The sequence below is a fragment of the Thiohalorhabdus sp. genome (assembly GCF_036628635.1).
Lineage (GTDB): Bacteria > Pseudomonadota > Gammaproteobacteria > Thiohalorhabdales > Thiohalorhabdaceae > Thiohalorhabdus.
Map to the genome: position 1 here is coordinate 1 of NZ_JAZKRM010000008.1, position 56,616 is coordinate 56,616.

The 56,616-nt window shown below is 66.0% G+C and carries 47 protein-coding genes; 24 read left to right on the forward strand and 23 right to left on the reverse strand.

The features are described from left to right. The 4 genes from V5A19_RS04220 to V5A19_RS04235 form a co-directional block, all read left to right on the forward strand. On the forward strand, positions 1–855 hold an 855-nt coding region (locus tag V5A19_RS04220; protein ID WP_332327714.1), incomplete at its 5' end, for a DMT family transporter. Positions 856–1,502: 647 nt separating this feature from the next. Further along, positions 1,503–2,024: a hypothetical protein gene (locus V5A19_RS04225; RefSeq protein WP_332318990.1), complete on the forward strand. Its 522-nt coding sequence runs from the start codon at positions 1,503–1,505 to the stop codon at positions 2,022–2,024. 1,390 nt (positions 2,025–3,414) lie between these two features. Further along, complete coding sequence (gene ppa / locus V5A19_RS04230) at positions 3,415–3,963, forward strand: inorganic diphosphatase (RefSeq protein WP_332318989.1); 549 nt, start codon at positions 3,415–3,417, stop codon at positions 3,961–3,963. 993 nt (positions 3,964–4,956) lie between these two features. Next, positions 4,957–5,877: a DMT family transporter gene (locus V5A19_RS04235; protein ID WP_332318988.1), complete on the forward strand. Its 921-nt coding sequence runs from the start codon at positions 4,957–4,959 to the stop codon at positions 5,875–5,877. A 65-nt stretch (positions 5,878–5,942) separates the two neighbouring features. On the opposite strand, the gene V5A19_RS04240 is transcribed toward V5A19_RS04235, so the two are convergent. Continuing rightward, positions 5,943–6,839 (reverse strand): haloalkane dehalogenase, encoded by an 897-nt coding sequence (locus V5A19_RS04240; protein ID WP_332318987.1) that lies wholly within the window; start codon positions 6,837–6,839, stop codon positions 5,943–5,945. A 469-nt stretch (positions 6,840–7,308) separates the two neighbouring features. Here V5A19_RS04240 and V5A19_RS04245 point away from each other — a divergent pair, with 469 nt between their 5' ends. Continuing rightward, positions 7,309–7,842 carry a YIP1 family protein gene (locus V5A19_RS04245; protein ID WP_332318986.1) on the forward strand — a complete coding sequence of 178 codons (534 nt, stop codon included), beginning with the start codon at positions 7,309–7,311 and terminating at the stop codon, positions 7,840–7,842. 125 nt (positions 7,843–7,967) lie between these two features. Here V5A19_RS04245 and V5A19_RS04250 read toward each other — a convergent pair whose 3' ends face one another. After that, the gene (locus V5A19_RS04250; RefSeq protein ID WP_332318985.1) at positions 7,968–8,267 is read right to left on the reverse strand and encodes a hypothetical protein; all 300 of its coding nucleotides are present in this window, start codon (positions 8,265–8,267) and stop codon (positions 7,968–7,970) included. Positions 8,268–8,546: 279 nt separating this feature from the next. Here V5A19_RS04250 and V5A19_RS04255 point away from each other — a divergent pair, with 279 nt between their 5' ends. Beyond that, positions 8,547–8,999 (forward strand): ferritin-like domain-containing protein, encoded by a 453-nt coding sequence (locus tag V5A19_RS04255; RefSeq protein WP_332318984.1) that lies wholly within the window; start codon positions 8,547–8,549, stop codon positions 8,997–8,999. A gap of 564 nt (positions 9,000–9,563) precedes the next feature. Here V5A19_RS04255 and V5A19_RS04260 read toward each other — a convergent pair. From V5A19_RS04260 to dinG, 4 genes are all read right to left on the reverse strand, one after another. Next, complete coding sequence (locus V5A19_RS04260; RefSeq protein ID WP_443081442.1) at positions 9,564–9,929, reverse strand: ZIP family metal transporter; 366 nt, start codon at positions 9,927–9,929, stop codon at positions 9,564–9,566. Positions 9,930–10,601: 672 nt separating this feature from the next. Beyond that, positions 10,602–11,231 (reverse strand): peroxiredoxin, encoded by a 630-nt coding sequence (locus V5A19_RS04265; protein ID WP_332327716.1) that lies wholly within the window; start codon positions 11,229–11,231, stop codon positions 10,602–10,604. A gap of 715 nt (positions 11,232–11,946) precedes the next feature. Then, positions 11,947–12,954, reverse strand: a complete 1,008-nt coding sequence (locus V5A19_RS04270) for a sensor domain-containing diguanylate cyclase (RefSeq protein ID WP_332318981.1) — start codon at positions 12,952–12,954, stop codon at positions 11,947–11,949. Between the two features lie 107 nt (positions 12,955–13,061). Continuing rightward, complete coding sequence (gene dinG, locus V5A19_RS04275) at positions 13,062–15,206, reverse strand: ATP-dependent DNA helicase DinG (RefSeq protein ID WP_332318992.1); 2,145 nt, start codon at positions 15,204–15,206, stop codon at positions 13,062–13,064. A gap of 801 nt (positions 15,207–16,007) precedes the next feature. Here dinG and V5A19_RS04280 point away from each other — a divergent pair. The 3 genes from V5A19_RS04280 (at position 16,008) to V5A19_RS04290 (ending at position 17,349) form a co-directional block, all read left to right on the forward strand. Then, positions 16,008–16,310: a Dabb family protein gene (locus tag V5A19_RS04280; RefSeq protein WP_332318980.1), complete on the forward strand. Its 303-nt coding sequence runs from the start codon at positions 16,008–16,010 to the stop codon at positions 16,308–16,310. Between the two features lie 206 nt (positions 16,311–16,516). Then, positions 16,517–17,041, forward strand: coding sequence for a type 1 glutamine amidotransferase domain-containing protein (locus V5A19_RS04285; protein WP_332318979.1), 525 nt, complete (start codon positions 16,517–16,519; stop codon positions 17,039–17,041). A gap of 116 nt (positions 17,042–17,157) precedes the next feature. Next, complete coding sequence (locus tag V5A19_RS04290) at positions 17,158–17,349, forward strand: HIG1 domain-containing protein (protein ID WP_332318978.1); 192 nt, start codon at positions 17,158–17,160, stop codon at positions 17,347–17,349. Between the two features lie 18 nt (positions 17,350–17,367). Here the strand turns inward: V5A19_RS04290 and V5A19_RS04295 are convergent, their stop codons facing one another. The 10 genes from V5A19_RS04295 to V5A19_RS04340 form a co-directional block, all read right to left on the reverse strand. Further along, entirely contained in the window at positions 17,368–18,573 is a 1,206-nt protein-coding gene (locus tag V5A19_RS04295) for an NAD(P)/FAD-dependent oxidoreductase (RefSeq protein ID WP_332318977.1), read from the reverse strand. 4 nt (positions 18,574–18,577) lie between these two features. After that, positions 18,578–18,943 carry a hypothetical protein gene (locus V5A19_RS04300; protein ID WP_332318976.1) on the reverse strand — a complete coding sequence of 122 codons (366 nt, stop codon included), beginning with the start codon at positions 18,941–18,943 and terminating at the stop codon, positions 18,578–18,580. Positions 18,944–19,324: 381 nt separating this feature from the next. Beyond that, positions 19,325–19,657: a P-II family nitrogen regulator gene (locus V5A19_RS04305; RefSeq protein WP_332318975.1), complete on the reverse strand. Its 333-nt coding sequence runs from the start codon at positions 19,655–19,657 to the stop codon at positions 19,325–19,327. Next, the gene (locus V5A19_RS04310; protein WP_332318974.1) at positions 19,639–22,767 is read right to left on the reverse strand and encodes a DUF2309 domain-containing protein; all 3,129 of its coding nucleotides are present in this window, start codon (positions 22,765–22,767) and stop codon (positions 19,639–19,641) included. The genes V5A19_RS04305 and V5A19_RS04310 overlap by 19 nt, the downstream gene beginning before the upstream one ends. Beyond that, a complete protein-coding gene (locus tag V5A19_RS04315; protein ID WP_332318973.1) occupies positions 22,764–23,525 on the reverse strand; it encodes a hypothetical protein in 762 nt (253 codons plus the stop codon). The genes V5A19_RS04310 and V5A19_RS04315 overlap by 4 nt, the downstream gene beginning before the upstream one ends. A gap of 1 nt (position 23,526) precedes the next feature. Beyond that, on the reverse strand, positions 23,527–25,206 hold the full coding sequence (locus V5A19_RS04320; RefSeq protein ID WP_332318972.1) for an NADH-quinone oxidoreductase subunit 5 family protein: 1,680 nt from the start codon (positions 25,204–25,206) through the stop codon (positions 23,527–23,529). A gap of 506 nt (positions 25,207–25,712) precedes the next feature. Then, entirely contained in the window at positions 25,713–26,948 is a 1,236-nt protein-coding gene (locus tag V5A19_RS04325) for a dicarboxylate/amino acid:cation symporter (protein ID WP_332318971.1), read from the reverse strand. A gap of 550 nt (positions 26,949–27,498) precedes the next feature. Next, positions 27,499–27,756 (reverse strand): hypothetical protein, encoded by a 258-nt coding sequence (locus V5A19_RS04330; protein ID WP_332318970.1) that lies wholly within the window; start codon positions 27,754–27,756, stop codon positions 27,499–27,501. Positions 27,757–28,238: 482 nt separating this feature from the next. Beyond that, entirely contained in the window at positions 28,239–28,757 is a 519-nt protein-coding gene (locus tag V5A19_RS04335; protein ID WP_332318969.1) for a hypothetical protein, read from the reverse strand. 64 nt (positions 28,758–28,821) lie between these two features. Further along, positions 28,822–30,039 (reverse strand): class II fructose-bisphosphate aldolase, encoded by a 1,218-nt coding sequence (locus V5A19_RS04340; RefSeq protein ID WP_332318968.1) that lies wholly within the window; start codon positions 30,037–30,039, stop codon positions 28,822–28,824. 190 nt (positions 30,040–30,229) lie between these two features. On the opposite strand from V5A19_RS04340, the gene V5A19_RS04345 reads away from it, so the two are divergent. The 14 genes from V5A19_RS04345 (at position 30,230) to V5A19_RS04410 (ending at position 47,025) form a co-directional block, all read left to right on the forward strand. Further along, entirely contained in the window at positions 30,230–31,261 is a 1,032-nt protein-coding gene (locus V5A19_RS04345) for a LysR family transcriptional regulator (protein ID WP_332318967.1), read from the forward strand. Positions 31,262–31,524: 263 nt separating this feature from the next. Continuing rightward, positions 31,525–32,940 carry a form I ribulose bisphosphate carboxylase large subunit gene (locus V5A19_RS04350; protein ID WP_332318966.1) on the forward strand — a complete coding sequence of 472 codons (1,416 nt, stop codon included), beginning with the start codon at positions 31,525–31,527 and terminating at the stop codon, positions 32,938–32,940. Between the two features lie 48 nt (positions 32,941–32,988). Then, complete coding sequence (locus V5A19_RS04355) at positions 32,989–33,333, forward strand: ribulose bisphosphate carboxylase small subunit (RefSeq protein WP_332318965.1); 345 nt, start codon at positions 32,989–32,991, stop codon at positions 33,331–33,333. A gap of 44 nt (positions 33,334–33,377) precedes the next feature. Further along, positions 33,378–35,723 carry a CsoS2 family carboxysome shell protein gene (locus V5A19_RS04360; RefSeq protein WP_332327717.1) on the forward strand — a complete coding sequence of 782 codons (2,346 nt, stop codon included), beginning with the start codon at positions 33,378–33,380 and terminating at the stop codon, positions 35,721–35,723. A 72-nt stretch (positions 35,724–35,795) separates the two neighbouring features. Next, positions 35,796–37,325 (forward strand): carboxysome shell carbonic anhydrase, encoded by a 1,530-nt coding sequence (locus V5A19_RS04365; RefSeq protein WP_332318761.1) that lies wholly within the window; start codon positions 35,796–35,798, stop codon positions 37,323–37,325. Beyond that, positions 37,325–37,573 carry a carboxysome peptide A gene (locus V5A19_RS04370; RefSeq protein WP_332318760.1) on the forward strand — a complete coding sequence of 83 codons (249 nt, stop codon included), beginning with the start codon at positions 37,325–37,327 and terminating at the stop codon, positions 37,571–37,573. The genes V5A19_RS04365 and V5A19_RS04370 overlap by 1 nt, the downstream gene beginning before the upstream one ends. Then, positions 37,573–37,860: a carboxysome peptide B gene (locus tag V5A19_RS04375; RefSeq protein WP_332318759.1), complete on the forward strand. Its 288-nt coding sequence runs from the start codon at positions 37,573–37,575 to the stop codon at positions 37,858–37,860. The genes V5A19_RS04370 and V5A19_RS04375 overlap by 1 nt, the downstream gene beginning before the upstream one ends. Before the next feature lie 60 nt (positions 37,861–37,920). After that, complete coding sequence (locus V5A19_RS04380) at positions 37,921–38,235, forward strand: BMC domain-containing protein (protein WP_332318758.1); 315 nt, start codon at positions 37,921–37,923, stop codon at positions 38,233–38,235. Between the two features lie 144 nt (positions 38,236–38,379). Continuing rightward, on the forward strand, positions 38,380–38,703 hold the full coding sequence (locus tag V5A19_RS04385; protein ID WP_332318757.1) for a BMC domain-containing protein: 324 nt from the start codon (positions 38,380–38,382) through the stop codon (positions 38,701–38,703). Positions 38,704–38,768: 65 nt separating this feature from the next. Further along, the gene (locus tag V5A19_RS04390) at positions 38,769–39,230 is read left to right on the forward strand and encodes a ferritin-like domain-containing protein (protein ID WP_332318756.1); all 462 of its coding nucleotides are present in this window, start codon (positions 38,769–38,771) and stop codon (positions 39,228–39,230) included. Between the two features lie 18 nt (positions 39,231–39,248). Then, positions 39,249–39,518 (forward strand): hypothetical protein, encoded by a 270-nt coding sequence (locus V5A19_RS04395; RefSeq protein ID WP_332318755.1) that lies wholly within the window; start codon positions 39,249–39,251, stop codon positions 39,516–39,518. 1,114 nt (positions 39,519–40,632) lie between these two features. Then, positions 40,633–42,201, forward strand: coding sequence for a proton-conducting transporter transmembrane domain-containing protein (locus V5A19_RS04400; protein WP_332318754.1), 1,569 nt, complete (start codon positions 40,633–40,635; stop codon positions 42,199–42,201). A 79-nt stretch (positions 42,202–42,280) separates the two neighbouring features. After that, the gene (locus tag V5A19_RS04405) at positions 42,281–44,833 is read left to right on the forward strand and encodes a YbcC family protein (protein WP_332318753.1); all 2,553 of its coding nucleotides are present in this window, start codon (positions 42,281–42,283) and stop codon (positions 44,831–44,833) included. Positions 44,834–44,967: 134 nt separating this feature from the next. Further along, positions 44,968–47,025: a SulP family inorganic anion transporter gene (locus V5A19_RS04410; protein ID WP_332318752.1), complete on the forward strand. Its 2,058-nt coding sequence runs from the start codon at positions 44,968–44,970 to the stop codon at positions 47,023–47,025. Between the two features lie 89 nt (positions 47,026–47,114). Here V5A19_RS04410 and V5A19_RS04415 read toward each other — a convergent pair whose 3' ends face one another. From V5A19_RS04415 to V5A19_RS04430, 4 genes are all read right to left on the reverse strand, one after another. Continuing rightward, on the reverse strand, positions 47,115–49,439 hold the full coding sequence (locus V5A19_RS04415) for a nitric oxide reductase activation protein NorD (protein ID WP_332318751.1): 2,325 nt from the start codon (positions 49,437–49,439) through the stop codon (positions 47,115–47,117). A 253-nt stretch (positions 49,440–49,692) separates the two neighbouring features. Further along, the gene (locus tag V5A19_RS04420) at positions 49,693–50,514 is read right to left on the reverse strand and encodes a CbbQ/NirQ/NorQ/GpvN family protein (protein ID WP_332318750.1); all 822 of its coding nucleotides are present in this window, start codon (positions 50,512–50,514) and stop codon (positions 49,693–49,695) included. 161 nt (positions 50,515–50,675) lie between these two features. Continuing rightward, complete coding sequence (locus V5A19_RS04425) at positions 50,676–51,032, reverse strand: ribulose bisphosphate carboxylase small subunit (protein ID WP_332318749.1); 357 nt, start codon at positions 51,030–51,032, stop codon at positions 50,676–50,678. 151 nt (positions 51,033–51,183) lie between these two features. Continuing rightward, entirely contained in the window at positions 51,184–52,602 is a 1,419-nt protein-coding gene (locus tag V5A19_RS04430; protein ID WP_332318747.1) for a form I ribulose bisphosphate carboxylase large subunit, read from the reverse strand. 244 nt (positions 52,603–52,846) lie between these two features. Between V5A19_RS04430 and V5A19_RS04435 the strand changes: the two genes are divergently transcribed. Then, positions 52,847–53,791 carry a LysR family transcriptional regulator gene (locus tag V5A19_RS04435; RefSeq protein WP_332318746.1) on the forward strand — a complete coding sequence of 315 codons (945 nt, stop codon included), beginning with the start codon at positions 52,847–52,849 and terminating at the stop codon, positions 53,789–53,791. Between the two features lie 88 nt (positions 53,792–53,879). Here the strand turns inward: V5A19_RS04435 and V5A19_RS04440 are convergent, their stop codons facing one another. The 3 genes from V5A19_RS04440 to V5A19_RS04450 form a co-directional block, all read right to left on the reverse strand. Then, a complete protein-coding gene (locus V5A19_RS04440; RefSeq protein WP_332318745.1) occupies positions 53,880–55,250 on the reverse strand; it encodes an anti-phage deoxyguanosine triphosphatase in 1,371 nt (456 codons plus the stop codon). Between the two features lie 93 nt (positions 55,251–55,343). Continuing rightward, a complete protein-coding gene (locus tag V5A19_RS04445) occupies positions 55,344–55,907 on the reverse strand; it encodes an NUDIX hydrolase (protein ID WP_332318744.1) in 564 nt (187 codons plus the stop codon). An 11-nt stretch (positions 55,908–55,918) separates the two neighbouring features. Further along, positions 55,919–56,533, reverse strand: a complete 615-nt coding sequence (locus V5A19_RS04450) for a hypothetical protein (protein WP_332318743.1) — start codon at positions 56,531–56,533, stop codon at positions 55,919–55,921. Between the last annotated feature and the right edge of the window lie 83 nt (positions 56,534–56,616).

A 56,616-nucleotide genomic window follows, 5' to 3' on the forward strand; every position in this document is an offset into this window, starting at 1 on the left:
GCCGAGTACGGCCTGCCGTACACCGGGCCGTGGTCGCTGCTGTTCTGGCGCTACCTGGTGCTGGCCGGGCTGCTGGGCGGGTGGTTGGCCCTGCGCGGGCGGCTGGGCTGGCCCGGGCGGCGGGCGGCGGGGCATACGGCCCTGGTGGGCATCCTGGCCCACGGCGTCTGGCTGGGCTGCGTGCTGGTGGCGCTGGACCTGGGGGTGCCGGCGGGCATCGTGGCGCTGGTGACCGCACTCCAGCCGCTGCTGACCGGGGCGCTGTCCGGGCCGGTGCTGGGTGAGCGCACCGACGCGCGCCAGTGGCTGGGCTTGGTATTGGGCTTCGTGGGGGTGGTGATCGCGGTGGGGGCGCGGTTGTCCGAGGACGCCACCACGCCGGCGCTGGGCTACCTGATCCCGTTCGGCTCGGTGGTGGCCATCACCATCGCCAGCCTCATGCAGCGCCGCTGGGCGCAGGTCGGAGCCAGCACCCACTTACCGCTGGAGACCACGCTGTTCTGGCAGAGCGCGGCCACGGCCCTGGCGTTGCTGCCCCTGGCCTGGGGGCTGGAGGGCTTCGCCGCGGAGCCGGCGGCGCCGTTCCTGGCGACCATGGCCTGGCTGATCGTGGCGGTGTCGCTGGGCGCCTACTGGGCCATGTGGCGCCTGCTGCACCGCGACGAGGCCACGCGCGTGGCCAGCCTGTTCTACCTCAGCCCGCCGGTGACCATGGTCATGGCCTGGGCGGCCTTTGGCGATTTGCTGATCGCCACCGACGTAGTGGGTCTGGTGGTAGCCGGTGCGGGGGTGATGCTGGTCTACCGCATTGGCTCGGGTGCGCCCCGAACCGTTACCGGTCCCGAGGGCGAGTAAGGGCGCCTCCCCGTCGGCCAGAGTTATTGAAAGGGGTGCCAGCCCCTCATGAGGGTTTTCGAGCGGGATGGCTCAGGTCCGGCTTTTTCCCTGGCGTTGGCTTTGCCCCGTTTGTGGAGTTGGGAAGGTGAAAGGCGAAGCCCGCCCCTACCTACGAGCGGTCTTTTCGTCCAATCCGGATCGAACCCTCCCTCCTGGCTCCATCTCCTCGTGGAAGGATGGTACCCCTCCCGCCGTTGACAATTTCCCCAAGACGGTGCCTTGTTTCACAGGTCACCTCCCTTGACATACCAAAACCGCCGCACCGCGCAGGGCTTATGGTTAAAATATTGAAAAAAGTATTTTCAGTTTGCCACTGTTTAAGCTAAACCCCACCCGGCCCCGAGGAGCGGATTTGGGATTGGTTGCCCGGGCATTTCCACAATCTTTTCCAAAGGTTCTGTGGGGAATTTAATCCCCGTGACCAACTGGTTAAGGGCAAACTTTGCTTTACGGAACCCGGAGGGTCTCGGGGGTTGGGATGCGGAAGCGAAATATGGGGTAAATGTTGATACATAGGGATAAAGCGCAGGTACTAGAGTACCCTTCCACTTAAGATCTAGCCTTTTCTGCAGGCAGTTATTACAAACACCCATAAGGATGTCCCCATGGATCCGAAAGGAAATCGCCCCGCTGTCGTTGCATCCAGTCTGCTAGTGGTGGGTGGTCTCACTGCGATGACGGTTTCGGCCCAGCCGGATCACGCAAACAAGCCCAAGGAGGTCGCGGAAAGGGCCGAGAAGGGCAAGGACAAGGGCGGAAAGGGTGAGGTTCATCCGGGTAGGGCTTGGAGCAAGGGGCCGGAAAAGGGCAAGGCGATGCGCGAGGGGGCCAGAGGCGAAGCCGAAGAACGCCGTGAGCGAGCCAAGGAGAAAGCCGAGCGCAAGCGGGAACGCGCCAAGGAGGAATTGGAGCATGAGCGGGAACGGGCCGAGGACGAGCCCGAGTATCGGAATCGCGAGCGCCGGGAAGGCGAGGAACAGCGGGGTGAGGAAGGATCCCTTGAAAGCGGCAAAGGCCCCGACCGGGGTAAAGCGAACCGCAAGGCCGATCCGGCTTCAAAGGGCAGCGAGCAGGGGAAGTCTCCGAAGAAGGAAAAATCCAAGGCCTGGTGGAATTTCTTGGAGTGATTCGTCCTGAGGGGGTTCTGAAAAGAGGGCTTTCTTCGCGTCCAAACAAGGGTCCCTAAGCGGCCCCGTTGGGGTCGGGTCTGGCTTTTTGCCCCGGCGAACGGATGGGAACCGGGGACAGGTTTTTCCTTTTCCAAAAATTGGCTATCCGGTTGATTCAGGTAGACTACACCATAGCGATCCTCGGTCCTCTAGGAGCGGTCACCAACCGCGACCTATCCCATCGAAGCATCAAACGGTCGCGGTCAATACCAGCTCCTACAACCCACTGGCTGAGTGAAGGGAATAGTCAGTAAGAATTAAGCCCCGACGCGATCCCTCGGATAAACGAGCATTCTTGGACCGAAAGGTTGTCATCCGGGACGCTACTCCCGCCGATGTCACCGCGATCCCCGACGTGACCGTAGCTGGCTTCTGGCCCGTGGAGGTACGCAACCCTACGGAGAGGAATATCTGGCTTTGGTCGAAGGGGAGCCCCACGCCCCCTTTTTCGGCTGAGTGATTCGCCTTCCCTGACCCTGGAACTGGATCCCCATGGTTCCCTTCCGCGGCCGCGTTCTTGGCCACGAGCTGCTGTTCGTACTCCTTTAGAGGGTCGGATTCAACGGGGCCGAGGCCGGTCTCCCGTACACCGGCGGTGGTCCCAGTTGTTCCGACGCTACCTGGCCTCGGCGGGGCCACTTCGCCCCTCGCTCCCAGGGGCAGGTTTTTTTGGGTTTCCCGGGGGATGCAGGGTGCTGCTGCCAGATAGTGCGTAATGGAATCAGGTCTTGCCTTTTGCCCCCTGGGCTGACCTTGTTCGCTTGGTGAGGCTGGTGCCGCCAAAGGAGCATGTTCGCCCCGCCTAGAGGCAGCCCATCTGTCCAATCCGAACCGGAACCCTTCACCATTTCGCTGGGCTGCTCTGCCTCCCTTTGAAGGGATTCGTACCTAGTTACGACGTTGACAATTTCCCCAAGGTGGTGCATCGCCTCTCTCGATAGCCCTCTTGACATACCGAAACCGCCGCAACGCGGATAACTTACGATTAACTTTTTGAAAATAATAGGAATTATTAGGCTTCCTACGATTTGAGCCAAACCGCCGTGGACCCCTCTGGAGGCGGATTTATGGTGGAATCCCCACGCTTTTCCACATTTTTTTCCACAAGTTCTGTGGGAAAACTTTAGCCCTCCGCGGCCGCGCCTCATCTGGGTGAAGGGATCGGACAGGTATGGTAGCTTATTAGGTTGCGTTAATCCCCCGACGCCAACCCAAAATCCAGCCTGATTCCTCCGACCTCCCGATCAGGGATAGGGCCGGCCACCCTGGTGGCGAGGGGCTTCGTCCTCGTGTCTGCGGGGGTTGCCGATCCATCTGGGCAATCAGGAAGAACTATGAGGTGTGTGTGATGAACCTGGAGCACGTTTCCACCGGTCCCGACTGCCCCCACGAGGTCAATGTGATCGTGGAGATCCCGGCCCACAGCGATCCGGTGAAGTACGAGGTGGAAAAGGAGACCGGGGCCATGTTCGTGGATCGGTTCATGAACACCCCCATGCACTATCCCTGCAATTACGGCTACATCCCCCACACCCTCTCCAGCGACGGCGACCCGGCGGACGTGCTGGTGGTCACCCCGGTCCCCCTGATCACCGGCTCGGTGGTCCAGTGCCGGCCGGTGGCGCTTCTGAAGATGACCGACGAGTCCGGGGACGACCCCAAGGTGCTGGCGGTGCCTAGCGACAAGCTGTGCGAGACCTACCGCCATACATGGGACCTGGGAGATATGCCCCAGCCCCTGCTCGACCAGATCGCCTACTTCTTTGAGCACTACAAGGACCTGGACGAGGGCAAGTGGGTCCGCGTGGACGGTTGGAATGACGCCGCTGCGGCCAGGAAGGAGATCGAGGACAGCATGCGCATGTTCAAGGATGCCCCGGAGCAGCCGAACTTCTAGCCGGCCTCGGTCTTTCAGCCCGTGGGGTTCGGCCACGGGGTCACCCGTTGGCCGCTACCGCAGGAAGGCCCTGAGGGATAAAGGCGCTTCGGTTTCCCCGTGGAGGCTTGCGGCCCGGCCTGCCCCGGATTCGGTAAAGGAGGCCGGGTATCCCACTGGGACCGGTTTCGGACAGCGGGTCGCCTCCGGGTCTAGGGTGGGACGTTCCGATTTGAGAAACGTCCGAGGCCAACATTGGCGCCCAACGGTCGCTTCCCCTCGCCCCTTCCCGGGGATGGGCGACAAGCTTGCCCGGCTTTGGGCGAAACGGAAACCGGCTGCCCCCTCTTTGGGAGGCCCCGCCATGACCTTGCTGATTCGACCGTCCGGCGCGGAGGTGCTGGACAGGCAGCTGCCTGATCTGGGCTGGCGGCCCCTGGATGAGATCTCAACCACCGGCCGGCTGCACGATCCCCGTATCTGCCAATGGTGGGCCCAGTTGGGCGAAGCCCGTCCGGACCCTGAAGGAGAAGGCGAGGGGTCCGTTCCCCGGCTTCACCAGGCCTTCGCCATGGCTCTGAGCGATGCCTTTATGGCCCGCACCATACTGGCGTATGGGCCACGCGGTGGGCACCGGCTAGGGAGCCGCTGCAGGTCGTCCAGGAGGCCGTCGGCGGCCTTTAGAAGGCGCCCGGGGGGCCGGCGGCCGGACCGGGACCCTCCGAGCCTGAGCGCTTCTTCTGCCTGGTTTTCCGGCCCTAATCCTCGCCCCGTGGTCGCAGTCGGGATGTCCGGCTTTACAATCCCCGGCCTGGTTCCCTAGCTTTCCCTGTCACCCCCAAAGCCCCCGCCTTCTCCCTGCCTGGGCCCGCTTCGGCGATGACCGGACCGCCATCCGGGTGATGGGGCCGGCCGTGGCCAAGGTGGTTGGCTGCGGGCTGTCCGGCCTGGCGCGTCCAGCTCGCGGCGATGGCCCAAGCCTTGGCACCAGTCCTCACCCCAAGGGGTCGCCCCATGAGGAAGACCGTCCTGCTGCTCGGCCTGATCACGGTGTCGGAGGCAACCATCGGGGTCTTCGTGAAACTCACCGATGGCCGCATCCCCATCCAGACCCTGAACTTCTACGCCCTGGCCTTCGCCACGGCCTTCCTGATAGCGGCGGTGCCCTTGGCAACCGATCAGCGGCTGCGCTTCCCCTGGGGCAACCTAACCGACACCGCCGTCATCGGCGTGCTCATCGCCGCCCAGATCAGTGTGTTCAATTTCGCCATGACCCGGGCCCCCATCGCCAACGTGGTGATCTTCTGGTCGGTGGCGCCATTTTTCACCTTCCTCTTCTCCTGGCTGTTCCTGGGGGAAAGGGCGCGGTGGAGCTACATCCTGATCTTCGCCCTGGCGCTGGCCGGGATCGTTCTGGCCAAGCCCCTGGAGGGCGGCCACATGGTGGGCAACCTGGTGGCCCTGGGCGACGGCGCGGTGTACGCGGCGATGGTCACCTACATGCGGTTTGAGGGTAAGACGGAGGTGGGCAACGACACCGGGTGGTCCATGCTGGTGGGGGCGGTGGTGCTGTCGCCGGCGGTAGTCCTGGCCGGTCCGGGGGCGGTAACCGGGACCATCCACTACCCGGCCCTGGGAGTGGCGCTGCCGGTGATGCTGTGGGCGGTGTGTCTGGGCTTGGTTTCCACGGGCTTCGCCTACTTCGGCATTTCCCTCGTGCTGAGAAAGCTGCGGGCCAACGTCTATTCGCTGGTGGACATCATTGTGTCACCGGTGGTGGCGGCCTTTCTGGGGTACCTGATCTTCGGCGAGGTGCCCTCGTCGAATACCGTCTACGGCGGCGCCATGCTGCTCGCCGCCGCCTTCTGGCTGACGCGCGAGATGTCACGCAGTGACGCCGGCCGGGGGACCGGGGCGCGGGAGTTGGGCGAATAGGCCCGGTAAGACGGGCCCCAGAGACCGGAAGGGTAGCCTTTGCCGGGAACCGTTTGCTTGGGCCGTCACCCTGCGACCCGCTCCCAGTACCAATCTCGTAAGGCATGCCCAATGGCATGAGGCTTGTCCTCCTGGAGGAAGTGGATGCCTTCGCCCACATCCCGGACCTGGAGGTCGGTCAGGTGGTCTCGGCACCAGGCCACGGTGGGCGCGCGCACCAGGCCGCCAGGGTGGGCGTAAAGCAGCAGCTTGGGGATGGATGTCTGCTGCAGGTAGCTGTTGTTGGCGGCCACGATCTCGTGGACGTCTTCGGGCCGGCCCTCGATGGGGATTTCCAGTGGCCACTGGCGGGTCGGGCGGCGGCTACGCACCGTGGGGTAGGGGTCGCGGTAATGGGCCATTTCCGTCTGGGCAAGGTCCCGCACCACTGCGGCGGGCAGGACCTGCTCCACGAAGCCATTCATGAGGCTAAGCATGACCCAGCCGAGGCCGGGGGTGCGCATCAGTCGGAACCCCAGACGGAATTCGGCGGGGAACTCGGACCATGGGGAGGGAAACAGGATAGCCTCCATCAAGGCGATGCCTTGCACCTTAGCGGGATTGCGGCGTGCCCAATCCAGGCCGAGGGCGGAGCCCCAGTCGTGGCCCACTAGGGTGATTTGCGACAGGCCCAGGGCCTCGATAAAGGCCTCCAGGTAACGGGCGTGATCGCCGAAGCGGTAGGCGATGTCCGGCTTGTCCGACCGGCCCATGCCGATCAGGTCAGGGGCGATGCAGCGCGCATGGGGAGTGAGCCAGGGGAGAATGTTCCGCCACAGGTAGGACCATGTGGGGTTGCCGTGCAGGAAAAGGATGACCGGTCCCTCACCCTCGTCCACGTAGTGCATGCGCGCGCCGTCGATTTCGACGAAACGGGATGGATGGTTGAAGGCCGGTGAGATCTCGGATTGGCTGGCTTCCATGATGATTTCCCCTGCAAGCAAGCGCCCGTAATGCCGCCCGACTGACCGGACTCGGGCCGCTGTAGGTTTCTCCGGCCCATGCCGGCTCCGGTAGTCGCTGTCGGGGTTGGCAGGACCTTGTGCCTTATCGACCTTGATACGTCGAGCGTCGCCGGTCGGATGTGGGCAATCGTTGTGCCGGTCGTCCCGGCAGGCATGATCTTTCGTGGGTGACATGGCGGTAAGCGGGGGATCAGGCCTGGGTCCGGGCCTCAGCCCGTCCTGCCGCCGGCCGGAATGCCCCCCTTCCGCGCCGTTTGCTCCAGCATCCTTTCCCCGGCACTATTGCCGTGGCCGCGGGCCCTTGATGGTCGGGAGGGGCCTGGGAAGGCACCGGTTGTTCGGGGCCGGAGTGCACCCCCACAGTGGCGGGCTCTTGACGGAGCTATCCGCCGCAACCCCCGACGAATTTACCCAACCGGAGGCAATAATGGGTCAGTTTACGGATCGCATGGTTCGGGCCGCCAAGCTCGAGCCGCACGTGTATGAGGAGGTGGAGGCCGATACCGGCGCCATGGCCCAGGCGCTGGGGGTGGTGGTGCTGTCCAGCCTGGCGGCGGGCATCGGTGCGGTAAGCACGCACGGTGCCTCCGGCATCCTGGTCGGTACCCTGGGCGCGCTGGTGGGCTGGCTGGTCTGGGCCGTGCTCACCTATTACATCGGCACCAAGCTGCTCCCGGAGCCACAGACCGAATCCTCCATCCAGGAGCTGATGCGCACCATCGGCTTCTCGAGCTCGCCGGGCCTGATCCGGATCCTCGGCGTCATTCCGGGCCTTCAGGCCGTGGTGGGGTTGGTCGCCGCGATCTGGATGCTGGTGGCCATGGTGGTCGCCGTCCGGCAGGCGCTGGACTACGAGAGCACCGGCCGGGCCGTGGGGGTGTGCGTCATCGGTTGGCTGATCCAGGTGGTGATCCTGGGCGGACTGTTCGCCCTCATGGGCGGCGGTCAGGGGCCAGCGTAGCCAAAGCACGGCGCTCGGCCGGGGCTACTCAAAAGGGGGACGTGGGCCGGGGGCTCTCGGGTTCTGATCGCGTGGTCCAACCGGCCCGGCCGCGGGTAGACCGGTCGGACATGGAGCAAGAGGGGTTATTGGGCCAGCAGGCGCTCTAGATCCAGGACGGCCCCCAGTAGGCGCTGGTGAGCCTCGTTGCTGTGCTGGTGCCGCTGTTCCAGGGTCTGGTGGGCTTCGGTCATGTCGCCGCCCGTACCCTGTTCGTGCTGCATGATGGCCAACCGGTGCTTCTGGATGGCGGATTCGTGCTTGTAGATCTGGGCTTCGACCTGGCGCAGCACCGACAGGGCGTGCATGTGGTCCGCGCTCCAGCGGAAGTGCTCCTCGGCGTCCGCTTCGTGCTCACGGTGCTCCTGCTGGGTTTCCTGGGTCATCGCTTTTCTCCCAATGGCTGAATGGGCCGGCTTCCCGGCAAACCGGGGAACTAGCCGGTCGGCGGACGAGCCTGATCCTTCTTATCTGTCACCCTACGCAAATCGTCAAGACCCTGGGATAAAGTGCCCGCGGTCCCTTCTTGTGCGCCTCCGATGGGCAGCCCTTGAGCCTGTTAGGTTGCCGAGTTGCAGCCGCAGTTACAGGATCGAAGCAAAGACGTCGATGCCCGAAGCGCCCGCACCGGGGTGCTCCCCTCTTATCAATCTGGAGTCTGGTGCATGAGTGAGCTGACGCAAGCGGAGGTCAGTGCTCTCCGCGAGGCCCTGGACGACGAGTATTCCGCCTGGGCCACCTACGAGCAGGTAATCGCCGACTTCGGCGAGGTCCGCCCCTTCAGCAATATCCGCGAGGCGGAGGCTCGCCACATCGAGGCATTGCTGACCCTGTTCAGGCGCTACGAGCTCGCCATTCCCGACAATCCATGGCCTGGGAAGGTCAATCGGTATGACAGCGTCCGGGAAGCCTGCGAGGCGGGAGTGGCCGCGGAGATCGCCAACGTCGAGCTGTACGACCGGCTGCTGGCGGCAACCGAGCGTGAGGCCATCCGCACCGTACTGCGCAATCTGCAGGAGGCCTCCCAGCAGCGCCATTTGGCGGCGTTCCGGCGCTGCGCGGAGGGTGGTCCCGGAAAGGGACACGGCTCCGTGCGCAAACAGGGCGGGCGGGAGTAATAGTGAGCCCTATCGGGGAAAGGCCGGCGACAGGGCCCCGTTAGCATCAGCCGCCTTCTGTTCGGCGGCTTCCTCGCCGGCCGGACAGTTCGAAGCTTGCCGCACGCCGGCGGCGCCTCGACGTCCCGAAGAAGGCAGTGTCGGATGCCTAAGGCGGCCCCTTTCGGGACCCATCATGAGCGCTAGGAGGCCTGGTTCGACAAGCATCAGGCGGCCTACCTCTCGGAACTGCTCGCCCTGCGTCCCTTCCTCCCGTGCCAGGGGCAGTGGCTGGAGATCGGCGTGGCCCCCTCGCCAGCCATTCTGGAATACGGCGCCGAGCGGGGACTCGAGACAGTGACCGAAATCGCCGAGTAGTGGCCCTCCGAAGCGGTGAGCTGCGCTCACGCCCCGGTAAGACGACCATCTGCTTCGTGGACTCGGCCCAGAGAAGGCGCGTCGAGGCCCACCGAGTAATGCGGCTGGGGGGCGCCTGGTGATCGGCTTCATCCACCGGGGAGCCCTTCGGGCCAGGAATATCTGGCGCATCAGTCCGGCATCATTTTCTACAGGCAGGCGGTTTTTTCATCTTGCGGAGGAGGTTGCGCACGTCCTGGCGCTGGCCACGGCGCCGGTGGTGAACAGGCGCGGGTGGCCGTAGCGGCGGGCCATGGGCAGCAATTCGTGCACGGATACCAATACCATGGCGCCTGCCGCAAAGGCCAGGAACAGGGCGTTGAGCTGGGGATAAAAATGCACCGCTGCCAGCCCGAGCAGGCCCCCGGCCGGCTCGGCCAGCCCGGACAGGGCGGCGGCCAGGAACAAAAAGCGGCGCGCCCGGTCGGCCACGAGGGGCGCCGCCATAGCCAATTCCTCAGGCAGGTTGTGCAGGGCGACGGCGACCGCCACCAGGATGCCCATGGATGGCGAAGCGATATAGGAATTGGCCATGGCTAAGCCTTCGGGCAGGTCGTGGAGGATGAGGCCGAAGGCAACCAGGTAGCCGCTGCACAGGAGGTGGCAGCGGAAGCCCCACGGTCTCCGCCACAAGGTGGGTATGCGGAATGAGCCAGTGCAGGGTCGCAACGATTCCCATGCCCAGCAGGAAAGAGGCGCTGCCCGTACCAAGCCCAGGATCGCCTGAGGTTTGGGGCATCAGGTCGAGAAACGAAACCAGGATCATTATGCCCGCCGGGAAGCCGATCCCGACGGCGATGGCCCGGTCCCGCCCGCCGGTGTATAGGGCCAGGGCTACTCCCGCCACGGTGGTCACCACCGATACGGAGGCCAGCAGCAGAACGGCTGCAATGCTTGCAAGCTCCAATTCCGGGGCCGTGGAGCTTGCCGGAGCCGCGCGATGGAGGGATAAGGGCCGGGTGCCGGGCGGCCAACCTTGCTCCGCGATGGGGGCCTTACTCCAGGCGGCAAAAACCCGCTCCTTTCCCTGTTGCACCTATCCGGCCGACCGGGAAGGGGAGCTTCCCCAACCACAGAGTCCGCCGATTGCTAGCTGCGCGCTAGGCGCCCGCGCCCGGGGTCTCGGTCCGGGCGTGGTTAGGACGAGCCATAAAAAGCCCCGCCTCCGGCTGAAGGAGACGGGGCACAATTCCTTTCCAGGGTGGGTCAGCTCAAATGAGTCAGCCGCAGATAGGGGCGCTGTTCATCCCAGCCCTGCGGGAAGCGCTTTTGCGCCTCCTCGTTGCTGACGGTGGGCGGGATGATGACGTTCTCCCCCTTGGTCCAGTCCGCTGGGGTGGCCACGCTGTTGGCGTCGCCGACCTGCAGGGCATCGATTGCCCGCAGGATCTCGTCGAAGTTTCGGCCCACCGCCATGGGGTAGGTCATCGTCAGCCGGATCTTCTTGTCGGGGTCGATGATGAATACCGAGCGCACGGCCGCTGTGTCGCTTTCTTCCGGGTGAATCATCTCGTAGAGCTTGGCGATCCGGAGATCGGCGTCGGCGACGATGGGGAAGTCCAGGCTGGTGTGCTGGGTGTCGTTGACGTCCTCGATCCACTTGACGTGCTCTCCTACAGTATCCGTGGAAAGCCCCAGCCGTTTGGTGTTGCGGGCCTCGAATTCATCCGCCAACTGCGCGGTCCGGCCCATCTCCGTGGTGCAAACGGGGGTAAAGTCCGCCGGATGGCTGAAAAAGAAGCACCAGGAATCGGCGATCCAGTCGTGGAACTTGATGGTGCCCTCGGTGGTTTCGATCTCGAAGTCAGGGGCTGTGTCACCCAGGTGTAGCGTCATGGTCGGATCCTTGCTGGTTATGAGGAGTTTGCCGCGGTTTTGGGAGCGCGAGGTCGGCGCCCCGGATTTCGGGGGAGCGGGCCCGGGTGGCGGCTTTTCCGGAATAGGGCCAATCCAGAAAGGGTTCCGGATGGCCCGTTGGGCCTCCCGTTCCCCTTGGCGAGAATTGGAGGCAGGGGAGATCTGCCATAAGGAAGTGTGTTGAGCCAATCCTAATCCCCATCAGTAACACATCCTTTAAGAAACGGAAGTCGACATTTTCGCCCTGGCCAGGTTTCAGGTTGATGAAATCGACGAAACGTATCGGACCCAGTCAGGGCATCTGAACGCCCATCTTCTACCCTTTGGGGTCCATGGATAGTACCGCGCTATCCAATCCGCCCGCCGACAGCCCCCCTGCGTGATTGGGCCCGTCAAGCTCGAACCCGGCGTGTATGAAGAGGTGACGTTGAATGTCGGCGTAAGGGCCAAGGCTAAGGGTGGGGTGCTGTCTGGAGGAGGGATCCCGGTTGGCCCTTTAGGCCTGATGAGGCGGGCAGTGGTCTTTTGGACCAGCCTAGACCAACAGCGGATCCGTTGGGACCGTGCCGCATCGGGCCTTTAACCGGTCAGGGTCTGGCCGTCCTTACGATGTGACTCTGGTGCGCTCGGGCCACCTATTTTCCCCCCGCCGCTTGCCCAGATCCAGTCTGGGGTGCCGATGGCATCGACGGGGTCAAGGACTTTCCTCGGCCATGATCAGGCGGTCACGTCCACCCGATTTGGCCTGGTATAGCAGGTCGTCGACGCTCCGGAAAAATGCCTCGGGAGTTGGCGGGCGGGACTCGGCGGGTCGGGCCGCGGCTGCGCCGATACTGAGGGTCATGATCCCCTGCGAACGGGGCTCCGGGTTGTTGACGCCAAGGGCCTTGACGGCCTTGCGGGCACGCTCCGCCAACTCTGCTGTCCCGTTTTCCGGGGTGTTGGGAAGGAGAATGGCGAACTCCTCCCCGCCGACCCGGAAAACCAGGTCTCCGGAGCGCTTGGCCTCGCTCTGCAGGGTGGCAGCGATCTCCCGCAAGCAGACGTCGCCCTGGAGATGACCGTATTCGTCGTTGTAGGCCTTGAAATGATCGATGTCCGCCATGATCAGGCCCAGCGGGCTCCCCGTGCGCTGATTCCGGGCCCATTCCCGAGCCAGTATGTCGTCGAAATGGCGCCGGTTGTAGGCCTCGGTTAGGGGATCACGGATGCTCTGGAAGCGCAGAAGGAGTTCGCTTTCCAGGAGGCCTCGCCCGTCATGGAGGGACTGGGCTATGGCCTCGGTAAACTGGCGTGGCCGGTTGTCGGTGGCGCAGAGACTGCCCACCTTGTAGCCCTCCGGGGAGCGAATGGGGATGCCGGCGTAAAAGCCGATATAAGGTTCCCCCACCACCAGGGGGTTGTCGTGGAACAGAGGGCTCGTGGCGGCGTTCTCCACCACCATGATGTCGTGCTGCAGGATGGTGTGCCCGCAGAAGGAGTCCTCGCGCCGGGTCTCGCAGATGTCCAGGCCCTGGATCGAAGTGAATATCTGGCGATCCTGATCGATCACCGAGAAGAAGATGGTGGGAACGTCGACGGCCTTGGCCAGCAACCGGGTTATCCGGTCGCAGTGCTCTTTCGGCGTGAGGTCGGGCGGGCCCATGGCCGTAACGGCGGCCTGGCGCTGAGGCTCGTCGGGGGGAAGCGGTGGCGATTCCATTAGGACACCTTGGTGGTGTGGGCCGGGGCTCAGACCTATTTCGCATACTTTAACGCCGTGGTTGACCCGGGAATACCCGGTCAGAGGTAGCCATGGCCGCAAACGCCTCAGAACGCGGTACCGGTGTCGTCCCGCGTGAAATCGGGCAGGGCCCGCAGCAGATCCCGGCCGTAACCCTTGGTGTGCAGGCGGTTGTCCAGCAGGGCCACGATGCCGTAATCGTCCTCCGCCCGGATCAGCCGGCCCACGGCCTGGGTTAATTTCAGAGAGGCATCGGGCAGGGCAATCTCGAAGAAGGGCTTGCCGCCGCGGTCCTCCACCCACTCGGCGCGGGTGGCCTCCACTGGGGAGGTGGGCACCGCGAAGGGCAGCTTGGCGATCACCACAGCCCGGCAGGCGGCGCCCGGCAGATCGGCGCCCTCGGCGAAGGAGGCAAGGCCAAAGATCGCCGCCGTCTCGCCGGCCGCGACCGCCTGGTGGTGGCGCTGCAGCAGCTCCTCGCGGGAGCGATCGCCCTGGCGCTGGACCGTCACCTGCCATTCGGGCGTTAGGCCCTCGTACACCGCCTCCAGCTGAGCTCGGCTGGCGAACAGCACCAGGCTGCCCGCCGCACGCGCCAGGTAATCGGGCAGGCGCTGGATCACCTCCCGGGTGTGCTCGGCCGGCGCCTTGGGCTCGGCGACCATGTGGGGGACGATGAGCCGGCCCTGGCTGGGGTAGTCGAAGGGGGAGGGCAGGCGCAGGCAGTGGGCGTCGGCGCCCTTCGTTAGCCCGAGGTCGGCGAGGATGCGCTGGAAGCTGCCCAGGCTGGTTAGCGTGGCGGAGGTGACCACGGCACCGGCACACCGGTCCCAAAGGCTGGTACGCAGGCGCTCGTGGGCGGACACTGGGGCGGCATGGACGCGGAAATCCACTTCCTCGCCCCGAGTGTAGCGCTGGATCCAGCGCGCCGTAGGCGGCGCTCCTTCCGGATCCGGGTCGGTGTAGGCCTCCCAGGTGGCCACCAGATTGGCCAGGCGTTCCCCGGCCATGGTCAGCTTGGGCCGCAGCTCGTTGAGCCCGGCCAGGGCGTCGCCCTCGGCCTTCTCCATGGCGTTGTCCAGGGCGCGCAAGGCGGCGCTTACGGTCTTCAGGGCTGTGGCGCCGGGCCCGGCGATGTTGCCCGCCAGGCCCTGGAGGGTGTCGTCCACCCGCCCCAGGGGGAAGCGTAGCACGTTGTCTTCGGGCTGCTCGGCCTCCAAGCGGGCCTGCAGGTGGCGGTAGGCATCCTGCAAGCCCTGGCCGGTGCCGCGCAGGGCCTCCTCCACCCCGCTGGTATCGGGCTTGCTCGCCCCGTCCACCGGGTCGATGGCTTCGTGGGCCTGCTGAACCGCGGCGCCGATGCCTTCCATGACCTCCTGGCTGGCGGCCACGGCGGCATCCAGGCTGAACTGCTCGCGGGCCCGGGCGGCCAGCCGGTGGCCCTCGTCGAGGACGTACAGGGCGCTGCCGGGATCGGGGAGAATGACGCCGCCGCCCAAGGCCAAGTCCGCCAGCACCAGGTCGTGGTTGGCCACCACAACGTCGGCCCCCTCCAGGGCATCGCGATCGGTATAGAAGGGGCAGGCCTGACCGCTGGGGCAGCGGTGGCGGCCCGGGCAGCCGGTGGAGGTGGTGGTGACTCGCCGCCGGACCTCCCCAGGGATGGTCTCCGGCCAGCGGTCGAGGTCGCCCGACCAGGTATCGTCGGTGTAGGCCTCATAGAGCCGGCGCAGCAGGTCCTGGTTCTCGGGGTCGAGCCGGCCGGCGGGGGCGAGGCCGAACAGGTCGGTGGCGGAGGCGGCTTCGGTGAGGTGGCCCTGGGCCGTCTCTGGGCAGAAATAGCGGCCGCGGCCCTTGGCCAGGTGGGCGCGGAAATCCAGCCCCGAGTAGCGCGCCAGCTTGGGCAGGTCCGTGTCCACCAGCTGCTCCTGCAGGGCCACGGTGCCGGTGGCCACCACCAGGGCCATGTCCCGCTGCTGCGCCGCTACGATGCCGGGGACCAGGTATCCCAGGCTCTTGCCCACGCCGGTGCCGCCCTCCACCAGCAGGACGTGGGCCGCGGCCTCGTCGTCGCCGTCGGTCTCGGCGGTGGCAAAGGTGTTGGCCACTTGGCCCATCATGTACTGCTGGGCCTTGCGCTCACGGAAGCCGGGCGTGCTGTCCCGAAGCGCCCGGAAAACGGCGCGGATGCGCTCCTGGGCGTCGGCGGTGGCCTTGCGGGTGGCGGCGATCTCGAATTCCTCTCGGGGGTGTGGCTGGGCCCCTCATTGTACGGGTGATGGGCCCATAACTCAGGCCCGGGGCGATAGCGCAGCGGTTCCGCGGCGGCGATCGGGGGTGGGTGCCTGCTGGTGACCGAGTGGGTGAGGGCCTTTAGCCCGACGGCGCGGCCAGCCGAACCGCTTGGCTGCTTGCGGCGGGTCGCTACGTCCCGTGTGGCGCTGGGACTGGCCAGGGATCCAGGGGCTAAGGATCCGGTAACCGGTGCCGGTCCGTCCGTCGCCGAAGCCCACCAGCCAGTAATAGGCTTTGCCGGCATAGCGGACGACCCGGATTGCCAGCTCACGGTCCCGCCAGATTTTGGGAGGAGCCAGCTTGGACCGAAGCTCGATTATTTCCCTGGATGGCGGCACTGGCCCTTCGGTGCCTTCGACCCGGAACCCATAGGTGAAGATCGTCATATCGCGAGGCTTCATGCCGAGCTCGGCCCCGCTATGCTTCCGAAAAGCGAGCATCTTGCTCGACAGTGTCAGGTCTTCCTGGATCGTAGGCGCACCCTCTGAAGGGTCCCGTGGAGGGGATGCGGCCCCTGAGCCGGCGAGGATCAGGCCACCCAGGAGGGGATTGTGTTTCAGGGGATGGATAAGGGTCCTGGTCCCTTGCCGGGAGAATCGTTCGGGGCCGGCCCGGGAGGGCTTCAGATGCGCCCGACGGCTTCCCTGCTGGCCCGCCCGCCCTCCATTACCTATCCTGTCGGCCCTTCTTCGGCCGCTTCAGTCGGCCCCGTCTTACGCATTGGAGGAGACTCGCCGATGATCAAGCACATCGTCATGTGGCGCCTCAAGGAACATGCTTTGGGGAATCCCAACTCGGTTAACGCCGAGCAGATGAAGGACAAGCTGGAGGCGTTGGCGGGCCGCATCCCGGGGGTGGTTAAGATCGAGGTGGGGCTTGATGTCAGCGCCACCGAGGCCTCCGCGGATGTCGTCCTATATTCCGAGCTCGAGAGCCGGGAGGCGCTAACAGCCTATCAGAGCCACCCGGAGCACGAGGCAGTTAAGGCCTTCATCGGGGAGGTCACGGCCGAGCGCTGGATGGTGGACTATCCGGTCTAGCCTTCGTCCAACGGCCCTTTCGGCCGAAAAGGGGATGGCCTCAGGTCCCCTGGAGCTGTCCCGGGAGCGGGCGTGGGTTGCCGGGCGTTGTGTCCGGCCTTTAAGCGAGGCCAAATCGTCCCCATCCTCTTTAAAGGGAAGCCCAAACAGAGGCGAACCCGCCAGCGGGCCAAAGCCCGGAAGCCCAGAATCGAGGAGATGTCGCCATGGCCGGAATGCTAGAGGGACGCCGGGTGGGCCTTTTCGTGGCCGACCTGTTCGAGGATATCGAGGCCTATTACCCGTACTATCGCCTAGCGGAGGAAGGGGCCCACGTCACCGTCGTGGGGCCCTCCGCACGGAGCTACCAGGGTAAGCGGGGCATGACCATGGAGGCCGACGCGGCCCTGGAGGACATCGGGTCCTGGGATTTTGGCGCCCTGGTCCTGCCAGGGGGGTATGCCCCAGACCATTTGCGCCGCCATCAGCGCTTGCTGGATCTGGTGGCGGAGGCCGACCAAGCGGACAAGCCGATCGCCGCCATCTGCCACGCCGGCTGGGTGCTGGTTTCCGCCGGCATTCTGAAGAAACGGCGGGTAACCGGCTTCTGGTCCATCCGGGACGATCTAGTTAACGCCGGGGCCGAATACGAGGACAGCGACGTGGTACGCGATGGCAACCTCATCACCTCCCGTTATCCCAATGACCTGGGGGCCTTCTGCCGCACCCTGATTGAGGCCTTGAGCCAATAGATCCGGTCCTTGCCGTCGCCAATTGGTTCACCGTTATCAAAAGGCCGTCTAGCGCTCGTATTAGAAAGAGGGGACAAGGTTCGGATTCCGGTCAAGGCGTTCAGCGGGAGAGGCACATGGATCTACTTACGTTTTTGATTGGGTTGGCGGCGTTGGCGACCCTCGGAGTGTTAGCCATGGGCATAGGGACCATGGTGCACGGCGGGGCTATGGATGAGCGGCGGAGCGGGACGTACATGGCCTTCCGCGTGGGCCTTCAGGTATTGACTTTCCTGATGCTCCTGGGGGCCCTGGCCTTGAAAATGTAAGACCGAGTAAGCACCAACTTACCGAGGGCGGCCGAAGTCCCAATCCTGGAAGGATTGGGGCGGGTTGCCCCGCAAGGTGTCGGGATAGGTGCGCTCCGCACCGTTTTTGATCACTCCTGCGGGGCGGCCGGCCAGAGGAACCGGGCCGGCATTTCCCACGGCGTCGTTGTTGCCCAGGGCCACCAGCAGGCCCAGGCGGCTGGGGCGATAGGAGTCGGGCGTGCGTCCGGCCAGCTCATCGCGCAGGGTGGCGGCTAGATAGCGTCCCTGGTTGAGGGCCTCGGTGGCCGTCGCCTCGGTGCCCGGATCATCCTGGCGCACGGCGCAGTCGCCGGCGGCCCGGACCTCCGGAAAGTCCGTTGCCCGCAGGAAGCGATCCACCCATACCCGGCCCTGGCGATTCCGATCGAGGCCGCTGTTACCCAGCAGGCCGGGACCGGCGACGCCGCCCGCCCAGGCCAGGGTGCCGTAGGGCATGCGGCTGCCGCCGGCGGTGAGGGTATCCCCATCGACTCGCTCCAGGGCCGCCCCGGTCCATACCTCCACCCCTTTGGCTTCCAGGATGCGTTGTGCCGACCGGCCGTGGCAGGCGTCCATGGCCGGCAGCAGGCGCTCGCCGGCCTCCAGAAGCACCAGACGGACATGGCGGATGGCCACGCCGGAGCGGTCGGCCAGTTCGGGCAGGCGATGCGCCAGCTCACCCGCGAGCTGACAGCCGGTGAAGCCGCCGCCGGCCACCGCCACTGTGGCCAAGCGCTTGCATTCGCCTGGGGTATCAGCCTCGCCGGCCTGGGCGAAGGCGTCTCCCAGTCCGGTGTGCAGGGTCTCTGCCCTAGCCGGGTCGCGCAGGGTGTGGGCATGCTCGGCCAGGCCGGGCAGCTGGGGCAGGGTGGCCTCCGAGCCCAGCGCCAGAACCAGATGGCCGTAGCCGAGCTCGCCCGCCGAGGTGGCCACGCTTCGGCTGCGGGGATCGATGCCCCGGACCTCGGCCTGCTTGAAGGTGACCTGGTCCAGGGGTAGATCGGCGAAGTCGACGCAGGCTTCGCTGCTGCTTATGGTGCCCCCCGCCACCTGATGCAGCCAGAAGATCAGGTGGTGGCAGTCGGCCCGCTCCACCAGGGTGATCTCGGTGGCCTCGGGAAGCTGATCCCGAGCCCTTGCATGGCCCAGGTCCAGGGCAGCGCGCAGGCCGGCGTAGCCGGCCCCCAGGATCAGGATGCGCATGGCCTCAGCCGCTTTCTTTTCCGGTGCTCTCGGCGGAGCCGTCTTCCCCACTTTCGGCCCTTCGGCGGCTGCCCAGGTCCGTTTCCTCCACGGGTACCTCGACCTCGCGCGCCAGCTCGTCCAGGACACCGGAGACCACCCGGGGAGCCACCGCCAGGCCGCGCAGGGCCTCACCGGCGGTATGGCGCAGCTGCTCGCGAGCCGGATCGGGTAGCCAAGCCAGTGGTGTGGCTGCGGCCTCCAGACCAAGGCGGGTGAAGCGGGAGGCGAAGTCGGTGGCCTCTTGGAAGGCGCAGCTTGCGTCGAAGGTGGATTCCTCCTCCGCTTCTGTTCGGGAGCCCGCGGAATCGGTTGGGTTATGTTCGGTCATGGCCTTGTCTCCTTGCGGTAGTGGGAAAAGCTCGCCAACCGGCAGGAGCCGGGCTCCAGCCGCGGCGCTTCCGGCACTGGTCCGCCGGTTGGTCAACCGCCAGCAGCCCTGACGGGGCCAGGCTGCATGCGGTGCCGATGGCGGCCGGAGGACCGATACGGTTACGATACCCTGTTGGACCAGGGTTAGGTCCAGCCCGCCAGGCCGGTTCGGGAAGCGCCGGGGTAGGGGAGGTTCATTGGTTGTGGGGACTGCGGGTGGGTGGGGGTGACGGCGTTTTCGTTACCCCAAGCGCAAAGTTGGGTCGGTGGCTGGGCCCGTGGCGGGCGGTAACGCTGTACGAGACCTTACCCTCTCCCGGCAAAGGTGTCGCCCGCACGGTTAGCCCTGATCGCTGAACTTGACCAGCCGCGACACCTGAATGTCCGAGACGAACACCACGCCAGAGTGTTTGTTAAAGAAGGGCTCGAACCCTTCCAGGATGGGCTCCACCATGTCCTCCGGGACGGCGGCAATGACCATAATCAGCACATCGTCCTCGTTGAACATCAAATGGCCTTCGCGGAAGCCGTGACTGCCCTTGCCGGAGAGATTGTGGACGATGGTGTAACCTTTGACGCCCGCCCGGTCGAGCAGGTCGGTGGCAAAGCTCTGGTATTCGCCGCCAAGGATGATCTCGAGCTTCTTCAGCGAGCTCAGGTTAAGGTTTTGCATAACGCATCCGCCTCCTCAGAGGTTGGCTGGCTCGCTACTAACGGCTGGGGCAGCCATTGATCGTCGTCAAAGGTGGTCACCGTATCGGTCTCGGGGTCGATGACCAACAGCCGGATCCAGCCGCCCCGGACGAGCTGCTTGACGGTGACGACGTTGGCCACCGCCGCCTGAGCGTCCGCCAGCGGTGCCTCGATCACGGTAATCAGGCGCAGTGGCTGGTGATAGGGCTCGCCTTGGGCGAGCACCGTTTGGGAAGGCAGGCCCGTGCGCAGATCGCTAAGATTGCCCGTCATCACCCCGAACCGCCCGGCGACGTTGTGGTAAACCTTGCTGCCGCTGCCGAAGTGCTGGTTATCCACGGTGGAGAAGTAGTGCTCCATATTGATCCACTGGCCCACCACCAGCGGTCCGGTCAGTATGGTCTCCAGCAGACGGCGCTTGGAATCGATGCGGTAGTCGTAGGAGTGCAGGAAGGCGCGGCCTTCCAGGGAAAGCTCCCGGGTCAGTGCACGCCGGCCGATGATGAAATAGGCGTTGCGGGACAGGCCCCATTCGGGGCGTACCTGGGACCAGTCAACGGCGTTGCGCTGCGCCTCGCGATAGGCGTGGCGGGGCTCGCCCTCAACGGCCGGTATTTTCAGCGTGGGCATACGCTCCCGCGCGCACCGGCGCGAGGCGGCGGCCAGGCCGTTGTGCAGCCGATCGACATAGACGGCATGCGAGGCCGGCATCTGGTCGGGTTGGAAAAGGCGCAGCTCATCGGTGGTCGTGTCGTGCAGGGCGGCCGCGAACCACGCGTCATGGGGAATGTCGATGCCCTGCTCGCGGAGCTTGTCACGAATTTCGGCCTTATTGGCCATCTGGGCCAAAACCCGGGCGTTCACCACTCCGTGATTGCCGCCGCAGGCGCCGCAGTCGAGGGCCGATTCGTAGGGATTGTTCTCGGAGGTGCTGCCGTGGCCGACGAGCAGGACGAACCGGGAGAACCCTTCGGTCAGACCGATGGAGCGCAGCGCCTTGTCGACGAAGCCGACCTGCTCGTCGAGGGTGAAGCCGATGCGTCCTAACCGCTCCATCTGCAGCTGGGCGAAGGCGGGGTCGATGCGGTAGACCGCGCGCAGGCGCTGGATAAAAGCCGACTCGTCCCCGGCTTCCATGCCGAGTGCCTCGGTTAGCTCGGGCGCCCCCTGCTGCCTGCCCAGGGCGGCCTCACGCAGCTCGCGCACCATGGCATCGGTGATGCGCTCGGCAGACAGGTGCCATTCCTGCTCCACCGCATTGCTGATCACGGCCCGCTGGACGGTGCGCACGATGGAATCGGCCTGCTCGCGGCTCAGCTTGTCCAGCATCAGGTGGGTGGCAGGCTTGTGCTCCTGCAGGTGCTGGCGCCAGCGGTTGTACTGGCGGGGAATCAGGGTCTTGCCGACCATGTCCAGGCCGAACAGCAGGCCGATGGCCTCCACCGTGACGAAGGAGCTCAGCACGGAGTTCTTGAGCTCCTTCAGCGCCTTTTCCAGTGCAGTGACCGCCGTCATGTCCTGGGGACCCGAGACGGGCATCTCCAGAACCAGATTCTTGGGGGTGATCAGCACCGGACACAGGTGGGTCTCGCTGCCCTTGCCTAGCTCCATGAAGCTCAGCGGCACTCCGAAAAAGCCCGCGATGCCGTAGGTCTGATAGTCGCCCGCGCCCTCCAGGTGACGCCGAATGCGTTCCGAGCGGGTGTCGATGCAGAACAGCGCCTGGGCAAAGGGGCGTTTCTCTCTCGGTGCCGGTGGTGTCCGGTTGACGGTCTGGATCAGCCGTTTCGTGGCCCGGGCTTCCATGGCGCGCAGCCAGATCATGCCCTCGCGGCGTTCGAACCCATCCAGGGTAGCCAGCAAACTTCCCAGGGCGTCCCCGGAGAGCTCCTCCAAGGCGGCCTCGCCTTCCGCCTGAGCGGCCAATTCCCGCAGCCGCTCGGCCTGCTGGTGGGCCTCGCGGTCCCGCTTGGCGCGTTCATAGTCGGCAAAGATGCGCTGGATCCGTTTCGGCTTGCCGCGGGCTAGCGCCTTTTCCACGGCCAGGGCATGGGACGGCAGGATGGCCCCGCTGTGGAGCTCGTGCCGGAGGTAGGTCTCTTGAGGGCGGTTCTCGATCGCCTCTTTGAGGGCACTAACGGTGGTGGCCATGCCGTTGCGCTTGCGCTCGGTCAACAGAGCCAGCGCGAGGGTGAGGCGCACCGCGAGCAGATCTACCAGATCGCCGGGATATTGCTGGCTCCAGTGGTAGTGCTTGGTGTGCGAGCGCCACCGGATGAAGCCGGACCACCCGTGTAGACGGGCGAGCTCCCGGGTGAAATAGCCCGGCCATTGCCATTCGGGCACCTCCAAGAGGCGCATGACGTGGGCGATAACCTCTTCGGGGACGCTGGCTTCGGCCAGGATGCGCGGGATGCGCAGGCCGCGCAGCAAAAGGCGGCCGTTGCGCATGGCGATCCCCCGCCAGGCGGCGAAAAACCCCTGCTCACGCCCCGGCATGGCCCAGGAGGACTGGCCTTCGTCGAAGAAATCGAGGCAGCTCTTGATGACCAGCTCGTCCAGCTCCTCGCCAATCCCCGTGCCATAGAGCGCGTCAACCGCCTCGTAAACCGGACGCTCGTCCAGCAGGGAGGTACGCAGGCCATCGGCAAGGGTGGCCGGGTCGGGAACGGTGCCAGGCGCAGCCTTGGAACCAATCAGGCAGGCCCGGACATCCTCAGCCCCGGCCAGGGTCCGCCTCACCTGCATGGGATGCTCGACATGGGTAAGCAGGGCCAGGAGCCAGCTTGGCAGATCGATACCCGGAATGGCATCGCGCTCGGCGGCGAAGTCTCCTACCTCGGATGCGAGCTGATCCCGGTCCACCTCGCCTTCGGCGAGATAGCGCTGGTAGCGGTGCCGGGGCAGAAAGCCGCGGGCGTCAAATAGCTTCTCGCCCCGTGCCACGGCCTCCGGGAACGGCAGGTGCTCCAGACCGTGTAGCGGGTTGTGGTGAATGAACGAGCGCATCGGCCAAAAAAAGGGAATGGGCTCGCCAGAAACGTAGACGGTGGCGCGGATCTTCAGCTTTTCGCCCAGGGAGAGACTCATAGCAGGTCTCCTGACAGGAAGACGCCGCCGACGGTGAGCGCGATCAGCGCGGCGGCATAAGCCCAAGCGGTGAGCGAGCTTAGATCAGAAACCCGGTAGGCGGCCGCGTCCGGATCGGCCGAGCCGACGACCAGTCCCTGCACCAGGCGCGCACTCGCCCAGCTCCAGAGGAGCCAGGTCGCGAGTAGGGCGAGGCTCACGGCGGGCGCACCCGTCATTAGCAGCGCCAGCATGGTGAAAAAGGCGGGAAATAACGGCAGCGCCACGCTGGCCATCGCCGTGGTCACGAAAACACCCGATAGGCGCGGCAGGCTTTGCCCCAAGCCGATGTACAGGCCCGTGTAGACCCCGCCGAAACGCCGCTCCAGTCCGCCCCCGAGCAGGGCCAGCAAGGCTAGAGGGCCGCTCATGCCCAAGGCGTGCCATTGGGTGGCTACGCCGGCCAAGCCGCCGGGACCGGCGAGCCAAAGCAGGGCCCACAGGGAAGTAGCGAGGTAGGCCGTCCACTGGCCAAGCTCCCGGGCGGCGAGGCCCCGGAAAGCGTAGAGGGCAGCGGTCGCCAGGGCTAGCGGCGGCAGCCAGTCCGGACGGGGTCCGGGGGCTGTCTGGAGCAGGGCCAGCCCGATCTGGGGCCAGGCCAAGAGGAGGCCGAAGCGCAAGAGGCTGTGCTGCGCGCCGGCGAACAGGGCGTTGAAGACCGCGCTGAACGGGAACAGGGGCAGGAAAACAGCGGCTAGCAGGTAGGTCGCCATGGCCATGTCAGACCCACCTCATCCAGACGTTGAGCCGGCCGGCGGCGGCCAGAAGCCCGCGGGCTAGGCGGGTAAACAGATCGGGCAGATAGAACTCGCGGGAAACCAGGGCGTAGAAGCTCATCCAAACCCGGCCGGCGGGCAGGTGCTGGTGCTGGCCGTTCTGCTCGGCGTAATAGGCGAGCCCCCAGCCGAGCACGATCAGGAGGGTGATCAGGCCGACGAGGAGATCGAACCAGAACAGGTTGAGCTCCGCAGCGTAGAAGATCTGCGCCCTGAACGCCTCATCCGGATACAGGAACAGATCGAAGGCGTGGCTGATCAGGGAGTAGCCGACCACCACCACCGCGAAGGACAGGATGCTCAAGCCGACCAATCGCCCCAGATTCTCGGTACCCATGCGATGGGTGGCGAACAGCAGCTGGGCGCCGGTTACCCAGCCGAAGAACAGGAGCACGATGGCTCCCTGCTTCTGGAAATAGTCCTGGGAGACCATCAGATGCGCCAGGACCAGAATCGATACCGGAACGGCCAGCGTGATGCCGGCCATCAATAGCCAGGGCAGACGGGTGCGGGCCGGGCGGCGCTCCACGATGAAGGTGTAGAGGTCGTCCTTGGGGGCGCCGTCCTGCTGGCGGGCGGCATTGATGACGCTGCCTGCGCCAAGGAACAGCGTGCCCTTGAATAGGCCGTGGGCGATCAGATGGAAGATCGCCAGGGAGAAGGCGCCGACGCCGCACTCCATGATCATGAAGCCCATCTGGCCCATGGTGGAGTAGCCGAGCGACTTCTTGATGTCGTTCTGCGTGAGCATCAGCGCCGAACCGATCACGGCGGTAATCAGGCCCACCACGAAGACCATGTGCAGCACGCCTTGGGTGTGCACGAACACCGGGGCGAAGCGATTGATGAGAAAGCCACCGGCGTTGACGATGCCCGCGTGCATCAGCGCCGACACGGGGGTGGGACCATCCATGGTGTAGGGCAGCCAAGTGTGCAGCAGGAACTGCGCCGAGCGCGCGAAGGCCGCAAGCGCCACCAGCCAGCCCACTACCTCCGCTAGCGGCAAGCCTAAATAGCTGTGAACGCCCGGATTGGCCGCCATGGCTTCGAAGATCGCCGGCAACGACCAGGTGCCGTAGGCCTGATACAGGAGAACCGCCGCCAGGACCAGCGGCAGATCCCCGATGCGGTAGGTGATCAGGGTCCAGAAGGCGTAGCGGTAAGCGGATGGGCTTCGGGTGTCCTGGCCGAGCAGGAAGTAAAGCAGCACACCGATCAGATGCCAGGCCACCAATAGGGTGACGAGATCGCCGGCGGCGACCATGACCAACAAGGCCGCCGTCATCAGATCCAGCAGCACGAAGAAGCGCAGGTAGCCCGCTTCGTCGGCCATGTAGCGCAGGGAATAGACGTGCACGATCAGGCTGATCCCGGCGACCACCATGGCCATCAAGGTGCTCAGGGGATCGAAAAGTAGCATGCCCCAGGCGGGGCCGAGGGAGACTGCCTCGGGTCCCAGGCCGCTCAGGGCAAGGCCGAGTGCGGCGGCGGCGAGTCCGAAGGTCACGCTTGCGAAAGCGACGCTCAGTCGCCCACCGCCCCGGCCCAGAGGGGCGGCGAGCAATTGGATCAGGGCGGCTGATATGAGCGGCAGCGCCGCTACTACTGCGATGAGCCCTTCCATAAGCCTGCATCAAACCCCGTTGTGCGCCATGGAAGCCCCCCGCTGACCTGAGCCGGCGGCAGGCATGCCGGATCCTACGGTTCGCTGGCGTCGCGCCCCCTTACCGGAGCGGGGGTGCGGTTTCAGGGCGATTGGGAATTAGTCTACGAAGGGGGTGGATTAGACAAAAATCGATAAAACGAATGGAGCCGATTGCCAAAAGCCGATGGGATAGCGGTTGATGGCATGGCAGTAGCCCAGCCATGGGGCCTGCGGGTCAGGCTTCCGCAAGCCGTGTAGGGGGTAGCAAAGACCGCGTTTGTCCGCCGTAAGGGGAGGCGTTGGGGGCAGCGAGAGGGTGGCTTGAGCGAGGGCAGGGCAAGGGGAAGGAAGGTTCCCCGACGGAGCGGAGACAGTGCCGAAAGGGGAAGGCTTACTCGGGGTCCGGAAAGGCCACACGGTCTCACCAGGGAGGTTGATTAGGTCTTTGTTCCGGCTCTCCCCGTTTCGGCCATGGCGAGGCCGATTTAGCCGAGTGGAGCTTTCCCACCCTGGCGCTGCAGGAAATTGTCCACCACCGCGGCCCCTACGGCATCGCCCCAGACGTTGGTGGCGGTGCGGAAGCGATCCAGCAGCCAGTCCACCGCCAGCAGCAGGCCGATGCCCTCCAGCGGCAAGCCCACGGCGTTGAGCACGATCACCATGGTCACTAGGCCTGCCTCGGGGATGCCGGCGGCCCCGATGGCCGCCAGGGTGGCGGTTACGAACACGATGCCCTGCTGGGCCAGGGTCAGGTCCAGTCCATAGGCCTGAGCGATGAACAGCACGGCGCAGGCCTCGTACAGGGCGGTGCCGTCCATGTTCACGGTGGCCCCGAGCGGCAGCACGATGCGCCGGGCCGAGGCGCCGACGCGGTTCTCGCGGACGCCCTCCATGGTCAGGGGCAGGGTCCCGGAGGAGCTAGCGGTGGCCAGGGCGGTGAGCACGGCGCGCAGCATGGTCACCAGATACTGCAGGCCCCGTCCGGTCACCAGCCGCAAGATGACGAACAGCACCAGGAAGTGCAGGGCCAGCCCCGCGACCACCGTGACCACGTGCCAGCCCACCGCCGATACCTGCTGAATCAGGGCGTCGCCGCCACCAGCCTCCCCCAGCCGCCCGGCCACCAAGCCCAGGATGCCCAGCGGTGCCATGTACATGAGCCAGATGACCAGCTTCATGATGGCCTCGTTGAACCCGGTGAAGAACTGGGCCACAGGCCGGCCGGGCTCGCCCACGGCCACCAGGGCCACGCCGAAGGCCAGGGCGAACACGATCAGTGGCAGCAGCTTGGTCTCGGCGGCGGCCGCCACCAGGTTGGGGGGCAGGACAGCGTTGATGAAGTCGGTGGCGCCGGCGCCCTCGCCGCCGGCGATGGTCTCGGGCACTTCGGTGGCTCCTGCCATGTCCACGCCCACCCCGGGCTGGACCAGGTTGACCATGACCAGGCCGATGAAGACAGCGATGCCGGTGGTGACCAGGTAATAGGCCACCGTCCAGCCGCCCACGGTGCCGAAGTGGCGGATGTCGCCCGCGCTCAGGACGCCGCTGATGACTGCGGCTAGGACCAGGGGGATGACCAGCATCTGCAGGGCGTTGAGGAAGACGGTGCCTATCCAGGCCACCGCATGCACCGGTGTCCCCCCGATCCAGCCGATGACGGCCCCAGCGAGGACTCCGATGATGATGCCGAACAGGATGGCTACGGCGTGCTTGTGAGGCATGGCCCGGGCCCTGCTAGCGGACGTGGAGGACCTACTTTACCAGGGAAGGCGTTGGGCAGCGCGGATTATGATGGCTAGGCTAAGGGGGCATCCGCCACACCGCTGTGGCGTTCCGGCCTCTTTGGCCCCGTGGTCCGGTCTTTTAGCCCGTTGGCCGCCGAGCCAGGCCGGGCTGGCGGGCCTTTCCTTGCCCGAAGCCCGCGATCCGACCCCGGGTGGGATAGGCCGCAAGGCGCTGACGGGCTGGCCGGGAAGCGCGGTGAGGCGGAAGTGCTCGCCACCACCGGCCGGCGTCCCGATGAAAGGGATGGCGGCTGGGCGGCAGAGTCGTTGGCAGTCGGTCAAACGGGGCTTAAGGGTACTCCGGCGCGGGCGGGCGGGGAGCCGGTGACGGAAAAAAGCAAGCAAGGGTCCCGGTGAGCCGGGGTTGCGCTATTGCTCTGCTGATGGGAGCAGTGGGGCAGCCTTTGCCCGCGTCCGCCGAGGTCCATCCCTGGTCCGGCCTGGCCAGCCTGGTGATGCCCGGTCTGGGCCAGAGTGTCCAGAGCCGCTAGGAACCGGCGCTTGTGTCCTGCGCTACAACGGCACCACCTACTGCAGCGAGCTCCTGGGCACCGTAGCCACCGACACCGCCTTGCTTTCCGCCTACGACGCCTTCTCCGGCGATCAGGGGCAGTCCGCCGGGGAGCTGATGGCGGAGCCGTTCCGGCCCCGCTAGCTGCAGCGCATGACCACCTGGATCCCCATTGCCGGGCGGGCAGCGCTGGTCCTCACCGACACCGAAGCCGACTGAAGCATCATCACCCATTACTCCATCTCCAAGTGGGAGATCGGTGCTGCCAACGGTTTGAAAACCGAGTCGGGGGCGTTGAGCGAGGAGGCCTTTTTCAGGGGGCGACCAATGAGCAGTTCACCCGGGCCTGGGGGACCAGCCCAGGCATGCCCGCCTCATCGGTGCTGATCGGGTTGGTCCCCAACGGCCGCGGCGGCACCGCCGGAAGCCCCGCGGCCGCAGGTTTCAGGGTCTACCTTGGATCGCTCCATCTGCGCCATGGCTGCGACCTGGGGGAGGGCGTGGCGGTCCCCTTCTGTGAAACTAACTGAGCGCGGAGGGCTACTTGACCGCAACGGACGATCCTGACGAGGGCGCCGAGCAATAGAGCCTAATCCGGCTGCAGGGCCGGTTCCAGGCGTCAGCAGCCCAGGCGCCGCGGGCGGCGGGCCATGGCCCCGGTTTGGAGGTCCCTGCTGGAGCAGGGAATCATGGTCCGGCGCGCGGCTAGCTGGGTCCTAGCCGTTGGGGACGGCCGGCAGGTCAGGTTGCGGAAGCAAGCGCCCGGTGGCGGGCTCCTGGGTGACCGCCCGGCTCAGGAGATTGGGGAAGCGCGTGCCCAGGCGCTCCAATTGCGCCCTTATGTCCTGGTCGGGGGTGGTGTGGGCGAAGCAGGGCGAGAGGGACCCAGCCGGGTCGGCGTCCTGTTCCTTCCTCTCCTCAAGGAGGAGGTTCACCAGCCCGCCCAGGGTCTCGATCTCTCCCTGGGGACCCAGATCGGTGGCAAGCCAGCAAACGTACCACTCGTCCTCGTGGCCGAAGCTCTCATGCACCAGCGGCTCCGTGGCCCCATGCGACAAGGTGGCTTGGCCCAGCGCGGTGACTGTGGCCAGGGGCGCTGGGTCCCGCCAAATCCCCAGCAGGGCCTCGGCCTCCCGGTTGGGGGCTTGTCGCCCCCGATAGGCCAGGAAGTGGCCCACCACTTGGCAGATGCGGGTCAAAGGTCGGTCGGCGTTGGCCACCACCAGCACACTCATGACGCGGCCCCGGTGGTGGCGAGAGAGCGGGTCCGGGGCGTGCGGGTCGCCGAAACGGTCATGGTCATGCCAGATCCCTCTGATTGCTGTTGTCTAAAGGGGGAACCTTGCCGGTCGGGGTTTCCGCGGGCGTTGCCGGCACCGGCTGACTCGTGGCAGGTCCGCCGCCAAGGTGCCGGTACGGGATGCTTAGGCAGCCCTGGGCTTCGGGGTGTAGCCTGCCGTTAGCGAAGGCGGCGCGGTCGGGGTGGGCCTCGAAGCTGGCAAGGGCCTGGGGGTGGCAAAGCCGTACGCGCCAGGCATAGCGATAGCTCGCGTCCTCGGCCACCACGGCCCCACCGACCGCCTCCCGCACCCCAGGGATCCCCCCCAGGAGCTCTTCGCCCCGGGCCAGGATGGTCTCCATATCGCCTTCCGTGGCCTCCCCAAAGTTGCACAGCAGGAGCTGCTCGGCGGGCTGCCATGGGGCGCATTGGGCCAGCACCTCGGCGGCGCGCCCGGCCGAGCCCCAGCTGCGCATGTGCTGCTCGGCCTCGGCGGCGACCGCGTCGCTGATACCCGCCATGGCATCGGCGTCCGTGCTGCAGTTATCCCGGATGCGCTCCCCGGCTACCTCCGCCAGCCGGATCCGGTAGCCGATGGCGGCCACGCCGTGGCGGATCAGGCGGCGGTACTGGTCCTCGGTGAGGTCGTTGCCGGCGTCCACTGACAGTGGGATGCCCAGGGACTGGTGGACCTGCTTAAGGCGGCTGTAGTCCACGCGCCCCTTGCGGCTGCCGTTGGTCTCGCTTTGCACCGGGCCCAGGTCCAAGCGCAGCCCGGCCACGCCGCTGCGCTCGACGAAGCCTTTGGCCTCAGCGGGGGTGCTGACGGTGTCCGGGCTCGGGGCTGCCTCGCTGGCTACGCCGCAGTCGCGGGCGAGGGCGGCGGCTGCCTGGACCTGCTGCACGCTGCGGGGGAACGAGTCCTCCCTGGTGGTCAGCCGGACCCCGTTGCAACCGAGCCGGATGGCGCGCGCGGTAACCTCGGGGTCGGCGGTCACCGCCATCTGGATCGCCACCGGAACCAGAGCCCGGCGGGCGGCGGCTTCCATGGCGGGCAACAGCATTTCCCAATGGCTCTCATCGGCCGTGTCGGGAGTAAGCAGGACCGGGGCCCGCGAGGCCTCGGCGGCCGCCATGACGCCGCTCAGGGATTCCAGGTCATGTACCGCGAAGGCGCCCACCGCATAGCCGTGGTGGTAGGCATGGGCAAGCATATGGTTCAAATCCGTTAGAGACATGGTCAGCCGCTTCCTCGCGGGCCCCGAACTCCCGGACTGCCTGGGCAACCGGCGGGCGCCCGCTTTGGGGAATATTTCCGCGCCGGGTTCACACAACGCTTGCAATCCCGACCTTTACGGTTAAGTATTTTGGGCAGGGTAAGGTATAAATAAAATTCCTTCTTTCTATTGTTCGCATAGGTAATAATCGATGTCGGGAGCCGGAAAGGACCTCGCACGGCGGGTCACGCTGCGCCAGCTCAAGATCTTCGAGGCCTTAGCCCGCAATCGGAGCGTCACCCGGGCTGCCGAGGAGCTTTACCTGACCCAGCCCACCGCCTCCATGCAGGTGAAGAAATTGGCGGACGCCGTGGGCATGCCGTTGTTCGAGCAGATCGGCCGCCAGGTGCACCTGACCGAGGTCGGCCAGGAGCTCTACGAGGCCTGCCTGGAGATCTTCGACAGCCTGGACCGGCTGGAGATGCGGGTGGCGGACATGGAGGGGCTGAAGCGCGGCAGCCTGAAGATGGCCGTGGTGACCACGGCCAAGTACTTCGCGCCGCATGTGCTCGGCCACTTCAAGCAGAAGTACCCGGGCATTGAGGTGTCGCTGAAGGTCTCCAACCGGGAGCGCGTCCTGGAGCGGCTGGCGATCAACGAGGACGACATATACATCATGGGCCAGAAGCCGGTGGAGGAGCTCGACATCGAGGCGGTGCCCATCGCGCCCAATCCGCTGGTGGTGATGGCGCCGCACGGGCACCCGCTGCACAGCGAGACCGAGATCCCCCTCGAGCGGCTGGTGGAGGAGCCGTTCATCGGGCGCGAGCCCGGCTCCGGGATCCGCCAGGTTACCGAGCGGATCTTCGATGCGGCGGGGCTGCACCCCAACATGATCATGGAGCTGAGCAGCAACGAGGCGATCAAGCACGCCGTTGCCAGCGGCCTAGGCATTTCGGTGCTTTCCCTGCATAGCCTGACTCTTGAGAGGGCCGACGGGCCGGTCGGGGTGCTCGACGTCCAGGGCTTCCCGATCGACCGCTACTGGTACGCGGTCTACCCCCGCGGCAAGAAGCTGTCGGTCATCGCCCAGTCCTTCCTGGACTTCATGGTGAAGGAAGGGGCCAACGTGGCCGAGGAGATGGACGAGCTCATGGAGGCGTTCCTGCCTGCCCGCGCCTCGCGGGTTTCCTGGGAGCCCCTCGTGGCCCCGCCAGCCCAAGGCTCGGACCACGGCGACTGACTCCCCCTTCCCGCCGGCGGGTCCCCCGGGACCGGCCGCTCGCCGGCGCCCCTTGCGCTCCCCCGCTCAGCCCCTCGCGGCGGGGCGCCGGCAACCCTTCCCGGCCCTTCCCGGCGCTGTGCCCAACTACCCGTAACTCATGGAAAAAAGCCATTTTCTGGTTTTTTCTATGGATTTCATCGATGCAATCGATTGCATCTATTCTTGTTCATCGGTTAATTTCTCGTTTGGCATCCCATCCGTGGCAAGCGAGGAGTTCTCCCATGGCAAGCAAAACCTACGACGCTGGGGTCAAGGATTACGCCCAGATGTACTGGACCCCGGATTACGTCCCGCTCGACACCGACCTGCTCGCCTGTTTCAAGGTCACCCCGCAGGCCGGTGTGCCGCGGGAGGAGGCGGCGGCGGCCGTGGCGGCCGAGTCCTCGACCGGCACCTGGACCACCGTCTGGTCGGACCTGCTGACCGACATCGAATACTACAAGGGTCGCGCCTACCGCATCGAGGACGTGCCCGGCGACGACGAGGCCTTCTACGCCTTCATCGCCTACCCCATCGACCTGTTCGAGGAGGGGTCGATCACCAACGTGCTCACCTCGCTGGTGGGCAACGTGTTCGGCTTCAAGGCTATTCAGGCCCTGCGCCTGGAGGATCTGCGCTTCCCCATCGCCTACATCAAGACCTGCCAAGGCCCGCCCTTCGGCATCCAGGTCGAGCGCGACAAGATGGACAAGTACGGCCGCCCCCTACTCGGCGCCACCATCAAGCCCAAGCTCGGCCTGTCCGCCAAGAACTACGGCCGCGCGGTATACGAGAGCCTGCGCGGCGGCCTGGACTTCACCAAGGACGACGAGAACGTCAACAGCCAGCCCTTCATGCGCTGGCACGACCGCTACGAGTTCGTCGCCGAGGCAGTTCAGAAGGCCCAGGCCAAGACCGGCGAGCGCAAGGGCCACTACCTGAACGTGACCGCCCCGGACCCGGAGCAGATGTACGAGCGTGCCGAGTTCGCCAAGGAGCTGGGCATGCCGATCATCATGCACGACTACCTGACCGGCGGCTTCACCGCCAACACCGGGCTGGCCAAGTGGTGCCGAAAGAACGGCATGCTCATGCACGTTCACCGCGCCATGCACGCCGTCCTCGACCGCCATCCCAAGCACGGCATCCACTTCCGCGTGCTGGCCAAGTGCCTGCGCCTGTCCGGCGGCGACCACCTGCACGCGGGTACCGTTGTGGGCAAGCTCGAGGGCGACCGCGCCTCCACGCTTGGCTTCGTGGACCAGATGCGCGAGGCCTTCGTGCCCGAGGACCGCTCCCGCGGCGTGTTCTTCGATCAGGACTGGGGCTCCATGCCGGGCGTCTTCGCCGTGGCCTCCGGCGGCATCCACGTGTGGCACATGCCTTCGCTGGTGACCATCTTCGGTGATGATTCGGTGCTGCAGTTCGGCGGCGGCACGCAGGGTCACCCCTGGGGCAACGCGGCCGGCGCCGCTGCCAACCGCGTGGCGGTCGAGGCCTGCGTCGAGGCCCGCAACCAGGGTCGCGATGTCGAGCGCGAGGCGCGCGAGATCCTGACCGAGGCCGCCAAGTCGAGCCCGGAGCTGGCTGCCGCCATGGAGACCTGGGAGGAGATCAAGTTCGAGTACGAGACGGTGGACAAGCTGGACACCCAGTAAGTCTCCCGCTTTCGCTCGACTACCCATACGCAACGAGAGGAAACCGTCATGGCAATTTCCGACGAGATGCGGGATTACCGCACCAAGCAGACCATGGAGACCTTCGGCTTCCTGGCCTCCTTCTCCCAGGAGCAGGTCTACGACCAGATCGCCTACCTCATCGCCCAGGGCTGGACCCCGGCGATCGAGCACGAGCACCCCAGCGAGGCCTTCGACCACTACTGGACCATGTGGAAGCTGCCCATGTTCGGTGCCCAGGACCTCGACGAGGTCATCCAGGAGCTGGAGGCCTGCCATCGGGCCTACCCGGACCACCACGTCCGTCTGGTCGGGTTCGACGACTACACCCAGAGCCTGGGGACGGCCTTCGTGGTCTACGAGGCCCGCGGCTAAGCGCCGCTTGGCGAGCTCAATCCATTCGACGTCAGGGGTGAATCATGGCCAACCCTGAACAGCAAAGCAGCCGGGAAGCCGCCCGCGCCCGTCGCCGGGCCCAGGCCGGACGGGGCAAGGCGGACATGCCCGACAAGAAGCCCGGCAGCGGTGCCAACCCGGGTTCGGGTGCCCAGTCCGGCGCCAGTGCTACCGCCGGTTCTGACAGCTCCGGGGCGGCCCGCTCGGGCGGCTCCGCGCCTTCCGGCAAGGAGGCGGCCAAGGAGCGGCGGCGCGCCATGGCCGAGGCCGGCAAGGCCGCGCTCAACGGTACCGATCGTACCCGGGCCAAGGCCGCCGGCGGTGACCAGACCACCGGTGAGGCCGAGGCCAAGGGCGATTGCGGCTGCGGCGGCAAGTCCGGGAGCCAAGCCGAGCAGGAGCAGCCCCAGTATGGCGAGCAGGCGGCTGCCGAGGCCGGATCGGATCGCTCCGACCGCCAGGGTAATGGCCGTGGAAACCGCTCCCGCGCCAATGGCCGGGCCCGCCGCCCGGTGCATGCCGAGGAGTCCACCGCGCGCACCATGGCCAAGGCCCGTCGCCGGGCCCAGGCCGATCGCGGCAAGGCCGCCGATACCCAGGGCAACCTGTCGCCGGCGCAGGCCGCGCGCCAGGCCAACCCGGACTTGTCCGGCCGCGAGGTGGCCCGCAAGGTCCGCGACAAGCGGGCCAAGCAGGGCGGTGCCGGTGAGAAGTCGGGATCCAGCAGGCCCTGCGGCCGGATGCGCAAGAGCCATTCCGCTCAGCAGGGCGGGTCCGCCGATGCGCCCTGGAAGGTGGGGGCGAGCGAGACCAGTCACGGCCAGGAGGTGACCGGCACCCAGACCGGCTGGTCCGAGCACGTCACCGGCGAGGAGCCCGGCAGCTGCCGGACGATTACCGGGACCGAGTACCTCGGCGCGGACATCTTCCAGGAGTTCTGCCACACCACTCCGGAGCCGTCGGTGTCCAAGATCGGCGTCAGCCAGACCGGCCACGGGCGGTCGGTTACCGGCAGCGAGGTAGGCCGCAGCGAGTCGGTGACCGGCAACGAGCCCGGCACTTGCAAGGACGTCACCGGAACCGAGTACCTGTCGCCCGAGCAGTACCAGAGCTACTGCAATACCCGGCCCGCCCCGGGCCCGAGCGTGATGTCCCAGGGCCAGACCCAGGCCGGTCTGGGTGTCACCGGCGATCTCTCCGGGCAGTCGGAGCGGGTCACCGGCGGCGAGCAGGGGGCCGACCGGGCGATCACCGGGACGCAGTACATGCAGCGTGGCCAGGACACCGCCCCGGACAAGGTCGGCACCAGCCGTAACCTGGGCAGCGGCAGCATCAGCGGCAACCAGGTGGGCCGCAGTGAGCGGGTTACCGGTGACGAGCCGGGAAGTTGCCGCGACGTCACCGGGGACGATTACATCGGCCGCGAGCAGTACCGCGACTTCTGCGGAACGGAACCTAGCCGGCCCAGCGAGCAGAAGGTCGGCCAATCGGCCACTCTGGGCGGCCACCGGGTGTCCGGCACCATGACTGGCCGCAACGGTCGGGTGACCGGTGCCGAGCCGGGTACCTGCCAGGCCGTCACCGGGACCCCTTACGCCGGTGCCGAGCAGTACCGCAGTTACTGCGACCCTCAGGAGACCCAGATGGCGGCGGCGCGCCAGCCCCAGGACAGGGGCACACCAGCCTCCCAGGCGACCGGGGACCAGCCGGGCCTGAACGGCAAGCTGACCGGGTCCGAACAGGGCGCGTGTCAGACGCCGACCGGCACCCCCTACGTGGGCGGTGACCAGTACGCTGAGGCCTGTCCAGTGCAGGCGGCTGAGCCGCACAGTCCGGACTATCCGCAGCCGCTGGGTGAGGCGCCGTGGACCGACTTTAGCGTCGAACCGCCGTCCCATGCCTCGGATGTGGAACCCCATTCGTCGCGTGTTACGGGGACGAGCTACGAGCAGGGGCAGATCACCGGGGCCTTCAGCATGGCCGAGGGCAAGGTGACCGGGACCGAGGACTTCCGGCATGGCAGTTCGGGCGCCGGTGGTTCCGTTCAGCCTGCCAGCCAACGCTACGCCCACGCCCCGCAGCAGGCTCCGGCCCAGCGGGAGGAGGGCCGTGTGACCGGCGAGGGGATGGATGTCGGCGCCGCAATCACCGGCGACGATTGGGACCGTGGCGAGCGTGTGACCGGCACCGAGGGCACGGCGGCGCGCCGTAACCCCAGCCGGCGCGGCCAGGCCGGGACCGCCATGCCTATGGATTGGGCCCAGAAGCGCAACGAAGACGTGCCCATGCCGGAGAGCCCGGTGACCGGCGGTGCCGGCACCACCGAGAAGGGTGCCGGAGTGACCTACTCGGGCGGCGCCCGGGGCTAGGCGAGGAGCGGGGCCATGCCCACAGGCCGAAATCGCCATAGCCGGTCTTCGACGCAGCGCCAGGGTGCCCGGATGGGTCGCCCGGCGGAGCTTCGCCCCCAGCGCGAGGAGGGCCGGGAGGCCGGCGGTCATCAGCAGCACGGTCAACGGCCCGCAGGGCGCGAGGCGAGGGGTGCAGGTCGGACGGGCCGCGGCCGTGGCGGCAGCCATGCTTTGGTCCCCGCGCGGGACAACGAGCGGTTGCTGACCCACGAGACCGAGGTCAAGGGCGCTTTCGATCGGATCGAGCCTTTCCTGCGGCGGTTATCGGCCATGCAGCACGAGGCCGGATTTGTCGACCGGGCACAGGGCATGGCCCGCTCCGAGCTGGGCTTCGAACTGCCGCAAAAGGTCCTGGACAACGCCTGGATCCAGCAGCTGGACATCCGGTACCTGTACGCCTGGTGCGTATTCGAGACCTACCGGGCCTATGCCGATGATTTCTATCGGCGCGAGCCGCTGGCTCCGGATCCGGCAGAGAAGGACCGATTCCAGGCTTGGCTGCAGGAGTGCGGTTTCCACGCGGTGGATATCTCGCCCTGCTCTGACGGCCGGCTGGCCCACGTTATCCGCTACGTGCTGCGGCTGCCGCATGGCCTAGTCCGGCGCAAGTCGTTCGCCGGTGCCATGTTCGACGTGGAGGCTAGCCTCAAGCGTTGGGTGGAGACCGAGCTGAATCGCTATCGGGAAGGGGTGCCCAGTACGGCGGATGCGCCCACGCGCTATCTGAAGCTCGCCGTTTACCACTTCAGCTCGGGGGAGCCGGCGACCCAAGGTTGCGCTGCGCACGGTTCGGATACGGCAGTTGCCGCCGCGGCGGCGCGGGATCGCTTGCAGGACTTTCAGGAGGCCATCGAGAACAGCTTCTGCTGCGGGGCGTCCATCGATCTCCTGATGGTGGGCCTGGATACCGATACCGATGCCATCCTGGTGCACCCGCCCGATACCAAGGGCGATCCCGATCCGGAGCGGTTCGTGGAGAGTGAGGCCCTGTTCGATCGCACCCAGGGGTTGGATGCCGAGGCCGCCCGCGAACGCATCAACGAGGCGGTGGCGGCGGTGGCGAGTGACAGCGAGTCGGGGATGCGGCGTTTCATTGCCGGCCTGCTCGAGAACAACTTTGCCCAACTCGCTTATGTGCGGGCCCATCACGGTGGCCGCTACGGCGATATCGGCCACAACGAGCGCTTCATGGGCGTCGGCATGGGGTTCGAAGAGGTCCAGCTGCGTAATCTGACCTACTTCGCCTACTTGCAGACGGTGGAGGAGGGCGCGCCCGACCTGGATGTGGGCGTCAAAATCTTCTCCGGGCTGAACGTTTCACGGGGGCTGCCGGTCCCGGTGGTGCTGCGCTTTGACTACCACGGCCAGGTGCCGGGGGCCAGAGAGCGGGCGGAGGCCCGCACCCGGCGGGTGGCGGAGGCGCTGCGCAACCGCTTCCCGCAACTGGCGGAACAGGGCCTGCTGCACAACCTGATGGCCGTCCGCGATTGCGGCAATAACGGAACGCTTGAGGTGATCGGCTCCTCGCTGGAGCCCACGGGGACTGGGGAGACGCACTGATGAAGATCTGCCAGGTGGAGAAGCCGCTGGTCGCCACCCACCGCATCGCTGGTCTGGAGCACCGGCACCTGCAGGTGGTGTTGGACGGCAGCTCCCAGCTGGTGGCGGTGGACGCCATCGGCTGCATCCCCGGCGACTGGGTGATCTGCGTGGGCAGTTCGGCCGCGCGTGAAGCGGCTGGAAGCAAGGAGTACCCGAGCGATCTAACCATCGTCGGGATCATCGATTACTGGGAAGAGGGCGCCTGATGGAGATCCGTCGGGTGGAGTCCTCACTGGTTTGCACCCGCCGGATAGACGGCCTGCAGCAGACCAGCCTGCGGGTGTTGACCGACGCGCGAGGTAAGCGCGTGGTCGCTGTCGACCCGATCGGGGCCCGCCCCGGCAACTGGGTCTTTGTCGTAGAAGGTTCCGCGGCCCGTTACGCCGCGGGGGATTTTGGTGTCCTTACCGACCTGACCATCGGCGGGATCATCGACTACTGGGAAATCGAGCAGGCGGATGATTCGCCCCAGCCCAGGAAAAAGGTCGGCTGATTCCACCCCTAGGCAAGGGACGCAGGGCAGACATTTATTCAAGCCACAGGAGAAAGAGCCATGGCGAGCGAAACCTACGGAATTGCGCTGGGAATGATCGAGACCCGTGGTCTGGTGCCGGCCATCGAAGCCGCCGACGCCATGACCAAGGCCTCGGAAGTCCGGCTGATCGGGCGGGAGTTCGTGGGTGGCGGTTACGTCACCGTCCTGGTGCGCGGTGAGACGGGCGCGGTCAACGCGGCGGTTCGAGCCGGTGCGGACGCCTGCGAGCGCGTCGGCGACGGCCTGGTCGCGGCCCACATCATCGCCCGTCCGCACCGCGAGGTGGAGCCGGTGCTGCCCGCCGGCGGTGGCGAAGCCCTCGAGCAGCAGTAAGAGGCGGCTCCGCGCACGGGCGCCCCCGAACGCCCGGTCCCGCCAGATTGGCTTCGGCGGCAGGGGGGCCGGCGCCGGGTCGGGTGGCCGTCCCATAATAGGCAGCGGGGACCCAATGGCCCCGCCCATACAGGAGAAGGGAAGATGGCGAGCGAAACCTACGGCATTGCCCTGGGCATGATCGAGACCCGTGGTTTGGTCCCGGGTATTGAGGCGGCCGACGCCATGACCAAGGCCTCGGAGGTTCGACTGATCGGCCGGGAGTTCGTTGGCGGCGGTTACGTTACCATCCTGGTACGTGGCGAGACCGGTGCCGTCAATGCGGCGGTGCGGGCCGGAGCGGACGCCTGCGAGCGGGTCGGCGACGGCCTCGTGGCGGCCCACATCATCGCCCGTCCGCACCGCGAAGTGGAGCCGGTGCTGGGTAACGGCGGCAAGAGCTTGGCGGAGTCTCCGGCCACAAGCTAAGAGGTGGATTCCGGGATCTGCCCGATCGCAAGTCGGGCTAATCAACCTACGGGGCGGGAACAGCCATGAGGAACAGTGACCCTCGCGTGCCGGGGTTCCTGGGCAGGGCCTTGAGCTTTGAGATGTCGGCGGTCCAGCAGTATCTCACGCACGCCCGCTTGGCCGACAACTGGGGTATGGACCGGGCCTCTTCGCAGTTCCGTCAAGAGGCCCAGGAGGAGATGGGCCACGTCGATCGCCTGGTTGCCCGCATGCTCTCGCTCGGGGTTGCTCCTAACGCTTCATTCCTGCGCCCAGTGGTCACCGGCCAGGATTTGCAAGAGGTGCTGCGCGCCAACTGGCAGCTGGAATCCGAGATCGTGAGCCTCTACGAGCAGGCTTTCCATTTTTGCGCACGCTCCGGTGATTCGAATGGTCAGGCCTTTTTCGGGGAACTGCTCCGGGAGGAGCAGGAGCACGCCCGGGAGCTGGAGCGTTGGCTGACCCAGCTGACCGAGCCGGGGCCAGTCGCTGGTGCGCGATCCTGACACCTAAGGAGGGTAGCCATGACCGACCATTGGCAAGAAATTCAGCGGCCACCCCGACTGGAGGCGCGCTTCGATTTCCCCGATTACGGCACCTTGCGTGCCTTCCTGGATGAAGCGGCCGAGCTGTCGGAGCGCACCGAGATTTTCGCCGATATGAGCTTCGATCGGTATTCGGTGCGTCTGAAGGTCCAAGCCCCGGATGGTGAAAACGAGCTAACGGATGCCCAGCGGAGCTATGCGCGCGATCTGGAGCGGCTGGCTTTGGACCAGCTCGCCATTACGGGCTGAAGGCTGAGTCGCCGCTATTGCCCGGCCTGGCCGGGATGGGGCGGTGGGCGTCGCCGTTGGTAGTAATCCATGCAGCTGCGAGGTGGCGAACCATGAGTGAGCAGGACAGCGATCAAAAGAAGCCTTCCACCGGGTCGTCGAAGGGCTCCGCGGCCCCCAAAGGCAAAAGTTCAGGCTCCCAGGGTACCAGCTCAAGCGGTCAGGGGAGTGGCTCGGAGAGCCCGGGTACGTCGAAGGCATCCTCCAAGGGCCAGTCTGCCGCCGCCGGGCAGGGGACCAGCTCGAGGGGCCAGGGGAGCGGTTCGGGAAGCCAGGGGTCGTCTAAGGCCCAATCCGGCAACGCAACCCCGGCTTCGCAGGGCGGAAGCAAATCCGCTTCAGGTGGGCGCCCACCTAGCCGGCAAGCCAGGGGCGGTCAGCGACTTCCCAAAAAGGACACCTACCAATCGCTCCCCCGGATACCGGATCCGAACGGCCTGCAGGGCCACGGACGCCTTCCGGGTCCGGATGCCTTCCAGGTGGCCCCGCGCGTTTGGCCGGATTGAGGCTCAGGAGCTGGTGCTCGGAACGGTGAATGGCTGTCCGGGCTGGCGGTAATATCGCCGGCCTGGTGGCCCTTGCGCTGGCTAATCCTCGTCAATCGTGGGGACGTGTGCCATTGGTGGGTGGCAAAGACCGTGGGCCCTGCGCCGCTGCGGATTGTTCGGCATTGCGGACACTCCTGACACGGCTATGCGTTATCCTTGAAGCGCAAACGCCAGGCCCAAATGGATGACCCCTGGCCTGTGCTCCTTGCAGGCATAGACAGGGTTACCGCGATTTAGGCACTGGGAGAAAAGAAGAGGGGACCAGGCTCGCGCGGGGGGGGGAGGGTGGTCTGGGATCGATTGCCTCCGGTTCGAGTAGGGCCGGGTCCCTTTTTCGTCCCAACGACGGTCCAGAATCCCGCAAAGCTTGGGCTGAAGCCATTGGTATAGATTTTATAAATGAAGCCCATTAAAAAGATAGATTAGTAAGGGTTCCCCCATTGGAGCCTAGACTCGGCCTGTAAGCAAACATGGACTCAGTCGCCGAGAACTGCCTATGGCAACTTTCTTGAGGGGGGTTCGTCTAAATGGCATTCAATGCACTGCTTACCCCTGAGCTTTGGCTTCTGCTAGCTCCTTTGATCATGCTTGTAGTGGGGGTGGTGCCGAGCACCCTAGCCAACCGGTTGCCTCAGCAAATGGCTTTGGCCGTCCAAATGGGCACCGCCCTCGGATTGGTCCTGTGGCTGGTAGCCATTGTGGTTTCCCTTTCGGGTGAAACGGCAGAGGGCTTTCTCCGGTGGGCGGTTCAGGCCGATCGGGTCACCTTTGCGATCCTACCTCTGGTCGCCTTCTTGCTAAGCATCGTCGCCGGCTACAGCAGCCGCTATCTCGCCGGCGAGGCCGAGCAGGGCCGGTTCTTCCGCTGGCTGGCCCTGACCGCTGGTGGCTTCATGATGGCGGTGGTGGCCGGCAACTTGTTGCTTTTCGTTCTGGCCATGCTAATAACGGGCAGCTTTCTCAACAAGCTGCTCACCTACTACCAGGAGCGCATCCGGGCCCAGATGGTGGCCCATAAGAAGCTCCTATTTAGCAGAGTGGCGGATTTCTCCCTGGTTGCTGCCGCCGTCCTGCTGGGCTTTGGTCTGGGCACCCTTTCCTTCGATGGGATCGCTGCCGAGGTAAGCTCTGAAGCGGCCTTGCCCTGGCAAGCCCATATCGCCGCTTGGTTGATTGTTGCCTACACCGTTCTCAAAAGCGGGCAGTTCCCATTCCATGGCTGGCTGTTGCAGGTCATGGAGGCCCCCACGCCCGTATCGGCGCTCCTGCATGCGGGCATCGTCTACAGTGGCGCCATCGTGGTCCTTCGTACCCACGAGCTGCTTATGGCGGAGGGTGGCGCACTGACCCTCATGCTCCTTGTGGGCCTGGTGACAGCGGCCATCGCCTCACTGGCCATGCTCACCCAGACGGCCATCAAGAGCTCGCTGGCCTGGTCCACCGCCGGCCAGCTGGGCTTCATGCTCATGGAGCTGGGTCTGGGGCTGTTCGTGCTGGGTCTGCTGCACTTGATTGCCCACTCCCTGTACAAGGCCCATGCCTTCCTGTCATCGGGCAGCATCGTTGATCTTTTGCGGGGGCCGGCGGCACCGCCCAAACGGTCGCCGCCCCCCGCGATGTGGCTGGTTACGGTGCTTGGCAGTGCCGTCATTACGTTCGGCATGGCGGCTTTGTGGGGTCTGACTCCGGCTAATGAGCCTGCGCTGATTGCCCTGGGAGCCATTCTTTCGGTCGCCATCAACCAGTTGCTGCTAGCCAGCCGCACGAGCGCCTCAAGCGCTGGCTTCTTGGGGAAGCTGGTGGGCCTGAGTGTGGTCGTTAGCGCCGCCTATTTCGCCCTTCACAAGCTGTTCGCGGCGGTTTTCGCAGCCGATTTGAAGCCCATTCCAGAGACGGCTTCCGCGGGGCAGTACCTGCTCCTGGGACTGGTTGCAGTGATCTTTTTGAGCTTGTCCTTCTTTCAGACGGTGCTTATCCATAGGGGGGAAACCCCGTGGCTGAAGCGCCTTTATGTGCACCTCTACAACGGGCTCTACACCGACCAGCCGGTGGAGCGACTGGTCTATCGGGTGTGGCCTGCCAAGTTTCGGCGGTGAGCGCGGCCCTGCCCGCGCCATGACCGGCGGTTTCACCGTCCCCTGAAACCGTTTATCCACCGGACGGGGAGGCGAGGCAATGAAGATCGAAGAGTCGGCAACGCTCTCCGGGCCCGCCGGCGGGGCCGCAGCGAATATCGACCAGGCCATTGATACGGTTTGCAACCGCATCCCGCCATTTTGGCCGCTGGATTGCCTGGTTGCCACTAACCCCTTCCACGGCTTCGTCGACTGGGATTTTGACCGCGCGGCCGAGTACCAGCTTCGCGTCCTGGGGCGACCACTGACCATGGACCGGCGATGGCTGGCCCAGCAGCTCGCAAGCGGGCGGATCAGCGAGGAGGACCTGGAACAGGCCCTGGAGCTGGCAGGCAGTGAGCTGATCCCCGAGGACGTCCGGGCAGCTGCGAATGAGCCCGAGCCGCCCGCAACGCGCATCATGTTGTATGCGGATCTTCTCGATGAGCGCTACAGGCCTCGCTTTTCCCGTTATGTGATCCAGCAGATCAGCGGGTTTTGTGGTGCCTACTACGACCAGGGCCAGGTCCTGTGGCCGATGCCCCGCTTCGGCGACTCGCTGTACGAGGCGTGGCTGGAATATACCCGAATCGACAAGACCCCCGGCGAGATGGAGATCCGCACCAAAAAGGCCCTGGAACAGCTCCCCCGCGAACCGCGCGAGACCATTCGGTCCGTCCTCGAGCGCTTCCAGGTGCCTGCCGAACGCATCGAGGATTTCCTTTACCTGGCCTTGACCCGAGTGGGTGGCTGGGCCAGCTATCTGCGGCATCGGCGCTGGGAGGCCCAGATGGCCGGGCAGGAGGATGACGACATCGTCGATCTGCTGGCCATTCGGGTGGCGTGGGAATTCATTCTGGTGGAGAACTGCGACCGTCCCGCCCGAACTCGGCTATGGCTGCAGTACCTGCAATCCTTGCCGCGTGATCTGAGGCCTCACCAGGCCCATGCCCTTGAGGTGGACTGCGTCCTGCAGCGGGCGGTGGAGATCAGCTATCAGCGGGGGGTGGTCGAAGGCCTTGGGGCGCGTCCCCAACCGGCACAGGACGAAGCACGGGACGACCATCGCCCACTGGCCCAGGCCGCCTTCTGCATCGACGTGCGCTCCGAGGTCTACCGGCGGGCCCTGGAAACGGTATCCGATGCCATCCAGACCCAAGGCTTTGCCGGCTTCTTCGGCCTCCCGGTGGCGTACCAGCCGCTCGGTGCCGGCTGCCCGCGGGACCATCTGCCGGTCCTTCTGCCGGCTAGATACCGGGTCTGTGAGGCCGTTCCGGAGGGTAGTCCCGATACCACCTCCGAGCTGGTTGGCAGGCGCCGCATGGCCTTGGCGCTAAGCAAGGCCTGGAAGCAGTTCAAATTGTCGAGCGCCTCCTGCTTTTCCTTTGTGGAATCGGTGGGCTTGCTCTATGCGCCCAAGCTGCTCACCGATCACCTGGGCCTGACACGACCGGTGCCCCATCCCGAGTCCAAGGGCCTCGACCGCAGCGAGGCGGCGGCATTGTCGCCCGATATCGACGGCACCACATGCGCCGGCAACGACGCGGGCGAAGCGCTCAGCGTGGGTATCCCTAAGGAGGATCGGCCCGAGCTGGCTGCCTTCATCCTCAATGCCATGGGGCTTACCGAAGGGTTCGGTAAGCTGGTGATTCTCGCGGGCCATGGCAGCTCAACAGTTAACAATCCCCACCGCGCAGGGCTCGATTGCGGGGCCTGTGCCGGGCAGACCGGCGAGGCCAGCGTGCGCATCGCCGCGGCGATTCTTAACGACGTCGAAGTGCGTGCCGAGCTGGCCGAGCGAGGCATAACCATTCCGGAGGATACATGGTTCGTTCCCGCCCTCCACGACACCACCAGCGACGAGGTGACCCTGCTGGATACTGAGGCCATCCCGGAGCGGTTCCAAGAGGCCCTGTTGCAGCTGCGGCGCTCATTGGACCAGGCCGGAGCCCTTGCCCGGGAGGAGCGGCTCGGTTTGCTGGAGGATCGGCCGACCTCCTCGTCTGAGAGTGCCCTGAAGGCGGTGCGCCAACGAGCCGCCGACTGGGCCCAAGTGCGGCCCGAGTGGGGACTTGCGGGCAACGCCGCTTTCTTTGCCGCGCCGCGCTGGCGTACCGGGCACATGGCGTTTAATGGCCGGGCCTTTCTGCATGAATACGACTGGCGCCGGGATGAGGGCTTCGAGGTGCTCAATTTGATCATGACGGCGCCCATGGTGGTCGCCGCCTGGATCAATCTGCAGTACTACGGCTCCGTGGTGGATCCCGAGCATCTCAGTGCCGGCAGTAAGGTTTTGCACAATGTTATCGGGGGGCGCCTGGGGGTTCTTGAAGGAAACGGTGGCGACCTGCGGGTGGGGCTTCCCAAGCAATCACTGCATGATGGTCGCCAGTGGGTTCACGAGCCCCTTCGCCTTAGCGCCTTCATCGAAGCCCCCCAGGCGGCGATCGACCGAACCATTGAAGGGAATCAAATGGTTCATGATCTGGTCAGTAATCAATGGCTTCACCTGTTCCAGATCGCCGACGAGGTTGAGGTAAGCCGTCGGCTGCCTGCAGGGGGATGGGCTCCGGCGCCTGGGGCCCCTGCTTCGGAGCCGGCTCGGGCCGGCTAGGCCATAGCCGGGGTCCTCCGAGCCCTGCTGGTCCTTCGCTAACCCCACTAGCCACGGCAAAAGCGCCCCCAAAGTGGACCTTCCGGAAGGCCGCCGGGGGCTGGTTTTATGCGTTACATCCTGAGAGCTTTTTCATGAAAGACCGTCTGGCTACTTTCCTACCGTTTTTGAACTGGTTCCCCATGTCCCGGTCCGGGCTCCGTGGGGACCTGATCGCCGGCATGACCGTGGCCCTGGTGATCGTGCCGCAAAGCATGGCCTATGCCCAGCTGGCCGGCTTGCCCGTGGTGTATGGCCTGTATGCCGCCTTCATCCCGGTGATCGTCGCTTCCTTGTGGGGGTCCTGTAGCCAGCTACACACCGGGCCAGTGGCCATGTTGTCGCTGATGTCGGCGGCAGCGCTGGTGCCGTTTGCCTCACCGGGCAGCCCCCGTTTTATTGAGCTGTCGGTGATGCTCGCACTGATGGTCGGGGTTTTTCGGCTTATCCTCGGTCTGTTCCGCATGGGGGTCATCGTCAATTTCCTGTCCAGTCCCGTCATCGTGGGTTTTACCAACGCGGCGGCGCTGATCATCGGACTGTCCCAGCTGAGCAAGATCCTGGGGGTTCCCTTCCCGCGCAGCGATTTCTATCTCCTGGACCTGTGGAATGTCCTCAACCAGATCCCCGAGGCCCACTGGGTTACGGTGGCCTTTGCCCTGGGCGCATGGGCGGTTATCCATTTTGGCCGCCGTCTGTCGCCGAGCTTCCCGGGGGTCCTGGCCGCTGTGGTTCTGGCCACTGCCGCGAGTGCCTGGGTAGGGTTCGAGCAAAAGACCAGTGTCCCCCTGCATCGAGTCGAAGCTCCCGACTTCGCTGCCGCTGTGGAAAGCTATGCGCAGCAAAAAGCGCGTATTGACGAGATCACCGAGCGTTTGGCGCAGCTCAACAGCCAGCTCCGACAGGCATCGGCCGAGCGTGCTGGGGAAGCAGGGGGCGACCGGGCCGATTTGAAAGCCGAGATCGGCCGGCTCGATGGCGAGCTAGCGGGGCTAAAGTCGGCCAAGAACAATTTGCGGATCCGCCTTCACCAATTTCGGTTAACCGCCAGCGAGGGCGAAGGCCCGAGACGATTCCGCGCCGAGGACGCTACCGACGGCGCCGCATGGCGTTTCGCCGGGGTCGGGGATGACACGGTGACCCTGTCGGCTGGCGGCGCCGTGGTAGGGGATATCCCGCAAGGCTTGCCGGCGCCCTCGGTGCCCACAATGGAATGGGACCTGATCCCGTCGCTATTGCCGGCCGCCCTGGTCATGGCCTTGATCGGGTTCATGGAGGCGACCTCCATCTCCAAGGCCATTGCAGCGCGCACAGGCGAGCGGATTGATACCAGCCGTGAGCTGGTGGGTCAGGGACTGGCGAATATTGCCGGCAGCTTCTTCGGTTCCTACACGGTCAGCGGGTCCTTCTCGCGCTCGGCGGTGGCGGCGCGGACGGGGGCGACCACGGGCCTGTTCGCAATCATCAGCGCTCTGGGGGTGATGCTCGTCCTGTTGTTCTTCACCCCCTACCTCTACCACCTGCCCCAGTCCGTCCTGGCGGTGATCGTGATGACCGCTGTTTTCGGGCTAATCCGGGTCAAGCCGCTGGCTCACGCGTGGAAGGTGGAGCGCCCGGCCGCCTTAATCGGCGTGGTAACCTTCATCGCTACCCTGGTGATGGCCCCGGACCTGGCCAACGGCATCCTGATCGGCGTGGTGCTGACCATCCTGTGGTACCTGGTGCGTACCATGCGGCCCCGCGCCGAGATCGTTTCCAGGAGGCCGGATGGTTCGTTGGGGGGCATCAAGGCCCACAACCTCGAGCCCCTGAGCAAGCAATTCGTGCCGGTGCGCTTCGACGGCTCCCTCACCTTCGCCAACGTCGCCTACTTCGAGGACATCATCCTGGAAGCCCTGGTGGAGTTCCCCGACGCCCGGGCGGTTCTGATCGTGGGCAGCGGCATCAACACCATCGACGCCACCGGCGCGGAAACGGTGCGCGAGCTGGCCCAGCGTCTGCAGGACCGGGGGGTCCAGCTTACCTTCAGTAGCCTGAAGCACCAGGTCAGAGAGGTTTTCGACGAGGGGGGGCTGGTGGAGCTGATCGGCGAGGAGAACTTCTTCGGGGACAAGGAAACCGCCCTCAAACGGCTTGAGGCCGCCTACTGCTGATTTCGGCTACCGCCTGACCCCACGAAAAAGCCCGGCGCCCCATGAGGGACGCCGGGCGGTGGGGCAATTGCTTCTGTGTCGCTGTCCGCTCAGGTGGTGAGGTTGGCGAACAGCTCCGGCAGCCGCTCCGGCAGCCGCTCCACGTGGTCCAGCACGGTGTAGCCCCCGGGGCCGAAGATGCGCCCAACGTAGTCGTCGGCCTGGCTGTCGAGGGTCAGGTTGTAGGTGTGGATGCCCTCGGCAGCCAGCTCGTCCACCGCCTGCTTGGTGTCGTGGCGCAGGTACTGCGGGTCGCGCTCGTCGATGTCCGCCGGCTCGCCGTCGCTGACCGTGAGCAGCAGCTTCTTGGACTGGGGCTGCTGCCGCAGGAACGACGCGCCGTGGCGCATGGCGCCGCCCATGCGGGTGGACAGCTCGCCCTGCATGCCCGCCAGCCGGGACTTGACGTCGTCGCCGTAGGGCTCGATGAAGTCCTTGAAGCGGTAGTACTGGACGTCGTGGCGGCCGTCGGAGTGGAAGCCGTGCACCGCGAACGGGTCGCCGATGCCGTCGATGGCCCACGACAGCAGCGCGGTGGCCTCGCGGGTGAGCTCGATCACGGCGAGGTCGGTGCCGGCCAGGGTCTCGTTGGTGGACTCCGATAGATCCAGCAGCACCAGCACCGCCAGGTCGCGGGTATGGCGCTCCAGACGCATGTTGACCCGGCTGTCCGGTGAAACCCCCATGCGCAGGTCCACCATGGCCTCGATGGCGGCGTCCAGATCGATGTCGTGGCCCTCCTCCTGGCGGCGCTTGCGCACCATGCCCTCGGGCTGGAGGCCGTCGATCAGATACCGGATGTGGCTGGCCAGCCCCTTGTGCTGCTCCAGGATGGCTTCCATGAAGTCCGGGTCGCCAACGGCCGGCTTGCGCTCCAGCACGGTCACCCAGTCCGGGCGGTGGAGCTGGATCTGGTAGTCCCATTCCGGGTAGTGGTAGGGGCGGCTGACCTGCTTCTTGCCTTCCTGCTCGTTGATGGAGACCTCTTCGCCGTCGCGGTAGAAGGGGGTTTCCAGGATCATCACCTCCTCGGCGTCGTCGCCGGCACTGGGCACGTCGAGGGTGTTGACCATCTCCATCAGGCTAACGGTGCGCCGGACCTGATGGTCCGGCGACTTGTAGCCCACCGCCGCGGCCTCCTCCGACTCCTCGGCGAAGCGCCACAGCCAGGCATTGTCATCGCGGTAATAGGGCAGCAGGCCGTCTAGATCGCTCTGGGTTGGCAGCGTCGCCAGCTCGCTGATGCGCTTGTGCAGGGCTAGGCCCACGCTCCAGGCCAGGTGCAGGTCGCGCGGGTTGTCGGCCATGAGCTGCTCGAAGCGCGCCACCACCTCGCGGATGGCGCTCGCCTCGGGCTCGAAATCCGGATCCAGGAAGGCCCGGATGGCGTGCTGGATCAGGCGCGACCCCGTGTCCTCGGCGTCGGTGGCGTGAAACGGCAGCCACAGCTCGCGCAGGCCGGGGAATTCCGTCGCCGCCAGGTGCTCCACGCGGGCGTCCTCGGCGAGGCCGATGAAGAACCGCTGCGAGGTGGTCAGCTCCTGCGGCGACAGCTGGTGGTCGTGATAGACCAGATGCGCGGCGGCGTGAGCGGCCGCGGCGCGGTAGACCAGGTTGCCCTCCAGGCCCGCCACCGCGTCGTAGGCGTCGGGCAGGTGGATGACGTAGTCGTCGATGAAAGGCCGATACCCTTCCCGGGTCTCGAAGTCGCCGGAGGTTGGCCGCATGAAGAAGTCGCTGTTCCACAGGGCGCGCAGGTAGAAGTTGAGCCGGCGCTGCTGGTCCACCAGGAGCACGCCGCGGCGCTCCTGCTGCAGCACCGCCTGGGCGTCGGAGGACTCCAGGGCGAAGTACTGCTGCTGGCCCTGGAAATCGCGCTTGTAGGCGTCGGCGCCCCAGTTGGCCCAGCGGCGCAGGCCGCCCAGGGTGAGCCGGCCCAGAAGTACCTCCAGGTTCTCCAGCATGGGCCGGATGCCACGCGGGGCCCGGCTGGAGAGGTTGTGCAGGAGATTGAGATACTCGCTGACCAGGGCGGCGTCGCCCAGGCGGCGGGCGGCCACTGGCAGGGTGGCGAAGATCAGGGAGATCACCTGGCCCGAGACCAGGGAGGACAGCTTCATGGCTGCGCTGACGGACTCGGGCACGACGTCCTCGCCCACCTCCTTGGCCACCGCCGGTGCCTCCTGCAGGTAGGAGACCACCAGGTCGGTGCCACGGCCGAGCTTGCAAAGGGCCTTGGCGCCTTCCAGGTAGCTCTCCAGACCCTTGGGCGACATCACCTGGGCGGCCTCGTGGTAGGAGGCCTCCAGGGTGTCGCGCACGTGCGGGTCGATCTGCTCCAGGAACTCCTGATATTCCTCGAGATGTACGGTCATGGCTGGGCCTCGTTAGCGACAACGCCAATAAACGGGTATCCGCCGATTGCGCCGATGCACGCAGATGAAAAAGACCCGAGCAAGGTCATAAATGGCCGGATTTAAATCGGTTTCCCGGGGTCCTGCCGACAGCCCCGGGGAAGGGGTCAGCTGCCCCCGGCCCCTGCCGAGCGCAGCGGATAACCCGTTTGGCCTTTCATCTGCGTAATCCGCGTCATCTGCGGATGGTTTTCGCCTTTCTAGAAGTCTGTCTCTAGAAGTAGGTCGTAACCGCCGCGTCGAGGGTGTCGCGCATGTCGGCGTCGTCGGTGATGGGCCGAACCAGGGCCATGCGGCAGGCGTCCACTGGGTTGACACCTTTGGCGATGAGCTGCCCGGCGTACACCAGCAGGCGGGTGGACATGCCCTCGTCCAGGCCGTGACCCTTGAGGTTCCGGCTGCGCTGGGCGATGGCGACCAGCTTGCCGGCAGCCTCGGTGTCCACTCCGCTTTCGTGGGCGACCACCTCGGATTCCAACTCCGACTCTGGATAGTCGAAGTCCATGGCGCCGAAGCGCTGCTTGGTGGACTGCTTGAGGTCCTTCATGAGGCTCTGGTAGCCGGGGTTGTAGGAGATCACCAGCTGGAAGTCGGGGTGGGCCTCCACCAGCTCGCCTTTCTTCTCCAGCGGCAGGGTGCGCCGGTGGTCAGTGAGCGGGTGGATCATCACCGTGGTGTCGGTGCGGGCCTCGACGATCTCGTCGAGGTAACAGATGGCGCCGATGCGGGCGGCCACCGTCAGCGGGCCGTCATGCCAGCGGGTGCCGTCGACATCGAGGAGATACCGGCCCACGAGGTCGGAGGCGGTCATGTCTTCGTTGCACGCCACGGTAACCAGCGGCCGGCCCAGCTTGTAGGCCATGTGCTCCACGAAGCGGGACTTGCCGCAACCGGTGGGGCCCTTGAGGCTAATCGGCATGCGCGCGGAATAGGCGGCCTCGTAGAGCCCCACCTCCTCGCTAACGGGGCGGTAGTAGGGCTCCTCGGTGATCCGGTACTGCTCGGCGTCGATCTCGTAGCGGGTGCTATCGGTCATGGTCAGCTCGCTCCTCGCTCAGTGAGGGGTGAGGCGTGAGGACTGAGGCGCTGTAAGGGAGGCGTTGTTACCCCTAACGCGTCACTCCTCACCCCTCATTGGGTCAAAAAAAGGCCCCTGGCCGGGCCGGGCAGGGGCCAATTCCATCGCGGCGGCGCGATTTACTTCAACGGGCCCCGGTAGACCACGAAGGCCGTCCCCTGGCTCTGCTGGTAGGGGTCGTAGCCGATGACCTTGACGTGGTGCTCGGGATAGGCCTCGTGGGCCTTCTTGGCCTCGTTGAGGATATTGTCGACGTTCTCCTCGCCGAACATGGGCAGCTTCCACATGTACCAATAGTCATCCTGGGCGCGCTCGGGCTCGGTGTGCTCGATCGCCGGTTGCCATCCCTGGGCCACGATATACTGCACCTGCTTGCGGATCTCGTCGTCGGTCATCTCGGGCAGGTAGGAGAAGGTCTCCATCTTCCGGCTGGCCGGATCCGAGACCTGAGAATCGTAGTTCTGCATCTCAGCCATTGTTCCAATCCTCGTTCGTTAGCGTTCGAGTGCCGTCGTTAGGCAGTCGGTACCCCGGAGGGCATCGCGGCTGATAGCCGCTCCTACAGGGGGGCCTTTTCGGAGCCATGCCCGTTGGGCCCTGCCATTCCCTCCAGAGACGTGCCTGCGCTTACTTGTGCTGGGCGTCCAGCTTGTCGACGGTGTCGTACTCGAACTTGATCTCCTCCCAGGTCTCCATGGCGGCCTTGAGCTCGGCGCTGTGCTTGGCGGCCTCGGTCAGGATCTCCTTGCCTTCCTTCTCGACCTCGCGGCCTTCGTTGCGGGCCTTGACGCAGGCCTCGAGGGCGACGCGGTTGGCCGCGGCGCCGGCGGCGTTGCCCCAGGGGTGGCCCAGGGTGCCGCCGCCGAACTGCAGCACGGAGTGGTCGCCGAAGATGCTGACCAGCGAGGGCATGTGCCACACGTGGATGCCGCCGGAGGCCACCGGGAAGACGCCGGGCATGGATCCGAAGTCTTGGTCGAAGAACAGGCCGCGACTGCGATCTTCCTCGATGTAGGAATCGCGCATACAGTCGATCCAGCCCTGGGTCGCCTCGCGGTCACCCTCCAGCTTGCCCACCACGGTGCCGCTGTGCAGGTGGTCGCCGCCGGACAGCCGCAGGGCCTTGGCCAGCACGCGGAAGTGGATGCCGTGCTTGGGGTGGCGGTCGATCACCGCGTGCATGGCGCGGTGGACGTGCAACAGCAGGCCGTTGTCCCGGCACCATTCGGCAATGCCGGTGTTGGCGGTGAAGCCCCCAGTCAGGAAGTCGTGCATGATGATGGGCATGTCGAGCTCTTTGGCCCGCTCCGCCCGCTTGTACATCTCCTCCGGGGTGGGCGCGGTCACGTTGCAGTAGTGGCCCTTGCGCTCACCGGTCTCTTCCTGGGCCTTGTGGATGGCTTCGGCGATGTAGCCGAAGCGGTCCCGCCAGCGCATGAACGGCTGGCTGTTGATGTTCTCGTCGTCCTTGGTGAAGTCCAGGCCGCCGCGCAGGCACTCATAGCTGGCACGGCCGTAGTTCTTGGCGGACAGGCCTAGCTTGGGCTTGAGGGTGCAGCCCAGCATCGGCCGGCCGTACTTGTTCATCTTGTCCCGCTCGACCTCGATGCCGTTGGGCGGGCCGCCGCAGGTCTTTACGAAGTGCAGCGGGAAGCGCACGTCTTCCAGGCGCAGGCTGCGCACAGCCTTGAAGCCGAAGACGTTGCCCACCAGGGAAGTGAACACGTTCACCACCGAGGCTTCCTCGAACAGGTCGATGGGGTAGGCGATGAAAGCGTAGAAGGCCTCGTCGTCGCCGGGAACATCCTCGACCTTGTAGGCGCGACCCTTGTAGTAGTCCAGGTCGGTCAGCAGGTCGGTCCAGACGGTGGTCCAGGTGCCAGTGGAGGACTCGGCGGCCACGGCCGCGGCGGCCTCTTCACGCGGCACGCCGGGCTGCGGGGTCACTTTGAATACGGCGAGGAAGTCGCTTTCCTTGATGGGGTAATCCGGTTCCCAATAGTTTTCCCGGTATTCCTTTACCCCGGCCTCGAACGTCTTGCCCATGGCTCGCTCCTATCATGGGTGCTGTGGATTCGGTCGGGCGCGCCCGACGAGCTTGGGATGCAGCCCCCGCCTGAGGCGGTCAGGTCGCTTCCGGGCCCGCCGGCGCCCGCATCAGATGCCGGCCCGATCAGTAGAGGGAATACTATGGCCCGGAAGAAATAATTTGAAATCGGAATTTTTTCTAGTAACCATAATCCCCAGTTTATGGTTAAAAACCCCAAACCATTTCAGGCAATTAGTCAATATGCACCTTACCTTTCGCCAGTTGCAAGTGTTCGAGGCGGTGGCCCGCCACCTGAACTACACCCGCGCGGCGGAGGAGCTGTTCATGACCCAGCCTGCCGTGTCGGGGCACATGCGGCAGATGGAGGAGATCGCCGGCCTGCCCCTGATCGAGCAGGTAGGCAAGCGGTTGTTCCTCACCGAGGCGGGCGAGGAGGTGCAGAAGGCGGCCCTGGAGATGATCAACCGGGCCGAGGACCTGGAGATGAGGCTGGCCGACCTGGTGGGCATGGTCCGCGGCCGGCTGGGATTGGCGGTGACTACCACCGCCAAGTACTTCGCGCCGCACCTGCTGGGCGCCTTCTCGCGGCGCTATCCGGAGGTGGACGTGCGGCTGGAGGTGAGCAACCGGGAGACGGTGCTGGAACGCCTCGCCGCCAACCGGGACGAGCTGGCCATCATGGGCCGCGTCCCGCAGGGCATGGGCGTCACCGGCACCGCTTTCATGCCCAATCCTTTAGTGGTGGTGGCCCCGCCCGACCATCCCCTGGCGGGGGCGAGCCGGATCGCGCCCGAGCGCTTTGCCGAGGAGACCTTCCTGCTGCGCGAGCCGGGCTCCGGCACCCGGCTGGCCATGGAGCAGTTCTTCGCCGATCGGGGGCTGTCGCTCAAGGGCGGCATGGAGCTGGGCTCCAACGAGACCATCAAGCAGGGGGTGATGGCGGGGCTGGGGCTGTCGGTGCTGTCCTTGCACACTCTGAGGCTGGAGCGCGCCACCGGCAAGGTGGCGGTGCTGGACGTGAACGGCTTTCCGCTGCAACGGCACTGGTACGCCGTGCACCTCAAGGAAAAGCGCCTGTCGGTTGTGGCCGATAACTTCCTGGCGTTCCTGGCGGAGGAGGGGGCCGGCTTGATCGAGCCGGTTGTCTTCGGGGAGGCGGGCTCCGAGCCCAAAGAACAGCGGTAGGAGCGGCGGCGCCTCGCCGCGGTCGGGCTGCTGTGCCCCATTCCGGAAAAGGCATCGCGGCGGGGGCCGCCGCTCCTACAAGCCTTCCTTAAAGCCGCTCGAACACCGTCCCCTGACGCGGCATGAACAGGCGCTCGTACATGCGGGTGGCGTATTCGTCGGTCATGCCCGCGATGTAGTCGCACACCACGCGCAGCCCCGCCGCCTCCGAGGGCGCCTCCCACCAGCGCCGGGCGAATCCGGTCTTGAGCAGCCGGCCGGGATCCGAGGCCAGGGCGGCGAACAGCCGCATGACGATCTGCTGGCCGCGGTATTCCAGGGTTTGCACCACCGGGGCCTGGATCACCTCTTGGCCCACGAAGCCCTTGAGCGCCTCCAGCAGGGCCTCGGCCTCCGGCTGCAGGCGGGCGCGATGACGCAGTAGCGGGGTCTCGAAGGCGTCGGCCTCGGTCACCTCCACCGACGCCAGGAAGGCGTGCACCAGGGAGCCGATGGCCTGCTTGCGGCGGGCGCTGGCGGTCTCCTCGTCGCCGTCGGTCGGGAACAGGTCGTCCAGCACCCCCTCCAGGCCCCGGCCCCGGGCCCAGGCCCCGTCGAGGAGGTCGCCGATCTCCGCCTGCAGTGCTTCGCGCCCGATCAGATCGAGGGCGACGGCATCCTCCAGGTCGTGAACGCCGAAGGCGATGTCGTCGGCGATCTCCATGATCGAGGTGTCGAAGGCCTTCTCGGCGGTCTTGCCGGGACTGCCAACCTCGGGATCCCGGCGCACCCGGCCCAGGCCGCGTCGGTCCCCCGCCGGCAGGCCCTCGGTCACCCAGTGCACGATGGGTACCTCATCGTCCAGGAAGCACTTGGGCGGCTTCCAGTGGTCGGCCCGCACCCGCAGCAGGGCATCGTCGCTGACCGGCTTGGCCTCCGGCGAGGGGCGCGGCGGCGCCACCCGCCCATAGGGGACGGGGTATTTGAGTACGCCGAGCAAGGTCCGCCGGCTCAGGTCCAGGCCGTAGCCCGGGGTGTGCGCCTCCAGCCGGCCCAGCAGGCGCAGGGTCTGGCCGTTGCCCTCGAAGCCCCCGGCGTCCCGCATCATGTAGTTAAGCGCGATCTCGCCGCCGTGACCGAAGGGTGGGTGGCCCAGGTCGTGGGCCAGGCAGATGGTCTCCATGAGCTGGGCGTCAAGCAGCTCGGCCGCCTCCGCGGCAAGCTCGCCGTTGCGGGCGCGGCCCTCCAGCTGGCGCACGATGCCGGCGCCGATCTGGGCCACCTCCATGGAGTGGGTCAGGCGCGTGCGGTGGAAATCCCCCTCGCCCACCCCCAGAACCTGGGTCTTGGACTGCAGCCGGCGGAAGGCGGCGGAGTGGATGATCCGGGCCTTGTCCCGCTCGTAGGGGTGGCGTACGTCCGCCGGGCGCCGGGTAGCGCCGGGATTCCGGCGGGCCGACCAGTAATCGCTATCCGGCATGGGCGCCTCATGGGCTGGTGGGCGGGGGCCTAGGCGCCGTCGCCGCGCCCGGCCCCGGTGTGGCAAACGCGAACAGGGCCGGGCCGGCGGGGGTCAGGCGCTCAGGGGTCGGCGCAGACGCCGCGTCTTGTCCAACATACGCCAAGTGGAGCGATTGTTGTTCAGCTGCGGGACCTGATTCAAGTCGAGCCACAGGACATCGTGCGATTCCTCGTTGCCCGGCACCGGCAGGCGGTCGTCGATGGTGACCAGGAAGCGCACATCGAAGTGGAAGTGCTGGGGGAAGTGGGGCTGGGTGGGGATGGTGTGCTGGTCGAGGTCGAAGACGGCGCCGTCCACCAGGTTAATGTGGGCCGGGTCCAGTCCGGTTTCCTCGGCTGTCTCGCGCAGGGCCACACCCAGGATGTCGGCATTGCCGTCGGCATGGCCGCCGGGCTGGAACCACTGGTCGTGCTTGCGGTGATGCATCATCAGGGTGCGGTCGGCGGTGGGGTTGACCACCCACGCCGAGCCGGTCATGTGGCCGGGCAGCAGCTGCCGGTGGAAGCAGTCGGGGTGGTCCATCACGAACTGGCGCGCGCGATGGACGAAGCTGGCCTCGTCCGGGTAGGTGGAGTGGTGCTGATCCAGCAGGGCCAGGAGCTCGCGGCGATGCATGGTTGGTTCCCCTAAGTACCGGCGGGGTTCTTTACCGCCCGCTCGGCGGCAATGGCCGCTTCGTCCACGTCGGCCTCGCTGCCGGCGAGTGTCAGCCGGCCATAGGCACCGACGGCCTTGACATCGATGATGGTGATGCTGGCGGCCTTCTCCGCCTGGTTGGCGGCATACACGATGTAGCCGGCCGGCTCCGTCTCCAGGATGTACATGCTCTGATCCGGGAGGATCATAGACCCCCGTCGGTCCTGGCGGTTGATCAGCACCGTGTGGTCGGGGGTCATGCCCCGGATGACCTCGCTCCAGGCGACGTGGCACTCCTTGCGCTGGGCCTGTTGGGTGCCCAGCTGGTCGAGCAGCACGCGCCCGGATTCCTGCACGTCGCTCTGGTCGCGGTGGTGGATGACCAGCGAGCCGTACTCGCGCTCCACCACCTGCTGGGCCAGCCGCACCTGGGTGGCCTTGAGAGCGATGTCGGTCAGCCGGTGTACGGCCATGCCCGGTGACACCTCCACCCACAGGCACGAATCCCCCGGCACCGGCAGGAATCCCTGGGAGGCAGTGGCCAAGTACTCGGCCAGCTGCGGCTGCAGGGAATCGATATAGACGTAGGTACGTAGCTGTATCATTGAGGTGGCAGGTTGGTTCCGGGCATTCCTTGACGGGTGCCGGGCCGGGGCCTGCCGCTTCACTAGCAGGGTGCAGCCCGCAT

Bases quoted from the DNA above. Each gene is read 5' to 3' on its own strand.
- V5A19_RS04225 (WP_332318990.1), top strand. From the start codon at position 1,503: ATGGATCCGAAAGGAAATCGCCCCGCTGTCGTTGCATCCAGTCTGCTA.
- ppa (WP_332318989.1), top strand. From the start codon at position 3,415: ATGAACCTGGAGCACGTTTCCACCGGTCCCGACTGCCCCCACGAGGTC.
- V5A19_RS04235 (WP_332318988.1), top strand. From the start codon at position 4,957: ATGAGGAAGACCGTCCTGCTGCTCGGCCTGATCACGGTGTCGGAGGCA.
- V5A19_RS04240 (WP_332318987.1), bottom strand. From the start codon at position 6,839: ATGGAAGCCAGCCAATCCGAGATCTCACCGGCCTTCAACCATCCATCC.
- V5A19_RS04245 (WP_332318986.1), top strand. From the start codon at position 7,309: ATGGGTCAGTTTACGGATCGCATGGTTCGGGCCGCCAAGCTCGAGCCG.
- V5A19_RS04250 (WP_332318985.1), bottom strand. From the start codon at position 8,267: ATGACCCAGGAAACCCAGCAGGAGCACCGTGAGCACGAAGCGGACGCC.
- V5A19_RS04255 (WP_332318984.1), top strand. From the start codon at position 8,547: ATGAGTGAGCTGACGCAAGCGGAGGTCAGTGCTCTCCGCGAGGCCCTG.
- V5A19_RS04260 (WP_443081442.1), bottom strand. From the start codon at position 9,929: ATGGCCAATTCCTATATCGCTTCGCCATCCATGGGCATCCTGGTGGCG.
- V5A19_RS04265 (WP_332327716.1), bottom strand. From the start codon at position 11,231: ATGACGCTACACCTGGGTGACACAGCCCCTGACTTCGAGATCGAAACC.
- V5A19_RS04270 (WP_332318981.1), bottom strand. From the start codon at position 12,954: ATGGAATCGCCACCGCTTCCCCCCGACGAGCCTCAGCGCCAGGCCGCC.
- V5A19_RS04280 (WP_332318980.1), top strand. From the start codon at position 16,008: ATGATCAAGCACATCGTCATGTGGCGCCTCAAGGAACATGCTTTGGGG.
- V5A19_RS04285 (WP_332318979.1), top strand. From the start codon at position 16,517: ATGGCCGGAATGCTAGAGGGACGCCGGGTGGGCCTTTTCGTGGCCGAC.
- V5A19_RS04290 (WP_332318978.1), top strand. From the start codon at position 17,158: ATGGATCTACTTACGTTTTTGATTGGGTTGGCGGCGTTGGCGACCCTC.
- V5A19_RS04295 (WP_332318977.1), bottom strand. From the start codon at position 18,573: ATGCGCATCCTGATCCTGGGGGCCGGCTACGCCGGCCTGCGCGCTGCC.
- V5A19_RS04300 (WP_332318976.1), bottom strand. From the start codon at position 18,943: ATGACCGAACATAACCCAACCGATTCCGCGGGCTCCCGAACAGAAGCG.
- V5A19_RS04305 (WP_332318975.1), bottom strand. From the start codon at position 19,657: ATGCAAAACCTTAACCTGAGCTCGCTGAAGAAGCTCGAGATCATCCTT.
- V5A19_RS04310 (WP_332318974.1), bottom strand. From the start codon at position 22,767: ATGAGTCTCTCCCTGGGCGAAAAGCTGAAGATCCGCGCCACCGTCTAC.
- V5A19_RS04315 (WP_332318973.1), bottom strand. From the start codon at position 23,525: ATGGCCATGGCGACCTACCTGCTAGCCGCTGTTTTCCTGCCCCTGTTC.
- V5A19_RS04320 (WP_332318972.1), bottom strand. From the start codon at position 25,206: ATGGAAGGGCTCATCGCAGTAGTAGCGGCGCTGCCGCTCATATCAGCC.
- V5A19_RS04325 (WP_332318971.1), bottom strand. From the start codon at position 26,948: ATGCCTCACAAGCACGCCGTAGCCATCCTGTTCGGCATCATCATCGGA.
- V5A19_RS04330 (WP_332318970.1), bottom strand. From the start codon at position 27,756: ATGGGTGATGATGCTTCAGTCGGCTTCGGTGTCGGTGAGGACCAGCGC.
- V5A19_RS04335 (WP_332318969.1), bottom strand. From the start codon at position 28,757: ATGAGTGTGCTGGTGGTGGCCAACGCCGACCGACCTTTGACCCGCATC.
- V5A19_RS04340 (WP_332318968.1), bottom strand. From the start codon at position 30,039: ATGTCTCTAACGGATTTGAACCATATGCTTGCCCATGCCTACCACCAC.
- V5A19_RS04345 (WP_332318967.1), top strand. From the start codon at position 30,230: ATGTCGGGAGCCGGAAAGGACCTCGCACGGCGGGTCACGCTGCGCCAG.
- V5A19_RS04350 (WP_332318966.1), top strand. From the start codon at position 31,525: ATGGCAAGCAAAACCTACGACGCTGGGGTCAAGGATTACGCCCAGATG.
- V5A19_RS04355 (WP_332318965.1), top strand. From the start codon at position 32,989: ATGGCAATTTCCGACGAGATGCGGGATTACCGCACCAAGCAGACCATG.
- V5A19_RS04360 (WP_332327717.1), top strand. From the start codon at position 33,378: ATGGCCAACCCTGAACAGCAAAGCAGCCGGGAAGCCGCCCGCGCCCGT.
- V5A19_RS04365 (WP_332318761.1), top strand. From the start codon at position 35,796: ATGGGTCGCCCGGCGGAGCTTCGCCCCCAGCGCGAGGAGGGCCGGGAG.
- V5A19_RS04370 (WP_332318760.1), top strand. From the start codon at position 37,325: ATGAAGATCTGCCAGGTGGAGAAGCCGCTGGTCGCCACCCACCGCATC.
- V5A19_RS04375 (WP_332318759.1), top strand. From the start codon at position 37,573: ATGGAGATCCGTCGGGTGGAGTCCTCACTGGTTTGCACCCGCCGGATA.
- V5A19_RS04380 (WP_332318758.1), top strand. From the start codon at position 37,921: ATGGCGAGCGAAACCTACGGAATTGCGCTGGGAATGATCGAGACCCGT.
- V5A19_RS04385 (WP_332318757.1), top strand. From the start codon at position 38,380: ATGGCGAGCGAAACCTACGGCATTGCCCTGGGCATGATCGAGACCCGT.
- V5A19_RS04390 (WP_332318756.1), top strand. From the start codon at position 38,769: ATGAGGAACAGTGACCCTCGCGTGCCGGGGTTCCTGGGCAGGGCCTTG.
- V5A19_RS04395 (WP_332318755.1), top strand. From the start codon at position 39,249: ATGACCGACCATTGGCAAGAAATTCAGCGGCCACCCCGACTGGAGGCG.
- V5A19_RS04400 (WP_332318754.1), top strand. From the start codon at position 40,633: ATGGCATTCAATGCACTGCTTACCCCTGAGCTTTGGCTTCTGCTAGCT.
- V5A19_RS04405 (WP_332318753.1), top strand. From the start codon at position 42,281: ATGAAGATCGAAGAGTCGGCAACGCTCTCCGGGCCCGCCGGCGGGGCC.
- V5A19_RS04410 (WP_332318752.1), top strand. From the start codon at position 44,968: ATGAAAGACCGTCTGGCTACTTTCCTACCGTTTTTGAACTGGTTCCCC.
- V5A19_RS04415 (WP_332318751.1), bottom strand. From the start codon at position 49,439: ATGACCGTACATCTCGAGGAATATCAGGAGTTCCTGGAGCAGATCGAC.
- V5A19_RS04420 (WP_332318750.1), bottom strand. From the start codon at position 50,514: ATGACCGATAGCACCCGCTACGAGATCGACGCCGAGCAGTACCGGATC.
- V5A19_RS04425 (WP_332318749.1), bottom strand. From the start codon at position 51,032: ATGGCTGAGATGCAGAACTACGATTCTCAGGTCTCGGATCCGGCCAGC.
- V5A19_RS04430 (WP_332318747.1), bottom strand. From the start codon at position 52,602: ATGGGCAAGACGTTCGAGGCCGGGGTAAAGGAATACCGGGAAAACTAT.
- V5A19_RS04435 (WP_332318746.1), top strand. From the start codon at position 52,847: ATGCACCTTACCTTTCGCCAGTTGCAAGTGTTCGAGGCGGTGGCCCGC.
- V5A19_RS04440 (WP_332318745.1), bottom strand. From the start codon at position 55,250: ATGCCGGATAGCGATTACTGGTCGGCCCGCCGGAATCCCGGCGCTACC.
- V5A19_RS04445 (WP_332318744.1), bottom strand. From the start codon at position 55,907: ATGCATCGCCGCGAGCTCCTGGCCCTGCTGGATCAGCACCACTCCACC.
- V5A19_RS04450 (WP_332318743.1), bottom strand. From the start codon at position 56,533: ATGATACAGCTACGTACCTACGTCTATATCGATTCCCTGCAGCCGCAG.